The 57,671-nt window shown below is 34.3% G+C and carries 56 protein-coding genes, 4 tRNA genes, 3 rRNA genes and 1 CRISPR repeat array (2 of these 64 running past the window's edge); of the genes, 34 read left to right on the top strand and 29 right to left on the bottom strand.

Annotated elements, in window-relative coordinates; genetic code table 11:
* The 3 genes in view from ybgF to SULAZ_RS08100 are tightly spaced (each overlapping or abutting the next) and all read left to right on the top strand, a layout consistent with a single transcriptional unit that may run on beyond the window.
* A protein-coding gene (ybgF, locus tag SULAZ_RS08110; RefSeq protein WP_012674306.1) for a tol-pal system protein YbgF crosses the window boundary here: on the top strand, window positions 1-301 show its final stretch. Its footprint begins 410 nt before the window's first position; the window shows 301 of its 711 coding nt (coding positions 411-711); its start codon lies beyond the left edge, outside the window; its stop codon occupies window positions 299-301.
* A complete protein-coding gene (gene uppS / locus SULAZ_RS08105; protein WP_012674860.1) occupies window positions 298-1,002 on the top strand; it encodes an undecaprenyl pyrophosphate synthase in 705 nt (234 codons plus the stop codon). The genes ybgF and uppS overlap by 4 nt, the downstream gene beginning before the upstream one ends.
* Entirely contained in the window at window positions 995-1,780 is a 786-nt protein-coding gene (locus SULAZ_RS08100) for a phosphatidate cytidylyltransferase (RefSeq protein WP_012675095.1), read from the top strand. Before uppS ends, SULAZ_RS08100 begins: the two co-directional genes overlap by 8 nt.
* Before the next feature lie 75 nt (window positions 1,781-1,855).
* Here the strand turns inward: SULAZ_RS08100 and mqnC are convergent, their stop codons facing one another.
* Genes mqnC through SULAZ_RS08070 form a run of 6 tightly spaced genes read right to left on the bottom strand, consistent with a single transcriptional unit; the run spans window position 1,856 to window position 7,368 of the window.
* Window positions 1,856-2,935: a cyclic dehypoxanthinyl futalosine synthase gene (mqnC, locus tag SULAZ_RS08095; protein WP_012673768.1), complete on the bottom strand. Its 1,080-nt coding sequence runs from the start codon at window positions 2,933-2,935 to the stop codon at window positions 1,856-1,858.
* Window positions 2,928-3,956: a hydroxyacid dehydrogenase gene (locus tag SULAZ_RS08090; RefSeq protein ID WP_012674556.1), complete on the bottom strand. Its 1,029-nt coding sequence runs from the start codon at window positions 3,954-3,956 to the stop codon at window positions 2,928-2,930. Before SULAZ_RS08090 ends, mqnC begins: the two co-directional genes overlap by 8 nt.
* A gap of 33 nt (window positions 3,957-3,989) precedes the next feature.
* The gene (gene epmA, locus SULAZ_RS08085) at window positions 3,990-4,925 is read right to left on the bottom strand and encodes an elongation factor P--(R)-beta-lysine ligase (RefSeq protein ID WP_012673959.1); all 936 of its coding nucleotides are present in this window, start codon (window positions 4,923-4,925) and stop codon (window positions 3,990-3,992) included.
* A 32-nt stretch (window positions 4,926-4,957) separates the two neighbouring features.
* A complete protein-coding gene (gene rpmA, locus SULAZ_RS08080) occupies window positions 4,958-5,215 on the bottom strand; it encodes a 50S ribosomal protein L27 (protein ID WP_012673820.1) in 258 nt (85 codons plus the stop codon).
* Window positions 5,216-5,227: 12 nt separating this feature from the next.
* Window positions 5,228-5,518 carry a 50S ribosomal protein L21 gene (rplU, locus tag SULAZ_RS08075; RefSeq protein WP_012674078.1) on the bottom strand — a complete coding sequence of 97 codons (291 nt, stop codon included), beginning with the start codon at window positions 5,516-5,518 and terminating at the stop codon, window positions 5,228-5,230.
* Between the two features lie 50 nt (window positions 5,519-5,568).
* Window positions 5,569-7,368, bottom strand: a complete 1,800-nt coding sequence (locus tag SULAZ_RS08070; protein WP_012674907.1) for an HDOD domain-containing protein — start codon at window positions 7,366-7,368, stop codon at window positions 5,569-5,571.
* Window positions 7,369-7,447: 79 nt separating this feature from the next.
* Here SULAZ_RS08070 and amrS point away from each other — a divergent pair, with 79 nt between their 5' ends.
* Entirely contained in the window at window positions 7,448-8,470 is a 1,023-nt protein-coding gene (gene amrS, locus SULAZ_RS08065; protein WP_012675105.1) for an AmmeMemoRadiSam system radical SAM enzyme, read from the top strand.
* Window positions 8,471-8,472: 2 nt separating this feature from the next.
* Here amrS and SULAZ_RS08060 read toward each other — a convergent pair whose 3' ends face one another.
* The 4 genes from SULAZ_RS08060 to lysS are packed head-to-tail and all read right to left on the bottom strand — an operon-like array spanning window position 8,473 to window position 12,304.
* Complete coding sequence (locus SULAZ_RS08060) at window positions 8,473-9,330, bottom strand: class I tRNA ligase family protein (protein ID WP_012673498.1); 858 nt, start codon at window positions 9,328-9,330, stop codon at window positions 8,473-8,475.
* A 19-nt stretch (window positions 9,331-9,349) separates the two neighbouring features.
* Window positions 9,350-9,604, bottom strand: coding sequence for an RNA chaperone Hfq (hfq, locus tag SULAZ_RS08055; protein WP_012674452.1), 255 nt, complete (start codon window positions 9,602-9,604; stop codon window positions 9,350-9,352).
* Between the two features lie 16 nt (window positions 9,605-9,620).
* Window positions 9,621-10,568, bottom strand: a complete 948-nt coding sequence (locus tag SULAZ_RS08050; RefSeq protein ID WP_012673895.1) for an ADP-ribosylglycohydrolase family protein — start codon at window positions 10,566-10,568, stop codon at window positions 9,621-9,623.
* Between the two features lie 2 nt (window positions 10,569-10,570).
* On the bottom strand, window positions 10,571-12,304 hold the full coding sequence (gene lysS, locus SULAZ_RS08045) for a lysine--tRNA ligase (RefSeq protein ID WP_012673914.1): 1,734 nt from the start codon (window positions 12,302-12,304) through the stop codon (window positions 10,571-10,573).
* A 117-nt stretch (window positions 12,305-12,421) separates the two neighbouring features.
* On the opposite strand from lysS, the gene SULAZ_RS08040 reads away from it, so the two are divergent.
* Window positions 12,422-13,348 (top strand): ferritin-like domain-containing protein, encoded by a 927-nt coding sequence (locus tag SULAZ_RS08040; protein WP_012674175.1) that lies wholly within the window; start codon window positions 12,422-12,424, stop codon window positions 13,346-13,348.
* On the opposite strand, the gene mtnP is transcribed toward SULAZ_RS08040, so the two are convergent.
* The 3 genes from mtnP to SULAZ_RS08025 all read right to left on the bottom strand — a co-directional run bounded on the left by mtnP (window position 13,345) and on the right by SULAZ_RS08025 (window position 15,002).
* Window positions 13,345-14,184 (bottom strand): S-methyl-5'-thioadenosine phosphorylase, encoded by an 840-nt coding sequence (gene mtnP / locus SULAZ_RS08035; protein ID WP_012675128.1) that lies wholly within the window; start codon window positions 14,182-14,184, stop codon window positions 13,345-13,347. The two genes, SULAZ_RS08040 and mtnP, sit on opposite strands and share 4 nt — an antisense overlap.
* Before the next feature lie 9 nt (window positions 14,185-14,193).
* Entirely contained in the window at window positions 14,194-14,904 is a 711-nt protein-coding gene (locus SULAZ_RS08030) for a zinc ribbon domain-containing protein (protein ID WP_012673771.1), read from the bottom strand.
* Window positions 14,905-14,928: 24 nt separating this feature from the next.
* Window positions 14,929-15,002 (bottom strand) — tRNA-Ile (locus SULAZ_RS08025).
* Between the two features lie 94 nt (window positions 15,003-15,096).
* Between SULAZ_RS08025 and SULAZ_RS08020 the strand changes: the two genes are divergently transcribed.
* The 9 genes from SULAZ_RS08020 to rrf all read left to right on the top strand — a co-directional run bounded on the left by SULAZ_RS08020 (window position 15,097) and on the right by rrf (window position 25,672).
* Entirely contained in the window at window positions 15,097-16,008 is a 912-nt protein-coding gene (locus tag SULAZ_RS08020; protein WP_012673568.1) for a lytic transglycosylase domain-containing protein, read from the top strand.
* Window positions 16,005-18,827 carry a transcription-repair coupling factor gene (mfd, locus tag SULAZ_RS08015; RefSeq protein ID WP_148205400.1) on the top strand — a complete coding sequence of 941 codons (2,823 nt, stop codon included), beginning with the start codon at window positions 16,005-16,007 and terminating at the stop codon, window positions 18,825-18,827. The genes SULAZ_RS08020 and mfd overlap by 4 nt, the downstream gene beginning before the upstream one ends.
* 20 nt (window positions 18,828-18,847) lie before the next feature.
* Window positions 18,848-19,465, top strand: a complete 618-nt coding sequence (locus SULAZ_RS08010; protein WP_012675047.1) for a 3'-5' exonuclease — start codon at window positions 18,848-18,850, stop codon at window positions 19,463-19,465.
* Window positions 19,458-20,243 (top strand): pyrroline-5-carboxylate reductase, encoded by a 786-nt coding sequence (gene proC / locus SULAZ_RS08005; RefSeq protein ID WP_012674059.1) that lies wholly within the window; start codon window positions 19,458-19,460, stop codon window positions 20,241-20,243. Before SULAZ_RS08010 ends, proC begins: the two co-directional genes overlap by 8 nt.
* 523 nt (window positions 20,244-20,766) lie before the next feature.
* Window positions 20,767-22,291: ribosomal RNA gene (locus SULAZ_RS08000) — 16S ribosomal RNA — on the top strand.
* A gap of 72 nt (window positions 22,292-22,363) precedes the next feature.
* Window positions 22,364-22,437: transfer RNA gene (locus tag SULAZ_RS07995), tRNA-Ile, on the top strand.
* Window positions 22,438-22,444: 7 nt separating this feature from the next.
* Window positions 22,445-22,517, top strand: a tRNA-Ala gene (locus tag SULAZ_RS07990).
* 61 nt (window positions 22,518-22,578) lie between these two features.
* Window positions 22,579-25,511 (top strand): 23S ribosomal RNA (locus tag SULAZ_RS07985).
* Window positions 25,512-25,554: 43 nt separating this feature from the next.
* Window positions 25,555-25,672: ribosomal RNA gene (rrf, locus tag SULAZ_RS07980) — 5S ribosomal RNA — on the top strand.
* The 16S, 23S and 5S rRNA genes sit together here with 2 tRNA genes alongside, the layout of an rRNA operon.
* Before the next feature lie 29 nt (window positions 25,673-25,701).
* On the opposite strand, the gene SULAZ_RS09350 is transcribed toward rrf, so the two are convergent.
* The 5 genes from SULAZ_RS09350 to SULAZ_RS07965 are packed head-to-tail and all read right to left on the bottom strand — an operon-like array spanning window position 25,702 to window position 27,975.
* The gene (locus SULAZ_RS09350) at window positions 25,702-25,755 is read right to left on the bottom strand and encodes a hypothetical protein (RefSeq protein WP_425476469.1); all 54 of its coding nucleotides are present in this window, start codon (window positions 25,753-25,755) and stop codon (window positions 25,702-25,704) included.
* A gap of 33 nt (window positions 25,756-25,788) precedes the next feature.
* Window positions 25,789-27,108: a sigma 54-interacting transcriptional regulator gene (locus SULAZ_RS07975; RefSeq protein ID WP_425476466.1), complete on the bottom strand. Its 1,320-nt coding sequence runs from the start codon at window positions 27,106-27,108 to the stop codon at window positions 25,789-25,791.
* Window positions 27,102-27,236, bottom strand: a complete 135-nt coding sequence (locus SULAZ_RS09210; protein ID WP_012673538.1) for a hypothetical protein — start codon at window positions 27,234-27,236, stop codon at window positions 27,102-27,104. Before SULAZ_RS09210 ends, SULAZ_RS07975 begins: the two co-directional genes overlap by 7 nt.
* 57 nt (window positions 27,237-27,293) lie before the next feature.
* The gene (locus SULAZ_RS07970; RefSeq protein WP_012674493.1) at window positions 27,294-27,620 is read right to left on the bottom strand and encodes a DUF2173 family protein; all 327 of its coding nucleotides are present in this window, start codon (window positions 27,618-27,620) and stop codon (window positions 27,294-27,296) included.
* A gap of 13 nt (window positions 27,621-27,633) precedes the next feature.
* A complete protein-coding gene (locus SULAZ_RS07965) occupies window positions 27,634-27,975 on the bottom strand; it encodes a DUF2173 family protein (protein ID WP_012674406.1) in 342 nt (113 codons plus the stop codon).
* A gap of 195 nt (window positions 27,976-28,170) precedes the next feature.
* On the opposite strand from SULAZ_RS07965, the gene folP reads away from it, so the two are divergent.
* From folP to SULAZ_RS07890, 15 genes are read left to right on the top strand one after another with little or no spacing between them, the layout of a single operon-like run.
* Window positions 28,171-29,241, top strand: a complete 1,071-nt coding sequence (gene folP / locus SULAZ_RS07960) for a dihydropteroate synthase (RefSeq protein WP_012674948.1) — start codon at window positions 28,171-28,173, stop codon at window positions 29,239-29,241.
* On the top strand, window positions 29,234-30,073 hold the full coding sequence (cdaA, locus tag SULAZ_RS07955; protein WP_012674012.1) for a diadenylate cyclase CdaA: 840 nt from the start codon (window positions 29,234-29,236) through the stop codon (window positions 30,071-30,073). The genes folP and cdaA overlap by 8 nt, the downstream gene beginning before the upstream one ends.
* Window positions 30,051-30,464, top strand: a complete 414-nt coding sequence (locus tag SULAZ_RS07950) for a YbbR-like domain-containing protein (protein WP_012674730.1) — start codon at window positions 30,051-30,053, stop codon at window positions 30,462-30,464. Before cdaA ends, SULAZ_RS07950 begins: the two co-directional genes overlap by 23 nt.
* Window positions 30,461-32,386, top strand: a complete 1,926-nt coding sequence (thrS, locus tag SULAZ_RS07945; RefSeq protein WP_012674511.1) for a threonine--tRNA ligase — start codon at window positions 30,461-30,463, stop codon at window positions 32,384-32,386. The genes SULAZ_RS07950 and thrS overlap by 4 nt, the downstream gene beginning before the upstream one ends.
* A gap of 9 nt (window positions 32,387-32,395) precedes the next feature.
* Window positions 32,396-33,433, top strand: a complete 1,038-nt coding sequence (locus SULAZ_RS07940; RefSeq protein WP_012673976.1) for a rod shape-determining protein — start codon at window positions 32,396-32,398, stop codon at window positions 33,431-33,433.
* 12 nt (window positions 33,434-33,445) lie between these two features.
* On the top strand, window positions 33,446-34,240 hold the full coding sequence (mreC, locus tag SULAZ_RS07935; protein ID WP_012673696.1) for a rod shape-determining protein MreC: 795 nt from the start codon (window positions 33,446-33,448) through the stop codon (window positions 34,238-34,240).
* Window positions 34,237-34,722 (top strand): rod shape-determining protein MreD, encoded by a 486-nt coding sequence (gene mreD, locus SULAZ_RS07930; protein WP_012674629.1) that lies wholly within the window; start codon window positions 34,237-34,239, stop codon window positions 34,720-34,722. The genes mreC and mreD overlap by 4 nt, the downstream gene beginning before the upstream one ends.
* Window positions 34,712-36,508, top strand: a complete 1,797-nt coding sequence (mrdA, locus tag SULAZ_RS07925; RefSeq protein WP_012674134.1) for a penicillin-binding protein 2 — start codon at window positions 34,712-34,714, stop codon at window positions 36,506-36,508. The genes mreD and mrdA overlap by 11 nt, the downstream gene beginning before the upstream one ends.
* Window positions 36,505-37,632 carry a rod shape-determining protein RodA gene (gene rodA, locus SULAZ_RS07920; RefSeq protein WP_012675081.1) on the top strand — a complete coding sequence of 376 codons (1,128 nt, stop codon included), beginning with the start codon at window positions 36,505-36,507 and terminating at the stop codon, window positions 37,630-37,632. The genes mrdA and rodA overlap by 4 nt, the downstream gene beginning before the upstream one ends.
* Window positions 37,632-38,312, top strand: a complete 681-nt coding sequence (locus SULAZ_RS07915; protein ID WP_012674301.1) for an endonuclease V — start codon at window positions 37,632-37,634, stop codon at window positions 38,310-38,312. Before rodA ends, SULAZ_RS07915 begins: the two co-directional genes overlap by 1 nt.
* Window positions 38,305-38,688 carry an OsmC family protein gene (locus tag SULAZ_RS07910; protein ID WP_012673572.1) on the top strand — a complete coding sequence of 128 codons (384 nt, stop codon included), beginning with the start codon at window positions 38,305-38,307 and terminating at the stop codon, window positions 38,686-38,688. Before SULAZ_RS07915 ends, SULAZ_RS07910 begins: the two co-directional genes overlap by 8 nt.
* 12 nt (window positions 38,689-38,700) lie before the next feature.
* A complete protein-coding gene (locus SULAZ_RS07905; protein ID WP_012674550.1) occupies window positions 38,701-38,940 on the top strand; it encodes a hypothetical protein in 240 nt (79 codons plus the stop codon).
* On the top strand, window positions 38,937-39,224 hold the full coding sequence (locus tag SULAZ_RS07900) for a hypothetical protein (RefSeq protein ID WP_012673817.1): 288 nt from the start codon (window positions 38,937-38,939) through the stop codon (window positions 39,222-39,224). Before SULAZ_RS07905 ends, SULAZ_RS07900 begins: the two co-directional genes overlap by 4 nt.
* Window positions 39,221-39,514, top strand: coding sequence for a hypothetical protein (locus SULAZ_RS07895; protein ID WP_012675110.1), 294 nt, complete (start codon window positions 39,221-39,223; stop codon window positions 39,512-39,514). The genes SULAZ_RS07900 and SULAZ_RS07895 overlap by 4 nt, the downstream gene beginning before the upstream one ends.
* Complete coding sequence (locus SULAZ_RS07890; protein ID WP_012673946.1) at window positions 39,511-40,410, top strand: YihY/virulence factor BrkB family protein; 900 nt, start codon at window positions 39,511-39,513, stop codon at window positions 40,408-40,410. Before SULAZ_RS07895 ends, SULAZ_RS07890 begins: the two co-directional genes overlap by 4 nt.
* A gap of 4 nt (window positions 40,411-40,414) precedes the next feature.
* On the opposite strand, the gene SULAZ_RS07885 is transcribed toward SULAZ_RS07890, so the two are convergent.
* Window positions 40,415-41,617: a methionine adenosyltransferase gene (locus SULAZ_RS07885; RefSeq protein ID WP_012674270.1), complete on the bottom strand. Its 1,203-nt coding sequence runs from the start codon at window positions 41,615-41,617 to the stop codon at window positions 40,415-40,417.
* Between the two features lie 124 nt (window positions 41,618-41,741).
* On the opposite strand from SULAZ_RS07885, the gene rpsT reads away from it, so the two are divergent.
* The 5 genes from rpsT to SULAZ_RS07860 all read left to right on the top strand — a co-directional run bounded on the left by rpsT (window position 41,742) and on the right by SULAZ_RS07860 (window position 46,171).
* A complete protein-coding gene (rpsT, locus tag SULAZ_RS07880) occupies window positions 41,742-42,035 on the top strand; it encodes a 30S ribosomal protein S20 (RefSeq protein ID WP_012674533.1) in 294 nt (97 codons plus the stop codon).
* 38 nt (window positions 42,036-42,073) lie between these two features.
* Window positions 42,074-42,147 (top strand) — tRNA-Met (locus SULAZ_RS07875).
* Window positions 42,148-42,155: 8 nt separating this feature from the next.
* On the top strand, window positions 42,156-43,520 hold the full coding sequence (gene tilS / locus SULAZ_RS07870; protein ID WP_012673999.1) for a tRNA lysidine(34) synthetase TilS: 1,365 nt from the start codon (window positions 42,156-42,158) through the stop codon (window positions 43,518-43,520).
* A complete protein-coding gene (gene ftsH / locus SULAZ_RS07865; RefSeq protein WP_012674282.1) occupies window positions 43,511-45,409 on the top strand; it encodes an ATP-dependent zinc metalloprotease FtsH in 1,899 nt (632 codons plus the stop codon). Before tilS ends, ftsH begins: the two co-directional genes overlap by 10 nt.
* 12 nt (window positions 45,410-45,421) lie before the next feature.
* The gene (locus tag SULAZ_RS07860) at window positions 45,422-46,171 is read left to right on the top strand and encodes a TatD family hydrolase (protein WP_012674700.1); all 750 of its coding nucleotides are present in this window, start codon (window positions 45,422-45,424) and stop codon (window positions 46,169-46,171) included.
* Here SULAZ_RS07860 and csm5 read toward each other — a convergent pair.
* From csm5 to galT, 10 genes are all read right to left on the bottom strand, one after another.
* Window positions 46,154-47,365, bottom strand: coding sequence for a type III-A CRISPR-associated RAMP protein Csm5 (csm5, locus tag SULAZ_RS07855; protein ID WP_012673602.1), 1,212 nt, complete (start codon window positions 47,363-47,365; stop codon window positions 46,154-46,156). The genes SULAZ_RS07860 and csm5 overlap by 18 nt on opposite strands.
* Window positions 47,362-48,324, bottom strand: coding sequence for a type III-A CRISPR-associated RAMP protein Csm4 (csm4, locus tag SULAZ_RS07850; protein ID WP_012673499.1), 963 nt, complete (start codon window positions 48,322-48,324; stop codon window positions 47,362-47,364). The genes csm5 and csm4 overlap by 4 nt, the downstream gene beginning before the upstream one ends.
* A gap of 1 nt (window position 48,325) precedes the next feature.
* Entirely contained in the window at window positions 48,326-49,114 is a 789-nt protein-coding gene (gene csm3, locus SULAZ_RS07845; protein ID WP_012674307.1) for a type III-A CRISPR-associated RAMP protein Csm3, read from the bottom strand.
* A 19-nt stretch (window positions 49,115-49,133) separates the two neighbouring features.
* A complete protein-coding gene (gene csm2 / locus SULAZ_RS07840) occupies window positions 49,134-49,601 on the bottom strand; it encodes a type III-A CRISPR-associated protein Csm2 (protein ID WP_012675015.1) in 468 nt (155 codons plus the stop codon).
* Between the two features lie 10 nt (window positions 49,602-49,611).
* Complete coding sequence (gene cas10 / locus SULAZ_RS07835; protein WP_012674235.1) at window positions 49,612-52,173, bottom strand: type III-A CRISPR-associated protein Cas10/Csm1; 2,562 nt, start codon at window positions 52,171-52,173, stop codon at window positions 49,612-49,614.
* 50 nt (window positions 52,174-52,223) lie between these two features.
* Entirely contained in the window at window positions 52,224-53,108 is an 885-nt protein-coding gene (gene cas6 / locus SULAZ_RS07830; RefSeq protein ID WP_012673668.1) for a CRISPR-associated endoribonuclease Cas6, read from the bottom strand.
* A 57-nt stretch (window positions 53,109-53,165) separates the two neighbouring features.
* Window positions 53,166-54,447: a CRISPR direct-repeat array (repeat unit 29 nt; unit sequence CTTCAATTCCCTCATAGTCGGGAAAAAAC).
* A gap of 385 nt (window positions 54,448-54,832) precedes the next feature.
* Window positions 54,833-55,468 (bottom strand): uracil-DNA glycosylase, encoded by a 636-nt coding sequence (locus SULAZ_RS07825; RefSeq protein ID WP_012674670.1) that lies wholly within the window; start codon window positions 55,466-55,468, stop codon window positions 54,833-54,835.
* A 10-nt stretch (window positions 55,469-55,478) separates the two neighbouring features.
* Window positions 55,479-56,027 (bottom strand): DUF4912 domain-containing protein, encoded by a 549-nt coding sequence (locus SULAZ_RS07820; protein WP_012674682.1) that lies wholly within the window; start codon window positions 56,025-56,027, stop codon window positions 55,479-55,481.
* Entirely contained in the window at window positions 56,024-57,457 is a 1,434-nt protein-coding gene (locus SULAZ_RS07815) for a glycogen synthase (RefSeq protein ID WP_012674854.1), read from the bottom strand. Before SULAZ_RS07815 ends, SULAZ_RS07820 begins: the two co-directional genes overlap by 4 nt.
* Window positions 57,458-57,671, bottom strand: the end of a protein-coding gene (gene galT, locus SULAZ_RS07810) for a galactose-1-phosphate uridylyltransferase (RefSeq protein WP_012673872.1). 821 nt of this gene lie beyond the right edge of the window; only the last 214 of its 1,035 coding nucleotides appear in the window; the start codon falls outside the window, past its right edge; its stop codon occupies window positions 57,458-57,460.

The following is a 57,671-nucleotide window of genomic DNA, read 5'->3' as shown; positions in this document are numbered from 1 at the left end:
AAAAAAATATCCAGATTCTGACCTTTATGGAAACGCTATATTCTGGGCAGGACAGACTTTCTACGCTGAGAAAAAGTACAAAGATGCAATAGATGTATTCAACCTTCTTATTCAAAAGTGTGATGAAGGAAAAATAAAAAGATGTGTTAAATATCCTGATGCTATGTTAAAGATTGGTTATTCTTACATAGAGATGGGAGATGTAGAAAAAGGGAAAAAGTACTTACAGGACCTAATTCAAAAGTATCCCGATACAGAACCAGCTTCCTTAGCTAAGAAAAAACTTGAGGCTCTTAGATGATAGAAAACCTGTATAAAATTCCAAACCATGTTGCAATCATTATGGATGGAAACGGAAGATGGGCTAAAAGAAGAGGTCTTGACAGAGTATACGGACATAAAGAAGGTGTAAAGGCAGTAGAAAAGACTATAAAGTTTGCTAAAAAGGTAGGTATAAAATACTTAACCCTTTTTGCATTTTCTACAGAAAACTGGCAAAGACCAATAGATGAAGTAAATACAATAATGTCTTTACTTGTAGAGTATATTAATGAAAAAATCCCAATGCTACTAGAAAACGATGTAAAACTGATTTTTATGGGAAGAAGGGAAGGACTGTGGGACAGTGTACTGGAAGCTATGGAAAAAGGAGAGAGGGAAACATCCCAATGTAGTAGTTTAACAGTGGTAATAGCTCTAAATTACAGTGGAAAGGCAGAGATTTTAGATGCTGTTAACAAAATCTTAAAATCTAACGTTGAAAGTATAGATGAAGAGAGTTTTAGACAGTTTTTTTACAGACCAGAGATTCCAGACCCTGATTTATTGATTAGAACAAGTGGAGAAAAGAGAATATCTAACTTTTTACTTTGGCAGCTTGCATACACAGAGCTTTACTTTACAGACGTTTTATGGCCAGATTTTGACGAAGAAGAGTTTTTAAAAGCCCTTTACGATTATCAAAGTAGAGAAAGAAGGTTTGGTAAAGTTTTAGATGAATGAACTTTTGAAAAGGGTTTTGTCTGGTTTAATTCTTTCTGTTTTAGTAATATCTGGAATTCTATACTTACCTGTATTTGCCGTTAAATTAGCCATAGCTTTTATAGCTGTTCTATGTGTTTATGAAGTTTTTAAATTAGTTGATAAAAAGCTTTTAGGTATTTACAGTAATGAAGTTTTAGTTGTTGGTTTTTTATCAGCTATTTCTATTTTGTTTTTTTCTTTCTACCTATCAGTTATGATTATCACTCTCTACAGTTTTTACAGAGCTGTTAAAAAGTACGATTTAAATTATCTAAGTTATAGTATTTTTGGATTTTTTTATGGTGTTTTTTTCCCATCTTCTTTAGGACTTCTTGTAGATATTGATAAGAATCTTTTATTTGTCTTGTTTGGTGTTGTTTGGACTGGTGATACTCTCGCTTACTTTTTTGGTAAAAACTTTGGTAAAAATAAACTTGCTCCGGTTTTATCTCCCAAAAAGACTTGGGAAGGTGCAGTTGGAAGTTTTGTAGGGTCAGTTGTAGGAGGCTTTTTGACGATAAAGTTTTTTAATTTTGAGCTTTACTGGATGATTCCGGTTTTAATCTCTGCTGTTTTGCTTCAGGTAGGAGATTTATTTGAAAGTTTTATTAAAAGACAGGTAAATGTAAAAGATTCTTCAAACTTAATCCCGGGACATGGTGGAGTGTTAGACAGGATAGACTCACTGATTTTTGCCTCTGTTGTGTTTTTTATATTTTATGAATTACTTAAATCTTTTTCCATTGCATCCTGGTAAGAGTATGGGAAAATCTTTACTGTAGAGCTGTTTTAACTCTTCTTTTGAAATATCTAATGTTCTCATGATCTACCCTCAGTTAAACACTCTTACTATATTATAGTAAGTATCCCTTTGTGCTGGGATAAAACCTGCATCTTTTATCTGTTTTACCATCTTTTCTGGTCTTGGACTTGACACTTTAAACCCTGTGGAAGCCACTACATTTTCCTCTATCATTGTACTACCAAGGTCATTAGCTCCAAACCTTAAACCTACCTGTCCTATCTTCATAGTTTGGGTTACGTGGGATGATTGAATGTTATCAAAGTTATCAAGGTAAATTCTTGAAAGTGCTAAAACTTTTAGATACCATACAGAAGTTGCAGGCTCCAAATGGTCTAACATAGTATTACCTTTTTGGAAAGTCCAAGGAATAAAAGCTGTAAAACCTCCTGTCTGGTCTTGGAGTTGTCTAATGTTCTCAAGATGCTGTATTATATGTTTTGGTTTTTCAACATGTCCAAACATCATCGTTGCTGTAGACCGCATTCCAAGTTCGTGGGCTGTTTTGTGGACTTCAAGCCACTGGGCGGTAGTTGTTTTGTTTGAGGATATTAAAACTCTAACCTCGTCAGATAAAATCTCAGCTCCACCACCTGGTAGGGACATAAGTCCTGCCTCTTTTAACTTTTCAAGCACCTCTCTTATACTCATTTTTTCTAACTTTGCAATGTAGTTTACTTCCGTTGCAGAAAGAGAGTGAATCTGCACTTGTGGAAATCTCTCTTTTATTCTGGAAAAAAGTTCTATATAAAAATCTAATCTAAGGTCAGGGTTGAGTCCTCCTTGCATTAAAAGTGTAGTTCCTCCCCAGTTTATGAGTTCTTGTATCTTCTCAAAGATTTCTTCTAAATCAAGTACGTAAGCATCTTTATCAGACTTTCTTCTCTGAAAAGCACAAAACTTACACCCTGCAACACATATGTTTGTATAGTTAATATTCCTATCAACAACAAAAGTAGCTATATTATCAGGATGTTTTTTCTGTCGAACAAAATCTGCAAGTCTTCCAAGGGTTAAAAGGTCATAATTTTCTAGCATGTATAGAGCTTCTTCTGGAGTTATCCTTTCTCCTTCTAAAATTTTGTCAGTTAAAACTTTTTCTTTAAGCATTTACACTTGCCTCTACTTTATTTTTAGGATTACCTTCTAAGTAAGATTTAAGGTTGTCTAACGTTATATCAAGTATTCTGTATAAAGCATCTTTTGTGTTGTAAGCGTTATGTGGTGATACTATAACATTTTCTGAATGTAAGACGTAGAAAGACTCTAATGCTTTTTTTAGTTTTATCGCAGGGATATCATCTCTTTTTAAGTACTCTTCTTCTATTAAAACTTCTTCAGCTTCAAAGGTGTCTAAACCAACTCCACCTGCAAGTCTTCCCTCCTTAAGTGCTTGGACTATTGCTTCCATTTCAACAACAGGACCTCTTGAAGTGTTAATAAGCATTGCATCAAGTTTCATAAGCTTTATGTTAAACTTATTTATTAAGTGATGAGTAGATTTGTTGTAAGGAACGTGTAATGTTACTATATCAGACATTCTAAGTAAATCTTCAAGTCCGACGTATTCAGCTCCATACTTATCTATCAGCTCTTGGTCTTTATACCTATCGTAAACAAGTATTTTCATACCAAAGCCGTAAGCTATTCTTATAACATGTTTTCCTATTCTTCCAGCTCCAATTACACCTATAGTTTTTCCCATCAAATCTATTCCTGTTAAACCGTCCCTTGAAAAGATACCTTTTGAAGTTCTTTCTATCATTGGTTTAAATTTTCTTGCTAAAGCAAGTATTAAAGCAAAAGTATACTCTGCAACCGTGTTATTTCCGTACCCTGGAACATTACAAACAGTTATACCATTTTTTGAGGTGTATTCAACATCTATATGGTCATACCCAGTAGAACGTGTAATGATGAGTTTTAAATTCTGCATTTTACTTAAAACATCCTTATTTAACTTTGAGTATATAAACACTATAGCAACATCTATATCTTTGTAAAGGTCTACATTTGTATCATCAAGAGGCTCTTTTGTAAATCCAAGATCTACATCTAAGCCCATATCTTTTATCTTTTTTTCTAAGTAAAGTCTCTCCCAATCTTCCACTTCAAAAAAATGAACTTTCATAGTCGCATCCTCCTTGGTTTTACCCTTATTATACTATAAATGTACTGATTTTAAATCTAAAAGCACCATTATAAACCTATCTACTCCCAAAGATGCACCTGCTGATTGAGGAAGGTTTTTAGCAGCTTCTATAAATTCTAAGTCTAAAGGGTAGTTAAACCCTTCTTTCTTTTTGTTTTCTAAATCTTTAATTAATCTTTTTTCTAGTTCTTTAGGGTCGTTTAACTCATCATAACCGTTGACTAATTCTATACCGTTTATGTAAGTTTCAAACCTTTTTCCTTTACCGTTTTCTACCTTTGCAAAAGCTGACAGCTGAGGTGGGTAGTCGTATATAATTGTTGGTTTTTCTACTCCTAAATTTGGCTCTACATAAAAGGCATAAATATGAAAAAATAGGTCTTCCCAGTTATCACTTTCTTTAAAGAAAGGCTCATTTTGTTTTAAGAATTCATTCATTTTATCAATATTGTCAGGGTAAATTTTTGTGTATTTATAAAAAGCTTCATCTACAGTTATTTTTTCCCAGTTTGTTAAATCGTAGGTTTTTCCTTTGTATGTGATGACAGGTTTTTTATACAAAGAAATAGCCGTTTCTATAAATATGTTTTTGGTATCTTCCATAAGGTCTTCAAGGTTGTAGTTTACTCTGTACCATTCAAGCATAGTAAACTCTATTTTGTGTTTGTAAGACCCTTCAAAATTTCTAAAAACTTTTGTTATTTGAAAGATGTCTGATTTAATTTGAGAAAGAATTTTTTTCATTTTAGGTTCCGGAGAGGTGTGGAGAAACTTTTTTATTTTTTCTTTTTTTTCGTTGAAAACGAAAAGTTCTATAGGATATATATTACTATCTAAGTTTGGATAGTCTAATAAGATGTCTGTAAAGACCTCTATTGAACCTGTTTTATAAAAGTATTCTCTAATAGATTGATATATCTTAGATTTTTTTTCAAAGATCTCTTTCATAGATAAAAGCGGGCAGATGAGCCCGCAATGTTTTAACCTTCTATAGGATATACACTAACTACTTTTCTACCTTTAGATGTTTCAAACTTAACTTTTCCATCAATTAAGGCAAAGAGAGTGTAATCTTTTCCCATTCCAACATTTTTACCTGGGTATATCTTTGTTCCTCTCTGTCTGACTAAGATATTACCAGCTCTTACGATTTGTCCGTCGTATCTTTTAACTCCAAGGCGTTTTGATATACTATCACGACCGTTACGTGTTGAACCACCACTTGCCTTTGATGCCATATTTCATCCTCCTTAAGCTATTTCTTCAATCTTTATTAAAGTAAATGGTTGTCTGTGTCCGTTTAACCTTTTATAGTTTTTCTTTGGTTTATACTTAAACACTAAAACTTTTTTGTGTTTTCCGTGCTTTAGTACAGTTGCTTTTACACTACCTTCTGTTTTCAAGTTTCCTTGGTCATCTCTTACACATATAGCAGGAAGCTCTATTTTGTCTCCTTCATTAGCACAAAGCTTTTCTACTTTTAAAAGTGTTCCCGGCTCAACTTTATACTGCTTTCCACCTGTTTTTATAACAGCGTACATAAATGCCTCCTTTTCTTTGGAATGTTAGATTAAATAGTATACCATAAAAATCACTCTTGTAGCAACATCTTTGCAATAGACTCAAAATCGTATAAATCACTGTTTATCTTATCTATACTTTTAAAATCTGTTGTTTCAAACAAGGATATATACTCATCTTTAAGTTTAGATACGATGAAGTCGTAAGCCTGTTTTTCTCTTGTTATAAGTGGGACGTCGAATTTAGAGTCTTTTATTACATGAAAAAGTTGGATTTTTTGCTTATCAAAGTCCATAAAAGAGTAGTAAGAGTAGTCTCCCATTATTATTCCTTCAAAATTTTTCCAAAGTTTGTAAAACTCCCTGTAAAACATAGGTGATAGTTTATCTAAATTTTTAAAGTATACAATATCAAATCCTGATAAGTTCTCTACCAGTAAAGAGTCTGGGCTATAAATAGCTTCACAAGGTATTACAACGTAAATTTTAGAAGACAAACCTATCTCTACATCGTTTAAAAGGTAGTTTAAAAGGTATCCTGTAAAAGCAGTGTCCTGTGTTCTTAAAACAAGTCTTTTTTTCTTTCCACTACCTACCTTTTTAAACTCTTCAATTAAATCTACGAAACTCCCTGTCTCAGGGAATATCTTCCTACAGCTTATGGTATAGTTTACAGGTGAAGGAGTCCTTAAAAATGGCTTTATTTTCAGAGCAGACAGTATCTTATTTACAAAAAATACTACTTCGTTTAGAAAATCTACAGCTTCATTTAAAGACATTCCAAATCTTCTGAGTTTGTTGTAAAGTGTGTATCCACTTTTTTTGTCGTTGTAAACAAGGTAGTTTAAACCTAAAAAGATTAAGTAAAAGATGTAGGCTCTCTTTAAGTTTCTGTTAGAGAGGTTCAGCTGCTGAGTTTGTAAAGATAGCTGTGGGTTAAGGATTAAATGGGCAAGTTTATAACTGTCGTTCACTTCAACTAAAAATTTAAACTGTCTGTTTAGAAAGTCTTTATTTATGGATAAAAAATCATCTCCAAAAATAACTTTCTCATAAATCCTTGTCATGTAAGAGTAAAGTTTTACTGTATTTTTTATTAACTTTTTATACTTCTCATCTTTGTTTACAAATAAAACAATAGAAGAAGATATAAGCTCAAGTAAAAGTAAAAGCAGTCCTGCTTTCTTTTTAGGCTGGAAGGATATTAAAGGTGGGAGTTTCTTAAAAAGCTCTACTTTAGTTAGATTAACTTGGTTAAACTCTTCAAAGTCAGGTAGTGGAGATTTGTAGGTTGTTATAAAAAGTTCAAAATATTGGTAAACTAACTTTTTTAATCTCTCTAACCCAATCCTTGATATGGCTGTGGGTAAATCTTTTATTTCTTCAACAGCACCTTCTGATATGGAGTTTGCTGTTTCAATAATTTTATTTTTTAGTAAAGTTAAAGGATTTATTAAAAAAGCTAAACTTTCTGCGTCTGAGTTAGGGTCGTCAACCTCTGCAAGAAGATTTATAAGGTTTATAAACTCTGGTGATAGATTTATACTGTCAAAATCTTTTTCAGATATAGAGTATTTTTTTGAAGTTGAGAAAGTTTTTAAGTATTTTGTATTTTTCTTTATAAAATCTATGTCTTCAAAGTCTTGTTTGAAAATAAAGTCTATCCTTGTTTCTGTTATCTCTTTTACAAAGCATCTGTACTCTTTCCCATTTATTTTGATTGGAACAATTAATCCTTCTTGAATAAGGTCTGTTTTTTTATCTGTTTTCACTCTTAGCATACTTTTTGATATAAATTCAGCGTATCCGTAATCTTCTATCTTTACATTTTCTAAGTAGTATCTATTCCAGTATAACTCAAACTCTTCCATCTTTCCCTCATCATAAAGATGATTTTTTTAAATTAGGTATATATTAACTTCTAAGGATATATTATAGCAGGTAATAATTATGAAAGTGCAAGCGTGGTTATCAGAAAAAAGGAAAGAAAATAAGGTTTTATGTAAAGCATGTTCTCAAAGGTGTGTTTTAGATGTGGAGGAGTATGGTAAATGTGGTATAAGAAAAAACGAAGATGGTCAACTGTACCTTACAGTCTATGGTTTGGCAGCTGCTTACAACATAGACCCAGTGGAGAAAAAGCCTTTATATCATTTTTTACCCGGAACAGATATATTATCAGTTGGAACTGTAGGATGTAATTTTAGTTGTAAATTCTGTCAAAACTGGGAAATATCCCAGTATCCAAAAGAACATAACTTTGAAGTTTTTGGTGTAAACCTTATGCCTCAAACTATTGTTAATATAGCAAAAACTCAGAACATTCCTTCTATAGCTTTTACCTATAACGAGCCAGTAGTTGTTTTTGAGTACGCTTACGACACATTTAAACTTGCTAAAGAGTATGGTATTAAAACCGTTTTTGTAAGTAGTGGTTATGAAACTAAAGAAGCTCTTGATACTATAAGACCGTACTTAGATGCAGCAAATATAGATTTAAAAGCCTTTACAGACAGATTTTATAGAGAAATCTGTGGTGCAAGGTTAAAGCCTGTTTTAGAGGCTATCGAATATGCTTACAAGCTTGGTATCTGGATAGAAATCACAACTCTAATAATACCTGGAGAAAACGATAGTAAGGAAGAGTTAAGAGATATAGCAAGATTTATAGCATCTATAGATAAGGATATTCCTTGGCATATATCAAGATTCTATCCTATGTATAAAATGACAGACCATCCACCTACACCTGTATCTAAACTTATTGAAGCTTACGAAATAGGAAAAGAGGAAGGTTTAAACTACATATACGTAGGAAACATAATAGATGAAGATAGAGAGTCAACCTACTGTCCTAACTGTCATTTTAAAGTTATAGAAAGAACTGGTTATGTTGGACAGTTTGTTAAAAATCATCTTGTAGATGGTAAATGTCCTAAGTGTGCTACCCCTATAAAAGGAGTGTGGAAGTAAAGCTACTTAACTATAAGGTTTAAAATTTTCCCTTGAATAAATATTGTCTTAACAAGCTGTTTTCCTTCTGTCCATTTTTTTACATCTACATTGTTTAGAGCTATATTTACAACTTCTTCCTCACTGGCATCTAAAGGAACTTTTATTGTAGCTCTTAACTTTCCGTTTACTTGAACAGGTATCTCTTTTTCTTTTTCTATAAGTAGATTTTCATCGTAGGTTGGATATGGATAGTTTATAGTAAATCCAGTATTACCTAACTTATTCCATAAAAAATCTGCCATAAAAGGAGTAAAAGGAGATATTAAAAGTATGAATTTTTCAAAAACTTCCCTTAAGACTTTTGGGTTTTTACTTTTATAATCGTATAAATCATTTAGCAGTTCCATCATTGCAGCTATCGCTGTGTTAAACTGAAAGTTTCTCTCTATATCAGACCTTACTTTTTTTATAGTCCAGTGTAATTTTTTTCTTATTTTTAAATCTTCTTCTGATAAGTTTTTAAAGTCTTCTTCACAGTAGGACACATCTTTTACTAAATCTAAGTGCTGAGTAATGTAATTGAAAAATCTTTTTACAAATCTGTGAGCTCCCTCTATTCCACTTTCTGTCCAATCAAAGTTATTTTCAGGAGGAGCTGCAAAGAGTGTATAAAGTCTTACTGTGTCAGCTCCGTACTTTTTTATCATCTCATCAGGGTCAACTGTGTTGTGTTTTGACTTAGACATTTTGTCTGATTTTCCGTAAGTTTCTTCAAGTTTTGATAATATACTTGTATCTATTGCCAACTTTTCAAGTAAAAGTTTTGCATTGTCGTTTATATTAAGATGGTTTTCTTTTAAAAAGTCCTTTATTTTCATCAACACTGCCTCTTATGTGTTATTCTTGGTCTTGTGGTTCTTCTTGTTCAAATTCAAACTCTATTTCTTTTTTAGGTGCAACAGTTGTTATAGCATGTTTGTAAACTAATACCTGTCTTGGTCCTTCTTTTAGCAGTATTGTAAAGTTATCAAAGTACTTTATCTTTCCTTCTAACTTTACTCCGTTTACAAGGTAAACATCACATCTAACTTTTTCTTTCCTTATTGTGTTTAAAAACTTTTCTTGAAGTCTGTTATCTTTTTGTTTTGCCATCTTTTTTCACCTCCTGTTAGTGTAATGCTACCTGGTATAGTTTTTTTGCTGTATCAATAATATACTCTTTTTTTAGTAGATTTTCCTTCCATCTTTCTGGTATAGACTCTTCTGAGTTGTAAGCTCCTGCAAACAATCCTGATAGAAGGGCTATACTGTCTGTATCTCCTCCGTAATAACCATAACTATTAGCAGCTTTTACTATAACAGTTTCTGTATCGTGAGGTGTTTTTAAAAAAATAAACAGTGCTTGAGAAAAAGATTCTAACACAAAACTCCCGTTTCCAAGCTCATTTATAGCTTTTTCGTAATCCGCATCTTCCTTTAAAAGATTTATCACCTTGTTTAGGTAATGTTTAGTTTCATTTTTAAATGTAAAGTTTTTAAGATGTTTTACAAAGTACTCGTTTTCATCTGGTAAGTAAAACTTCTCTTGGACAAGCTCAGAAATAGCTACACATATTGCTGATGCTACGTCTAAAACAAGCTCGTTTCTCGTTGTAAGCATACAGACAGCTTTTGCAGCTTCCACTGCTAGATAAGGATTTTTGTAATGGTAAAGTCCTATAGGTATTGCAGGTAAAGCGTGGTCCACAGTTGACCCACCTTTTTCTATATCTCTACCTTCTAAAATAGACTGGATTGCAAGTAAAAAGTGAGGGTCTACATAGGTGTGTACCTGAGAGTTTTCTAACCATTGTATGTACTTTTCTATAATATCTTTTATGTCTATCATTTTTCTATCTATTATTGACTTTGCAACTAACGTGATAATCTCAAACTCACTTGTATTTTCTCCGGGTCTAAGAAAGTAAGAAGGAGAAGATGGGTGGGGAACCATTAAATCCTTAACAGGCTCTCCATAAAACTCTATTACGTCATCTATAGGCAGCTCCTCTACCATCATTCCAAGACTATCGCCTACAGCAGCTCCTAAAAAAGCCCCTATGAATTTATCTTCCATTTTTAACTACCTTCCGGTCTTAAAGTAGGAAAGAGTATAACTTCTCTTATAGATACACTATCAGTTAGCATCATTACAAGTCTGTCTATTCCTATTCCTTCTCCTGCAGTTGGAGGAAGTCCATACTCAAGAGCTGTTAAAAATGTCTCATCTACATCCATAGCTTCTTCATCACCCATCTCTTTTTCTCTTATCTGCTGGATAAATCTTTCTCTCTGGTCAAACGGGTCGTTTAACTCTGTGTAAGCATTTGCAAGCTCTTGTTTGTTTATAATAAGCTCAAATCTTTCTACTAAATCCGGGTCGTTTCTATGGGTTTTTGCTAAAGGAGATAATATTTTTGGAAAATCTATAACGAAAGTAGGTTGGACTAAATCTTCCTCTACAAAGTGCTCAAAAAGTTTATCTAAGATTTTCATATGGGTTAAAGTGTCTGCTTTTGGTATTCCTACTTCTTTTGCAAAGTTTTTTGCTTTTTCGTAGTCTAAGAAAAACTCTTTATCTTTTCCTGTTTTTTGTTTTAAAGCTTCAAAGAATGGGAGTCTTCTAAATGGTTTTTCAAAGTCTATCTCTTGGTCTTCCCACTTTATCTTTAAAGTTCCAACTGTATCTAATAAAATTTTTCTAAAGAGCTCCTCTGTCAATGCCATCAAATCGTTGTAGTCAAGGTAGGCAGCGTAAAACTCTACCATTGTAAATTCAGGGTTGTGAGTTGTGTCTATTCCTTCGTTTCTAAAGTTCCTACCTATCTCAAAGACTCTGTTAAATCCACCTACCACAAGCATTTTTAAGTAAAGCTCAGGGGCTATCCTTAAGTAAAGGTTCATATCTAAAGCGTTATGGTAAGTTATAAAAGGTTTTGCCAAAGCTCCAGATGCAACTGGTTGTAAAATTGGAGTTTCTACTTCTATAAACCCTTTACTTTCTAAAAACTCTCTTAAACTTTTTATTGCCTTTGACCTTAGCTTAAATATCTCCCTTGACCTTTGATTTGCTATTAAATCTAAAAATCTGTATCTGTACCTTTCTTCTACGTCTCTAAGTCCGTGCCACTTTTCTGGTAAAGGTCTTAAAGATTTTGAAAGTATTTGATAGCTGTGGACTTCTACTGTAAGCTCTCCAGTCATCGTTCTAAAGAGTTTGCCTTTTACTCCAACAATGTCCCCTATATCTATTAAGTCCATTGCCTTTTGATAGTTTTCTTGTCCTAAGATGTCTGCATTAAAATAGATTTGTAATTTACCGTCTGCATCTTGCAAGTGTCCAAATGCTGCTTTACCTTGGTCTCTTAAAGCAACTAATCTTCCAGCTACAGCAACTTCTTTCCCTTCAGGGTCTTTATCGTATAGCTGTTTTACTTTTGATACATCTTCCCCTTTTTCTTCAAAGTAAACTTCATCTGCTATTAATGTAAGTTTACCGTCAACTCTTTTTAGCTTTCCTTTAAAAGATGCAACTGTATTTGGAGACAACTTTTCTTTTTGAGGAAAGATAACTAAGATCTCAGAATGTCCGTTTAAATCTTCAAATCTTATTACATAATCGTTATCTTTTTTAGAGACCCTTTTTATTTTTCCTTTTAGGATTACTTCTTTATCTTCTGGTTCAAACTCTAAGCCTTCTCTTACAGATTTTAAAGTGTGAGTTGTTTCAAATTTATGGGGATATGGATTTATACCTTCTTTTTCCATCTTTTTTAATCTTTCTAATCTACTCTCTAAAATCTCTTCTGACATTAATGCCTCCAAAAGCTTTCTAATATAAGTATAAATTTTACCATAATCTTTTAAGTCTTGACTTTTTCGTAAGTTTTAGCCATACTTATACTTGAAAAAGCTTTTAAGGGGTAAAGGATGAAAGATTTAGAAAGAGAAAAGATAATAAATTATTTTAACTACAATATAGCACTTGAACACTCTGCTATCATTCAGTATCTTTTCCATGCTTACACAATAGGAGAAGCAGAAACAGAAAACGAGATTGAAGAAATAGCCAGAGAAGAGATGAGACACTTGAGAATGTTTGCCCACAAGGTTGTAGAACTGGGAGGAGAACCTGCCATATCAGAACGGGCAGCTGTCTTTTTACACGCACCTACATTAGAAGACCTTATGCAACTTGATATAGATGCAGAGCTGATGGCAATACAGGAATACTCAAAACAGTTAAAAGATATTAGTGATGAGTCTGCAAAAAGAATATTATCAAGGGTTATAAGTGATGAAGATGCCCACAGTAAAATTTTTACAAAGATGAAAGAAAATCTAAAACAGATGATAAAAGACAGCTCCTCTTCTAAAGAACAAGAAAGGCTGGAGATAGCACAGCTTCTAAACGAAATTCTTCAAAAACAGTACAAAAAAATCCTTGAAGAGCTTTACCAATCATTTATAACAAGGTTTAAAAATCCTCATTTAAGTGATGAACTGGAACAAAAGGCGATAGATAAGATGAAACATTTTGGGTGGATTGCAGAAGAGTTAACAGAAAAAGGTTACCAGATAGATGTTTCTTTACCAAAAATTGATAAAATCAAAGATGCAAACGATATTGTTGATTACAATATTAAAGAAGAGGTAGAAAGTAAAAACCAGTTTTTATCACTGTCTCAACAGACACAAGGTCCAGACCTACAGTGGATACTACAGAGAATAGCAAACAGAGAAATCCACTATACAGATTTAAAAAGATTTTTAGAGAGTAATCAGTTATCAGAAAAAGATTACAGCAAAATTTTATCTGCATTTACGGTAGGAAGTTTATTTAAAAAGAAAGATTAAATAGCTGCTTTACTTAAGACTTCCCCACAGGAGCAGTTTAACTGTTGGGGAAGTTTATCTATAAACTCTAAAATTAAATGTTTTATATCTTCTGTTTTTTCCTTCATCATATCTATAACTTCTTCTGAGGTAAGGTTGTGCTGAGATATGCCTGCTGCAAGGTTTGTAACTATGTTTACAGATGCAAAATGGATGTTTAGCTCTCTTGCAAGGACAATTTCTGGAACTAAGGTCATTCCTACAATATCTCCACCTATTAAAGATAGCATTTTTATCTCTGCTGATGTTTCTAACCTTGGACCTTCTGTTGCTACATAACAACCTTTTGTATGATGTCTGTATCCTTTTTCTTCACAAATGTCTTTTATTAAACTTCTCATATGAGGACAGAAAGGGTTTGTAACATCTATATGAACCACCCTCTTATCTTTTAAAAACTGTTTAACTTCATCTTGAAAATCTGTATCGTCCTCTTTTGATAAGATACCTTCGTAAAATGTGGATACTCTTGACTTTGTAAAATCGATAAACTGATCAGATATAACAAAGTCTCCTGGTTTTAAAAGAGGATTTATTCCACCTACAGCTGATATAGAGAGTATTTTATTTACTCCTAACTTTCTAAAACCCCAGATGTTAGCTCTGTAATTTATAAGATGAGGAGGGTACTTATGTCCTTTACCGTGCCTTGGAAGAAAAACAGCCTTTTTACCTTTATACTCTGCTAATATATATTTATCAGATGGGTCTCCAAATGGAGTAGATACACTTACTTCTTCTATAATTTTTAAACCTTCTACATCGTAAAGTCCACTTCCACCAATTATACCTAACATAAAATCTCCTTACTTAGATTCGTAGAAAAGGTATCTTCCACAGTTTGGACATCTTAGAAGCTGATTTGATTTTAAAAGTTCAGTGAATATCTTAGGTGGTATAACCATATAACAGCCTGTACATACTTGGTCATCTACTATAGCTATAACTTTTGTTTTTACTTTTTTCTTTATAGTTTCGTACTGAGATAAGTCCTGAGGTTTTATCTGTTTAGTTAACTCTTCTCGTTTTTCTTGAAGTTGTTTTAACTGTTCTTCTAAGTTTTTGATCTCTTCGTTTTTTTGGTTTATTTGATTTTCAATTTCTTTTACTTTTTCTTCTTTCTCTTTTTCTAAAACTTTTATTTTCTCTTGCAAGTCTTCTATTTGCTGCATTATTTGAAGTATCTCATCTTCTAAATGAATAATAGACTCTTCTGCTTGAGCTTTTTCCCTTAAAAATGCTTTGTACTCATCATTACTTCTGACTGTATTTAGTTTGTCTTCAATTTTTCTTATTCTTTCTTGGAGAGTTTGAATATCTAACTCTTTTTCTTTTTTAGCAAGCTCTAACTGTTTTTTTTGTCTGAGGGTTTCTTCAAATTCGTCTATAACTTTCTGTTTTTCTTCTTGGAGTCTTTTTATTTCTGCTGGAATTTTTTCTATCTTTGATTTAACTTCTTCAATTTTAAGGTCTATCTCTTGTAGTTTTAACAGGTTTTGCGCCGTGATACTATCCATTGATACCCCATTTTAGGTTTGTAATGGGCCCGGAGGGACTCGAACCCCCGGCCGGACGGTTATGAGCCGTCTGCTCTAACCAACTGAGCTACGGGCCCTTTACTTTTGAGATAAATAATATATAACATTTTTCAAAAGTTGTCAAACAGAAAAAAATGTTTTATAATAACTTTTACTTAAGGAGGTGCTGATATGAGTAAGTTATTGAAATTTACTATTATTTTATTAACAGTTTTTATTTATAAGGCTAAGGCAGAGTTTATTAACCCAACATCTGTCAGTGAAAATGTAGAAACAGTAGTAGAAAGTTCAAAATCTATGAAGGACTTGGAGGAGTTTCTTTCAAAGTCAGACGAGATGATATTAGAAGTAAAATTAAAAGAAGAAAAGGAGATTCTACTAAAGTCTAAAAGGAAAGAAATTGAGAAGTATCTTGAAAATGGAAAGAATATTTTACCTATCATTGTAAAAACCCTTGTAGAACATAATCTACCAAAAGAACTTGCTTTTATACCTATAATTGAAAGCCATTATATAAACGGTTTAAAATCCCCTAAAGGAGCTGCAGGTATATGGCAACTTATGCCAGAGACAGCAAGGAACCTTGGGCTTGTTGTTAACAAAGAAGTAGATGAAAGGTTAGACCCTCTCAAGTCTACAATAGCAGCAGTTAAGTACTTAAAAAAACTTTATAGTATATTTGGAGACTGGAAGTTAGTTTTAGCAAGTTATAATGCCGGACATAACAAAGTTATAGTTAAAACAAGCTATCATGGAAACACTTTTTCAAGTATTAAAAAATACCTGCCAAAACAGACACAAAACTATGTCTTAAAATTTTTAGCAACTGTAGAAGTTGCCATGATGATAATGGAGGAGAAAAAATTACATAAAAATGAGCCTTCCTTCGAAGTTGTAAAGGTAAAAGGTGGATATTCTCTTGATAAAGTGGCATCATTAATATACATTCCTAAAGAGAAGTTGATAACTTTAAACCCTCACTTTTTAAAGAAAAGAATTCCAGATGATGGAAACGAGTATAACTTATACATACCAAAAGGTTATGGAAAGTTAGCAGAAGCTTTATTAAATGATATGTCGTGAAGTTGTACATAGGAAACAGTTCTTACCCTGAGTACTTTTTAATTAAGAAATCTTTTGATAAAGCTGTTTTTGTTGTAAACTCTGAAAAAAAAACCAAAGAGAGTTTTATTAATCTCTCTTCTTACAAAGACTTTTTTAGCAGTTCTAAAGAAATTTTATTTATACCTTCATCAAAAGATGTGTTAGACTTAGAAAGTCAAATAGAGAGAAACTACGCAGTATATAAGTGGCTGACTACTCCAAAGGCTATCTTAGTCTTATCAAAAGACGCTTTAGATGTAAGATTAAGACCTTTAGAAGAATTTAATAAATCTTTGATACTTTTAGAAAAAGGTAGTAGCTTAGATAGGGATTTTTTAGTTGAGAGGCTTTTAAAAGTTGGTTATATAAAGGAAGATTATCCAGAGAATGAAGGAGAGTTTAGCGTAAAAGGTGGCTACATAAGTATAAACGTCCCTAAAGTGGGAATAGTTGATATTGACCTTTTTGGAGATGAGATAGAAAGTCTCTATTTAAAGTCTAAACTTCTTACAAAAAAAGAGATAAACCAGATTTACATTTACCCCCTTTACGATTTTGACATTTTATCCCATAGTCCTTTACAACTTAAAGATGAAAATTTTGTTTATCTTAGAGATTATATAAATGAAGATATTTACACTTTAGACATTTTTGAAAACTTAAATCAGAAGGTATCCTTCTTCAGTGATCTATCTGATAAAAACATAGGAAGTTTAAAAGATATTGACGAAAGCTTTAAAGTTGTAAAGATACCAGTTAAAAATGAACTTATTTTATTAGATGAAAAAGTAGCATTTTTACCAGAGATTGAGGATAAAAATTTAGATTTAGATGTAGACCCTATAAAAGAGGGGGATTACATAATCCATGAAGATTACGGAATAGGAGTATTCAAAGGAATAGAGACCAGAGAGATAAGAGGAAAAGTTTACGACTTTATGATTTTAGAGTATGCAGAAGGAGAAAAAGTATACGTTTCCTACCTTCACTTTGATAAAATTCACAAATACAAAACCCAAGGCTTTATAAAACTTGACAAAATAGGAGCTCCATCTTGGAAAAATCTTAAAAAGAGAGTAAAAGAGTCTCTAAAAAACTTGGCAAGACAGCTTATAAAACTTTACTCTGAAAGACAGAGTATAAAAAGACCACCTTTAGATGTAGAAGGCCAGTTAATAACAAAATTTGAAAGGGACTTTCCATATGTTGAGACACCAGACCAGCTTAAAGCTATTAAAGAAGTTAAAAAAGATTTATCTAAAGACAGACCCATGGAAAGGCTAATATGTGGAGACGTTGGATTTGGTAAAACAGAAGTTGCAATTAGGTCAGCTTTTATTCATGCTGTAAACGGCTATCAGACATTAGTTTTAGTCCCTACAACTGTTTTAGCATACCAGCACTATGTAAAGTTTAAAGAAAGATTAGAAAAATACGGCTTGATTGTAGAAAACTTATCAAGACTAAAGACTAAATCACAGCAAGAAGAGATAATAAAAAAGTTAGAAGAAGGAAAAATAGATGTAGTTGTGGCAACTCATAAAGCGTTATCAGACAACGTAAAGTTTAAAAATCTTGGATTACTTATAATAGATGAAGAACATAGGTTTGGAGTAAGGGCAAAAGAAAAAATTAGACAGCTGAAAAAGAGTATAGACACCCTTTATTTAACTGCAACTCCTATTCCAAGAACCTTAAACATGGCACTGTCGGGATTAAAAGATATATCAGTTATAAACACTCCACCAGAAGGAAGGTATGAGGTAAAAACGTACGTATCACCTTTTGATGAAAACATACTTAAAAAAGCTGTAGAGTTTGAACTAAATAGAAAAGGTCAGGTTTTCTACGTTCATAACAGGGTAGAAACGATAGAGGAGAGGGTAAACTACCTTAAAACTTTATTTAAAAACGCAAAAGTTGACTTTATTCACGGCCAGATGAAACCATCAGAGATAGAAAAGAAAATACTTTATTTTATAGAAGGTAAAATAGATATTCTCGTATCAACCTCAATAATAGAGACTGGTATAGACATTCCAACTGCTAACACGTTAATAGTTGAAAGGGCTGACCTTTTTGGACTTGCCCAGCTATATCATTTAAGAGGTAGAGTAGGAAGGGGAAACATTCAGGCTTACTGTTATCTCTTTATCCCAAAAGAGATTACAAAAGATGCAAGAAGAAGACTTGACGCGATTTTAAAGTTAACAAGGCCAGGTTCAGGATTAAAAGTATCTATAGAAGATCTTCAAATAAGAGGTCCAGGGAACATTTTAGGTATAGAGCAAAGCGGTTTTATAAAGTCTGTAGGGTTTGATATGTATGTAAAACTCTTAAAAGAAGCTTTGTCAGAAACTTCAGGAGAAAGTGAGTTTCAGCCTCAATTAGACCTTGACTTTGATTACTACATACCCCAATCTTTCGTAGAAAATCCCCAAGAAAGAATGAACCTATACTTAGCAGTATCAAAAGCAGAAAGTTATGAAGATATAGAAAAAATCAGAAAGTATCTTAAAGAGTTTTACAGTGAACTACCATCTATCTTTAACCTATACCTTTCCGTAGAGAAGATAAAAAGGATTTTAAAATCGTTAAAGATAAAAAAACTTTCATTGAAAGAAGGTAGAGGCTTTTTAGAGTTTTCTAAAGATACAAAACCAGAGGTTATACACACTCTTTTAAAAGAGTTAAAACCTTATAAAGTAGAATCATCTGCAATCCACTTTTACACAAAGGAAATAGAAGAGTTAAACTCAGTATTTGAAAAAACAATCAAAAGCGTTAAAATAGAATAAGTAAAATTAAAGGATTAAAAATGTATAACCTTACCATTGAAGAGGCAAGTTTTTTAATAGTTGACTTAGAGACTACTGGCTTAAACCCAGTAAACAGTGAGATTATTGAAATAGCAGCTCTCAGAGTAGAAGGTGGTATAGTTGTAGATAAGTTTCATACCCTTGTAAAGCCATCAATTGGTTTTATTCCAACTTACATTACAAAATTAACAGGTATAACAAATGCCCTTGTAGTAGACAAACCTACAATTGAAGAAGTGTTTCCACAATTTTTAAAATTTTCTGAAAACTCTATAATAGTAGCCCACAATGCCCAGTTTGATATGTCCTTTTTAAATAGTGTATCTTATCAGATTACAGGAAGGTCAATACAAAATCCCGTTTTATGTACTCAAAATTTAGCCAAAAGATTGTTTCCAGACCTTCCAAGTAAATCCTTGGTTAATTTGGCATACCACTTTAATATACCTTATAATAAAAAACATAGAGCATTAGAAGATGCTTTGGTTACTTATGAGCTTTTTAAAAAGATTATTGATTATCTCTATATGTTTAACATAAACAAAGTTATGGATTTGGTAAGACTTTCCAACGGTAAAGATTTAAACCAAACATCAAAAAGGAGGAGGTATGTTTAAGGTAGGCGTAATAGGCTGTGGGAATATGGGAGAAGCTATAATAAAAGGTTTGATAGAAAAAGCAGGAATTAACTCTACTTCTATAGTTGTGAACGATATTAACAAAGAAAGACAGAATTACATAGTAGAAAAGTATAACGTAGCAGGGTCAGATATTAGAAAGGTTGTAAACCTGTCTGAGATAGTTTTTTTAGTTGTAAAGCCAAAAGATTTACAGGATAGTTTAGAAAGTATAAAAGATTTATTTAAAGAAAACCAAATTTTAATATCTGTCTTGGCGGGAGTAAAGATAGAGAAGATAAAAAGTATCGTAGAAAAACCATTAGTAGTTAGAATAATGCCAAACACACCTGCTTTGATAGGAGAGGGTGTTATAGGTGTATCTTTTGAAAAGGATACAGAAAAAAAGCAAGAAATAATAGACCTATTAAAAGGTTTGGGAGAGGTTTTTGAGGTAAAAGAGGAATTACTTGATGTTATAACTGGTTTGTCTGGTAGTGGTCCTGCTTACGTTTTTACATTTATAGATGCACTGGCACAAGGTGGGGTAAAGATGGGTCTGCCATACCAAGATGCATTAAAAATTGCCACTCAAACAGTTTTGGGAGCTGCAAAACTCCTTAAAGAGACAGGAGAACACCCAGCTGTATTAAGAGATACAGTTAGCTCTCCAGCCGGAACTACCATCTACGGCCTCCATGAACTTGAAAAGAAAAACTTTAAAGATGCTGTAATATCAGCTGTAGAAACTGCGACAAAAAGAAGTAAAGAGCTTTAATAGAAGTTAAAACCGTAATTGAGAAGAAAATAAAGAAGCTGTAAATAGGAATATCAACTTTGAGTATTAAGTTAAAAATTACCTAAACAGTTGTAAACTACATCTATATAACTACAAATTATTATTCATTTTGTTTCTTAAGTTGTACTTAAATGAATACAATCTCTTGACAAACTATAACTAGGAGTATAGAATATACGGTTTGAAATTATAAATGAATAAGGCGAATAAAAAAAGGACTTGACAAAGCGAAAAAAGAGAGTATAATATTTATTCCCTTTTGTTGAAGAGAATAGGTTGATAGAAAGTCAAAACAAAAGACTTGACAAAAGGATAAAGAAGGGATAAAATATATATCCCAAAAATGAATAAGCGAATAAGAAAGATAAAAAGCACTTGACAAAAAAAGTCAAGTATGATAAACTGAATATCTGTCAAAAATCAACAGCCATAATCGGCTGAGATAAAGGACCTTGGCAGTTGAATAAGGAGACCAATTAAAGAGCGGGTAAACTCGAAGATTTCTTTGGAGAGTTTGATCCTGGCTCAGCGCGAACGTTGGCGGCGTGCCTAACACATGCAAGTCGCGGGGCAGCAGGCTATTACCTTCGGGTAATAGTGCTGGCGACCGGCAAACGGGTGAGTAACGCGTAGCTAACCTACCCATAGGTTGGGGATAACCATCCGAAAGGGTGGCTAATACCCAATAATGAGGAGACTCCAAAGCCCTTTTGGGCGCCTATGGATGGGGCTGCGTCCCATCAGCTAGTTGGTGAGGTAATGGCTCACCAAGGCTACGACGGGTAACCGGTCTGAGAGGATGATCGGTCACAGCGGGACTGAGACACGGCCCGCACCCCTACGGGGGGCAGCAGTGGGGAATATTGGGCAATGGCCGAAAGGCTGACCCAGCAACGCCGCGTGGTGGATGAAGCCCTTCGGGGTGTAAACACCTTTTCTGGGGGAAGATAATGACGGTACCCCAGGAATAAGGGACGGCTAACTACGTGCCAGCAGCCGCGGTAATACGTAGGTCCCGAACGTTGCGCGAAATTACTGGGCGTAAAGGGTCCGTAGGCGGTCTGGTAAGTGGAAGGTGAAATCCTACGGCTCAACCGTAGAATTGCCTTCCAAACTGCTGGACTTGAGGCAGGGAGAGGTCGGCGGAATTCCCGGTGTAGCGGTGAAATGCGTAGATATCGGGAGGAACACCAGTGGCGAAGGCGGCCGACTGGAACTGTCCTGACGCTGAGGGACGAAAGCTAGGGGAGCAAACCGGATTAGATACCCGGGTAGTCCTAGCCGTAAACAATGGATGCTAGATGTGGCCTACGAAAGTAGGCTGTGCCGCAAGCTAACGCGTTAAGCATCCCGCCTGGGAAGTACGGCCGCAAGGTTGAAACTCAAAGGAATTGACGGGGACCCGCACAACCGGTGGAGCGTCTGGTTTAATTCGATGCTAACCGAAAAACCTTACCAGGGTTTGACATGCGGTGTGTCGGGTATGAAAGTACCCTAGGCTATGATTATTCATAGCCGCGCCGCACAGGTGGTGCATGGTCGTCGTCAGCTCGTGTCGTGAGATGTTGGGTTAAGTCCCGCAACGAGCGCAACCCTTGCCCTGTGTTACCAGCGGGTAAAGCCGGGTACTCACAGGGGACTGCCGGCGATAAGTCGGAGGAAGGAGGGGATGACGTCAGATCAGTATGCCCTTTATGCCCTGGGCTACACAGGCGCTACAGTGGCAGGGACAATGGGACGCAACGCAGCAATGCGGAGCAAATCCCCTAAACCCTGTCGTGGTGCGGATTGAGGGTTGCAACTCACCCCCATGAAGGCGGAATCGGTAGTAATGGCGAATCAGCAATGTCGCCGTGAATACGTTCCCGGGTCTTGTACACACCGCCCGTCACGCCATGGGAGTCGGGTTCATCGGAAGTCCCCGAGCTAACCCGCAAGGGAGGCAGGGGCCGATGATGGGCCTGATGACTGGGGCGAAGTCGTAACAAGGTAGCCCTAGGGGAACCTGGGGCTGGATCACCTCCTTTATAGGGAAAACCTATACAAAAAATTGGCTTAAAGGCCCGCTCTTTACATTGGTCTCCTTAATAAACTGCTAAGGGCCTTTAGCTCAGGCGGTTAGAGCGTACCCCTGATAAGGGTAAGGTCAGTGGTTCAAGTCCACTAAGGCCCATAGGAATGGGGACGTAGCTCAGATGGAAGAGCATCTGCTTTGCACGCAGAGGGTCAGGGGTTCAAGTCCCCTCGTCTCCATAGGAAAAGAAAAAAGGACCTTGGCAATTGAATAAGGTAGTAGGAAGTAGGTAGAAGGAAAGGCCAAGCTGCTAAGGGTCCATGGTGGATGCCTAGGCAGCCAGAAGGGATGAAGGGCGTGGCAAGCTGCGATAAGCCTCGGGGAGCTGCAAGCGAGCGTTGATCCGAGGATTCCCGAATGGGGAAACCCACCAGCCCATAGGCTGGTATCCTCAAAAGAGGAGCCGAACCGAGCGAAGTAAAACCTTTTAGTAGCCCGAGGAAAAAAAACCGAAAGGGATTCCCTAAGTAGCGGCGAGCGAACGGGGAAGAGCCTAAACCGACGTAGTGCCATGGCGGCAGCCTTAGCTACGTCGGGGTAGTGGGACATATCCGTCAGAAGTCTGCCGGCTTCTGGGGAAGTTACAAAACCGACAGGTAGCAGAAGTAGCTGGAAAGCTACGCCATAGAGGGTGAAAGCCCCGTATGCGAAACCTGGAGGTCTTCCTAGGATATGATCCCGAGTACCACTGCCCCCGTGAAAGGTAGTGGGAATCAGCCCAGACCACTGGGTAAGGCTAAATATTCCTGGCTGACCGATAGCGCATAGTACCGCGAGGGAAAGGTGAAAAGAACCCCGGAAGGGGAGTGAAAGAGAACCTGAAACCATGGATCTACAAGCCAGTGGAAGGACTATAATAGTCCGACTGCGTGCCTCTTGGAAAATGAGCCAGGGAGTTGTGGTATGCGGCAAGCTTAAGCCGTTAGGCGAAGGCGTAGGGAAACCGAGTCCGAATAGGGCGCTATAAGTCGCATGCTGCAGACGCGAAGCGGAACGATCTATCCATGCCCAAGGTGAAGGACGGGTAACACCGTCTGGAGGCCTGAACCAGTCGGTGCTGCAACACAGTTGGATGAGGTGTGGATAGGGGTGAAAAGCCAATCGCGTTCCGTGATAGCTCGTTCTCCCCGAAATGCATCGACGTGCAGCGTCAAGCGTTCCTTCCGGGAGGTAGAGATACTGATTGGGCTAGGGCCCCGAAAGGGGTACCGAACCCAACCAAACTCCGAATGCCCGGAAAGGTAGCTTGGCAGTGAGACTACGAGGGATCAGCTCCGTAGTCGAGAGGGAAACAGCCCAGATCGCCAGCTAAGGTCCCAAAGTGCATGCTAAGTGGAGAAGGATGTAGAGTCTCTAAGACAGCGAGGAGGTTGGCTTAGAGGCAGCCATCCTTTAAAGAGTGCGTAACAGCTCACTCGTCGAGAGACTCTGCGCCGAAAATTTAACGGGGCTAAGCATGCCACCGAAGCTGCGGGATTGCCTTTTAGGCAATCGGTAGGGGAGCGTACCCAGCGGGAAGAAGTCATACCGTAAGGAGTGATGGACTGCTGGGTAGTGAGAATCCTGGTATGAGTAGCAGCGAAGACAGGTGAGAAACCTGTCCGCCGGAACTCCAAGGTTTCCAATCCAATGAAAATCAGGATTGGGTTAGTCGGGACCCTAAGGCGAGGGCGAAAGCAGTAGCCGATGGGAAGCAGGTTAATATTCCTGCACCAGCTAACTGGAGGCCAAGGCATGACGCAGGAGGATAGTCCTGGGGGTGATACGGATTGCACCCTTCAAGCGTCCGAGGGTGAGGGATAGGCAAATCCGTCCCTCAAACAAGCCTGAGGCGTGATGAGGAGAGCAGCTTAAAGCTGCTCAACCAGGATGACTTCAAACTGCCAAGAAACAATGTCGTGGCCGATGAAGGTTAGCTGACCGTACCGGAAACCGACACAGGTGGAGTGGGTTAGCAGCCTAAGGCGTTCGGGGTAACTCTCCTCAAGGAACTCGGCAAACTGACCCCGTACCTTCGGAATAAGGGGTGCCCACCGCAAGGTGGGTCGCAGAAACCAGGTCCAGGCGACTGTTTACCAAAAACACAGCACTGCGCAAACTCGAAAGAGGACGTATGCGGTGTGAAACCTGCCCAGTGCCCGTAGGTTAAGGGGATGGGTGCAAGCCCAGAACCGAAGCCCGGGTAAACGGCGGCCGTAACTATAACGGTCCTAAGGTAGCGAAATTCCTTGTCGGGTAAGTTCCGACCTGCATGAATGGTCCAACGATCTGGACGCTGTCTCGAGGAGAGTCCCGGTGAAATTGTAGTGCCGGTCAAGATTCCGGCTACCTGCGGCAGGACGGAAAGACCCTGTGAAGCTTTACTGTACCCTGACACTGATTGCCTGCATACTCTGCGCAGGATAGGTGGGAGGCTGAGAAGGCACCCTTTCGGGGGTGCTGGAGCCGCCGGTGAGATACCACCCTGAGTGTGTGGGTAATCTAACCCAGCTGTGTAATCCACAGCGGGGACAATGTCAGGCGGGCAGTTTGACTGGGGCGGTCGCCTCCTAAAGGGTAACGGAGGCGCCCAAAGGTACCCTCAGGTGGGTCGGAAATCCACCGTTAGAGTGCAAAGGCATAAGGGTGCCTGACTGCGAGACTGACAAGTCGAGCAGAGGCGAAAGCCGGGCTTAGTGACCCGCATGTTCCGCGTGGAAGGGCATGCGATCAGCGGATAAAAGCTACTCCGGGGATAACAGGCTAATCCCGCCCAAGAGCCCACATCGACGGCGGGGTTTGGCACCTCGATGTCGGCTCGTCGCATCCTGGGGCTGAAGTAGGTCCCAAGGGTTGGGCTGTTCGCCCATTAAAGCGGCACGCGAGCTGGGTTCAGAACGTCGTGAGACAGTTCGGTCCCTATCCGCCGCAGGCGCAGGATACTTGAGAGGAGCCATCCCTAGTACGAGAGGACCGGGATGGGGCAGGCTCTGGTGTACCAGTTGTTCCCCAAGAGCAGCGCTGGGTAGCCATCCTGCTACGGGATAAGCGCTGAAAGCATCTAAGCGTGAAGCCCACCTCAAGATAAGGTATCCCTGAAGGGCCGTGGGAGACTACCACGTAGATAGGCTGCAGGTGGAAGCTCGGTGACGGGTGGAGCCAAGCAGTACTAATAGCCCGTTTGGCTTGGCCTTCTTCTATCTACTATTCTACTACCTTATTCAATTGTCAAGAAACCCTGGTGTCCATAGCGGTGGGGAAACACCCGGAAACCATTCCGAACCCGGCAGTTAAGCCCACCAGCGCCCATGATACTGATCGGGAGACCGATCGGGAAAGTAGGTCGACGCCGGGGATCTTTTATCTATTTTTCCCTCCCCCAATTTAAACCTCTATCTCGTATTTCTTAAGTTTTCTCCAAAGAGTGACTCTATCAATTCCTAATATTTTAGCTGCTCAGGATAATCGTATTCAAGTAATATTCTTAATGCTTCTTGAGAAATTTTTTTTTATTTTTTTCTTGTAATTTTCTGAATAGAATTCAATAAAGTAATTGATTAAAAATGGTATATCTTCTTTTCTTTCCCTAAGAGGAGGAACCTTTATTGATATAACTTTTAGTCTATAGTATAAATCTTCTCTAAACTTACCCTCTTTTACAAGTTGATATAAATCCCTATTTGTAGCTGCTATTATTCTTATATCTACTTTTCTTGTTTTTAAATCTTCGAGTCTTTCAAACTCTTTTTCTTGAATAAGATGTAATAGTTTACTTTGTAAATAAATAGGAAGTTCACCTATTTCATCTAAAAATAAGGTACCCTTGTCTGCAAGTTCTACTTTTCCAGGTTTATCTTTTATAGCACCTGTGAAAGCACCTTTAACATAACCAAAAAGCTCTGATTCTAAAAGATTTTCTGGAATTGCGGCACAGTTTATCTTTATAAAAGGTTTATCTCTTCTTGATGATAAATTATGGATATATTTTGCTAAAACATTTTTTCCAGTTCCGGATTCTCCTTCTAAGAGTACGTTAGCGTTAGTGTCTGCAACTGTTTTTGCAATCTCTATTATATAGCTCATTGAAGGACTTTTTGAGATAAGTCTTGTTTTACTGATATTATCACTAGATAACATACATTCAGGTACCACATAAAAAGAAATCACTCTACCTTTAAAGTTTTTCATAGGTGTTGCAACTAGAGATACTTTAATTTTGCCTAAAGCTGGTGTTTCTATAAAGACATCTTTTCTGTTTGTTGGCAGTTCTGATACTTTTTTATTAAATAGTAGTTCTATATTCATTCCTTTTATATTATCTACTTCTTTACATATAAGATTTTTTGCTACTTGATTGTATTGTATTATTTTCCCTTCTTCATCAATCACTATAATGGCGTCTATTACAGAATCTAAAACTATTTTATTGAATTCTTTTTCTTTTTCTATTTCCTCTATGTATTCATGTAATTTTGTCGAATCTCTGAACTCCTCTAAAAAACCTATAACTTTACCATCTTCGTAAACAGGGTTTATAGAGTAGCAAACTGTTTTGTTGCAACATAATAATTTTGTATCAAAATTTTCTACTTTCTTAAACATTCCATTTTTAAGGAAGTTATCAATGGGACAATTTTTACATATATCAAAAGGCCCAAAACAAGGATCCCCCTCTTCCTTTTTAATTATACTTTTTGCAGTTTTGTTTAAATATTTTATTTTTTTATTTAAATCTATAAAAACTATCCCATTTGATAAATCATCTAATATTTTCAAATCCAAGTTTACCACTCCGTAGGAACTTTTCCCATCATTCTTAGACTTTCTTCAAAAGTTTTTAAACCTTCTTTTAGTTTTTCGTTTTTGTTCCATTCTTCTTTATAAAGATTTATCCATTCTTCTGATAAAAATTTTGCCATAATATACTCCTTAATTTTTTAATAAAAAAAGGGGGATAAACCCCCGAAGGTAAAGTTTTAAGCCGAAAGAAGGGCTTTGAATACTTCGTTGAAAGAGACTTCGTCGTTTTTAACGAAAACACCTACGTTTCCTGCAACACATACAGAGTACTTAGGGCCTGTTAAAGCCCAGCCTAAAAGTGGTGTCCATTCTTGTCCAGAAAATGCAGTGTATCCATCTGTTTGCATTTTTGCCATTGCGTTGTTTGCAGCACACATAGCAGCTGCCATCGCTGCTTCCTCTTCTGTTATATCTCCTTCAAAAGCTACTAAAGTTCCATCTGGGTTAAACTCTCCAGCTGCAAAAACACCTTTAATACTCATAAGTTTTTTTAAGTCAGCCATCTTAACTACCTCCTTAGATATATTTACTTAGTGTTTCAAAAGTCTTGTCAAAATCTGCTTTGTCAAGTTCTACAAAAACTCCTACATTACCCATAATACATGCTGCATACTTACCAGCTGCTACTGCAAAACCTTGAACTGGCCAAAATCCGTCTTTACCTGTGTAAGCACTCCAACCTTTTACTTGCATATTTCCAGTAGCTTTGTTTGCAGCACACATAAGAGCAGCTATCTCTGCTGCTTTTTCTGATATGTCTCCATAGTAAGCTAAAAGCTTACCATCATCTGAAAATTCTCCGGCTGCCACAGCTCCCGGTAGAGACATAAGCTCTTTGAGTTTTGAAAGTGTTGCCATTTTACCTACCTCCTAAAAAAGATTTCAATAAAATATATATCAATTTTTATGCCAAATATTTAAGTTGTTGATTTTTAAATAAAATTCTATAAAAAATGGTGTTGCATAACTGTTTCATTGTTGCATATATGTTGCAGTCTGTGTTGCAAAGATTGTTAGGATATAATATTTTTAAAACTTTTAAAGGAGTTCTCAGTGAGAAGCTTTCCTGTTATAAAACAGATAAATAAATCGGTTTATAAAATTTACTTTAGTGATCCCTTTTTAACTCCTGTTGTTATAGAAAATGAAGATCAGTTTAAAGAGATTATAAATCAATTACTTGCAAATAATAAAAGAGAAGAGGCAAAAGAGCTATCTCAACAGTGGGTTAACTTAAGTAAAAAACACTTTAAAATCAACTACAAGGGTAAGTTTTTAAATCTTGGGGTTAAGACTGCTATTATGGGTGTTGTTAATGTCACTCCTGATTCATTTTCTAACGGAAGTGAAAACTACAAAGATACTGGCCACATAGTGGATAAAGTTGCTAGGATGCTTGAATACGGAGCTGATATTATAGACGTTGGAGGAGAGTCAACCCGTCCTGGAGCTGACCCTGTCCCGGCAGAAGAGGAGTTAGATAGAGTTATACCGGTAATAAAAGCTTTAAGAAAAGAGCTTGGGGATAGGTTTTTTATATCTGTAGATACGTATAAATCTGTTGTAGCAAAAGCTGCTTTAGATGAGGGAGCTGATATTGTTAACGATATAAGTGGCATGAGTTTTGACCCTGAGATGGCTAAAGTTATTGCAAGATATGACTGTCCGATAATTGTAAATCATATAAGGGGAACTCCAAAAGATATGCAAAAAGGGGATATTTACTACGATGATGTTGTGTACGATATTGTGGAATTTTTTAAACAACAGATAAACTATGGATTAGAAAATGGTATCAGACCAGATAGATTTATAATAGACCCTGGTATTGGTTTTGGTAAAAGAGTAGAAGATAATGTAGAGATAATAAAAAGGATATCTGAGTTTAGGATTTTAGGACTTCCGATATTGATAGGAATATCAAGAAAATCCTTCTTAAATGTTATACTTAAAAATCTCTTAACAAAAAAAGACATTCCACCGAAAGATAGATTGTACGCTTCTTTAGGAGCTACAGCTTACGCAGTTTTAAACGGGGTTCATATAGTTAGAGTTCACGATGTAAAGGAAACAGCAGAGTTTTTAACTATTTTAGACACTATAAGAGGATATAGGGTTGACTGATATTTATTCTTTATTGGGTGTTTTAACATCAATAGAGTTAAAAGATGTACTTGATATTTTAATAGTTTCCGTAATAGTCTACTTTCTTCTAAAGTTTTTAGCAGGAACAAGAGGTTGGCAGATACTTATAGGGCTTTTATTTTTACTTTCTGTCTGGCTTTTGGCAAAAATCTTAAACTTAAATACACTAGAATGGATTTTTGAAAATCTATGGAGTATAGGAATTTTTGCACTATTTGTAATATTTCAACCAGAATTACGTAGAGGACTGGCAAAGTTAGGGGAAAAAGGTATTTTTAGATTTTTCTCTTCTACAAACAAAAAAATAATAGATGATGTTATAAGAGCCTGTTTATTTATGGCAGAAAGAAAGATAGGTTCGTTGATTGTTTTTGAGAGAAATGTAGATTTAACAAACTATATAGAAGGACAAGTAAAATTAGATAGTGAAGTATCTTCAGAGCTTCTAATTACAATATTTACGCCTCAAACACCTCTCCACGATGGAGCTGTTATTATAAAGGAAGGAAAGATAGCTTATGCAAGGGCTTTTTTACCTCTTACTTTATCCTCAGACATTCCTCAGAATGTGGGAACCAGACATAGGGCTGGAATAGGTATATCTGAAGAGACTGATGCTGTTGCTTTAGTTGTTTCAGAGGAAAGAGGAGAGATATCAATCTGTGTAGATGGTAAAATCTATAAAGGATTGGATATTTTAGGATTGAGAAAAAAACTTTATAAACTCTTAGGAGTAGAAAAGCCAACCACGTTTGAAATTTTGAGAAAAAAGTTAAGAAGAGAGAAAAATGAAGTTAAAAAAGCAAGTTAGAAAGATAAAAATTTTGATTTTTGAAAACTTTTCCTTAAAACTACTTTCCTTTATTGTATCTTTTTTACTTTGGCTAAATGTTTCTTCCCAAACTCAATCTAAATTTCAAGTTTACAGCTACGTTGATGTTATAGATATTCCACAAGATTTAGATGTTAAAAAAATAAAACCTGAAAAGGTAAAAGTAATTTTAGAAGGAAGCTATTCCAATAAATTAGATGATATAAAAGTGAAAACTTTTGTAAAAGGAGACAAATTAAAAGAAGGTAAAAATGAACTTCCTGTGGAAGTTGTTATTAATTCTTCAAAATACAAGGTTGTATCAATACAGCCTGAGAGTGTTATAATATATACTTACAAAAACTCTACTCAAAACAAGGAGAGCCAATGATAGAGATTTTTATAGAAGATTTAAATCAGAAATTTAACTATAAAGAAGGAATTACGTTAAAAGAGATTTTACAGAATTTAAATGGAAAGTTTAAAGATGTGATAGGTGGAAAGTTTGAGGGAGAGATTATAGATGTACATACTCCAATAAAAAAGTCTGGTAGTTTAAAGTTGTTGACTAAAAAAGACCCAGAAAGTCTTGAAATCCTTAGACATTCATTAGCCCACATTATGGCTCAAGCATTAAAAGAGATTTACGGAGATGAAAATGTTCATCTTGGAATAGGTCCTACAACTGAAAACGGATTTTACTACGATGTTGAAATAGAGGGAGTAAGGCTTACAGACGAAGACCTTCCAAAAATAGAAGAAAAAATGAAAGAGATAATAAAAAAAGGTTATCAGATAGAAAGGTATGAACTTCCAAGGGAAGAAGCTGTAAAGTTTTTTGAAGAAAAAAAGGAGATATACAAGATAGATATAATAAAACACAATATTCCAGAAGGAGAGCCAATATCACTTTACAAGCAGGGAGATTTTGTTGACCTTTGCAGAGGACCACACCTTCCTTCCACAGATAAAGCTGGAGCATTTAAACTTATATCAGTATCTGGAGCTTACTGGAGAGGTAAAGAAACCAACCCAATGCTTCAAAGGATATACGGAGTTGCTTTTTGGAGTGATAAAGAGTTAAAAGATTATCTAAATATGTTAGAAGAGGCAAAAAAGAGGGACCACAGAAAAATTGGTAAAGAGTTAGAACTTTTTATGATTGATGAGGAGGTTGGGGGAGGACTTGCAATCTGGCTTCCAAAAGGTGCAATTATAAGAAAAGAGATAGAGGATGCTTGGAAAGAAGAGCATCTAAAAAGAGGATACCAGCTGGTTTACACTCCCCACGTAGGTAAAGAACACTTATGGCAAACAAGTGGACATCTATCTTTCTACCAAGAAAACATGTACCCAAGAATGCAGATAGAAGAAGAAGGGTATTACGTTAAACCTATGAACTGTCCTTTCCATGTTGAGATATACAAATCAAAACAAAGAAGTTATAAAGAACTACCTATAAGGCTTGCCGAACTTGGAACAGTTTACAGGTATGAAAGAAGTGGAGCTCTCCATGGACTTATGAGAGTTAGAGGATTTACTCAAGATGATGCTCACATTATATGTAGAGAAGACCAAGTAGAAGATGAAATAAGAGATGTTTTAAACTTTGCATTAGATACTTTAAAATCTTACGGTTTTGATGAGTTTGAGATTTATCTTTCAACAAGACCAGAAAAGTCTGTTGGTGATGACAGAATGTGGGAAGTAGCTACTCAGTCTTTAAGGAAAGCTATTGAGTCTACTGGTATTGATTACAAGATTGACGAAGGTGGAGGAGCCTTCTACGGCCCGAAAATTGACGTTAAAATAAAAGATGCCATAGGAAGAATGTGGCAGTGTTCTACTATTCAATTTGATTTTAACCTTCCCCAAAGATTTGATATGTACTACATAGGAGAAGATAACCAAAGACACAGACCTTACATGATTCATAGGGCTATTTTTGGGTCTATAGAGAGATTTATAGGAGTACTCTTAGAACATTATGCTGGATTTTTACCAGTATGGCTTTCACCTGTACAAGTTAAAATTATTCCTATAGCTGATAAACATTTAGATTTTGCAAACAAAGTTAAAGATATCCTTTTACAAAACAAAGTAAGGGTAGAAGTAGACGATAGAAGTGAAAGGATGAACAAAAAGATTAGAGACGCAGAACTTCAAAAAATACCATTTATGTTAGTAATAGGAGATAAAGAAGTAGAAAACAACTCAGTAGCAGTAAGAGAAAAAGCATCTGGTAAAACAGAAAGTATGACTGTAGATAACTTTGTTAAAAAAATAACATCTTTAATAAAAGAGAAAAAGTAAGGAGTTATTATGATAGGGAAAATTCTTGGGATGTTTTCTAACGATATAGGTGTAGATTTAGGAACTGCTAATACTTTGGTTTTTGTTAGAGGGAAAGGTATAGTATTGACAGAACCATCAATTGTTGCAGTAGATAAAGCTCAAAACAAAGTTTTGGCTATAGGAAAAGAAGCTAAAGAAATGGTAGGTAAAACACCAGAACACATCCAGATTATAAGACCATTGAAAGATGGTGTTATAGCTGATTTTGATACTACTCAGGCAATGCTTAAATATTTTATTCAAAAGGTACACAACAACTTTCCACTTGTAAAACTTATAAACCCAAGACCAAGAATTATAATAGGTGTTCCATCAGGTATAACAACTGTTGAAAAAAGAGCTGTAATAGATGCAGCAAGACAAGCAGGTGCAAGGGAGGTTTACCTTATAGCAGAGCCTATGGCAGCTGCAATAGGTGCAGGACTACCTATAGAACAACCCGGTGGAAATATGATAGTTGATATAGGTGGTGGAACTTCTGAAATAGCCGTTATATCTTTATCAGGACTTGTTATATCTAACTCCATTAGAATAGCTGGAGATGAGATGAACGAAGCTATTATAAACCATCTAAAGAGAAACTACCATATATTAATAGGAGAGCAAACTGCAGAAAATATAAAAATAAATCTTGGGTCAGCTGTAGAGTCAGAAAGAGATAGTAAAACTATGGAGATTAGAGGAAGAGATATGGCAGGAATGCCAAGAAGTATAACAATTACAGGTAAGGATATTAGAGAAGCTCTGGAAGATGTTATCATTCAAATAGTTAACGCTGTAAAGTCCACTTTAGAAAAAACACCACCAGAGTTGGCAGCTGATATAGTAGAAAGGGGTATAGTTTTGGCTGGTGGAGGCTCTTTAATTTATGGACTTGATAAAAGATTAAGAAATGAAACAAACCTCCCTGTTGTTTACTGTGATGACCCATTAACTGCAGTTGCAAGGGGAATAGGAAAAGCCCTGCAGAATATCGAGCTTATAAAAAGAGTTTCTTTTAGATAATAGGTAAAGGATTTGACTGGAAATGTTAAAAAGATTATCTTAAAAATACTAATTTTTCTTATATTTTTATCAATAACAGTAGCAATCCTTTTCTCATCATTTTTTAAAAAAGTATCTATAGATGTAATAGGTTTACCTAGTAGTATTATAGTAAGTGTGTTAGATAATGTTAAAGATTTTTCAACTTACATTAAAGATAAAAAAAGCCTTGAAGACGAAAATAAAAATCTAAAAAAACAGATAGAACTGTTAAAATTGGAAAATCAAAAACTTTCTTATTTAAAAACAGAAAATGAAGAACTAAGAAAACTGCTAGAGTTTAAAAATTTTTACGGTTTTAAAAGGGTATTAGTTGCAAAAGTAGTTGGTTTTTCTCCAGATAACTGGGTTGATGGATTTTTTATTGATTTAGGTAAAAATGAAGGTATAAAAGAAGGAGATATTGTTGTTTCTAAAGGGTATTTAATAGGTACTGTAAATTTAGTGGGAGATAGATACTCACAAGTGATGTCTGTTAACGATAAAAATTTTAAAATAACTGTAAGGACAAGAAAAACAGGAGAAATTTGTTTTTATAACGGCTTAGATTACAAAAAGGGAGTATTAAGGTACGTTCGACCAGAGCAAGATATAAGACTTTCTGATGTTGTTGAAACGACAGTTGTAAACTCTACTATCTCAGAGGGTATTCCTGTCGGTATAGTTAGAAAGATATCTACAAAAGAGGGTGAGTTTTTTAGAGATGTAGAAGTAGAAACTTTTTACTACCCTTACAACTTAAACTATGTTTTGGTAGTTCAAAGATGATTTACTACGGAAAGTATTTTTTTATTTTATTTTTACTTATAGTTTTACAATCAAGTTTGGTGTTTAAAGGATTGTTAAATTTGGCTATAGTGCCAGACTTTATTTTAGTTTACCTTTTTTGGCTTGTTATAGAAAATAAAGAAAATATGGCTAAAGTTACTGGGATTACTGCAGGAGTGGTTTTAGACCTTCTAAACCCTGAAAAAACATTTATAAATACTTTTTCTTACTTTTTTTCTATACTTTATATTTTGAACTTTAAATCAAAATTTATACAGTTTAACTTTTTACTGAAAATTCTAATGATTTTTATTTTCAGCTTTATAATTTACATGCTAAAAACATCTTACAGCTTCCTTTTAACAGGCTTTTTCTCAGATAGAGATAAGGTCCTGTTTATATTATACACTCTTTCAAGTGTAATGATGATTTATGTAATTTACTACTTAGACACATTTGTGATAAAAAAAGATGAAGTTTAGTAGGTTTTATTTTTTAATAACTTTACTGTTTTTAATCTACTTTATCCTTGTAGGAAGACTTTTCTACCTTCAGATAGTAAAAGGAGAGTACTACTCAGAAATTTCAAACAGAAACTACATTAAAGTGTTTCAATCAAACCCTCCCCGTGGAAAGATATACGATAGAAATGGTGTTTTACTAGCTTACGATATTCCTACTTTTGATTTGATAGCTTTTCCGTACATTGTTAGAGAAAACTACAAAATAGAAGAATTAAGACTTCTACTAAAAAATGTGTTTGGAGTAGAGTTAGATGAAAAAACTCAAGAAATTATAAGGAAAAACTTACTTCCTAAAATAACTGTAAAAAAGAACCTTACTCAGAAAGATGTTGAAAATTTTTATAACTACAGTTATATGCTTAAAGGTTTCTATCTGGAAGTTGTACCAAAAAGGGTATATACTCCAGAGGCAAACTACTTACCCCATATTATAGGATACGTTGGGTACCCAACTAAAGAAGATGTAGAAAAAAATCCTGACATAACTCTAAACACACTTGTAGGAAAAAGTGGAATAGAAAAGATATACGATAACCTTTTAAGAGGTAAAGCAGGACAGAAAGCGGTTTTGGTTGATGCTTTCGGTAGGCAAAAAAAGATACTTTGGGAAAAAGACCCTGAAAAAGGAAATGATATTTATCTAAGTATAGATATAAGACTTCAAAAGATTGTTTATGAGACTTTTAAGTCTTCAGGTCATAAATCTGGAGCTGTTGTTATTGTAGACCCAGACAGTTATCAGATTTTAGCAGCTCTTAGCTATCCTACCTACGATTTACAAAAATTCTACGAAGGATTAAAACAAGAAGAATGGCAAGCTTTAACACAAGATAAGTATACTCCTTTAATTGATAAAGTGTTTACTGGAAGATATCCACCGGGTTCTATATATAAGCCTTTAGTAAGTATAGCTGCTCTGGAAGAAGGGGTAATTACTCCCGAGACAAGAATACTTAGTGGTTCAGAGTTTAGTATAGGAAAGTATAGGTATAGAAACTGGAATAAAGCCGGATGTGGTTATATAAATGTAGCTCAAGCATTGGAGATGTCTTGTGATACTTTCTACTATCAAGTAGGTTTAAAGTTAGGTGTTGATAATATTTTTAAATACACTAAACTTTTTGGAATAGGAGAAAAACTTAACCCGGATATAGAAAAAAAGGTGGCAATAGTTCCCAACCGAGAATGGAAAAGAAAAGTGTTAAAACAACCATGGTTTCACGGAGATACGGTTAACCTAAGTATAGGACAAGGATATCTTTCTATAACTCCTTTTGATGCTACTAAAATTGTAGTACCAATTGCAAATGGTGGAAAAGTCTTAAAACCACAGATACTAAAAGGATACTACGACAATAAAAGGCAAATGTTTGTACATATAAAACCTGAAGTTATAAGAAAAATTAAAATAAAAATTTGGAACTTAGAAGCTGTAAGGTATGGTATGTACCTTGTAGTGTATGGACCTCAAGGTACAGCTAAGGCTTTAAAATCGGTTCCTGTAAAAAATGCAGGGAAAACTGGTACAGCTCAAGTTTATACCTACCTTACAAGACAAAAAAAGCATGGTAAATGGGAGTTGAGAGACCATGCTTGGTTTATAAGTTTTGCTCCTTATGACAATCCTAAATTGGCAGGAGTTGTGTTTGTAGAACATGGAGAGAGTGGTGGTGGTGTTGCAGCTCCTTTGATGGCAAATATATTAAAAAGAGCTTACAGTGAAGGAGTTTTGAGTATAAAATGAAAAATGTAGCTTTAGAAAAACTTAAAAATATAGATATTTTAGTGTTTGGTATTACACTGTTCTTACTGATTTTTAGTGTGTTTAACATATACAGTGCATCTTACCATGAATTTTCAAATCTTTATATAAAACAGATTGTCTTTGTAGTATTTTCTTTTTTTGTAATTTTAACAACTACTTTTCTATTTGATTACAGATGGCTATCTTCTGTATCTTTTTACCTGTACGGACTTGGAATTGTTTTACTTATTTTAGTAAAATTTATCGGAAGTACTGTTTTAGGTGCAAAGAGATGGATTAACCTTGGATTTTTTCAGCTCCAACCTTCAGAGGTTATGAAATCTATAATGATAATTTTTTCAGCAAACTACATATCGTCTTCAAAACTTCCAATATCTTTTAAAGATTTTCTAAAACTAATGTTATTTTCAGTTATTCCCTTTACTTTAATATACACTCAACCAGATTTAGGAAGTGGAATAATGCTTGTACTACCTGTCCTTGTTATGGTATTTTTAGCTGGTTTTAAGTTAAGGTATATAATCAGTTTTATGTTAGTATTTATCCTTTTATCTCCTATAGTTTGGAATCACCTTAAAGATTATCAAAAAAATAGAATACTTGCCATACTAAATCCAGAAGCTGACCCTAAAGGGACCGCATACCACATAATCCAGTCAAAGATAGCTATAGGTTCCGGAATGCTTACAGGTAAAGGATACCTTCAAGGTTCCCAGTCAAAGTACTACTTTTTACCTGAACAGCATACAGACTTTATATTTGCAACGATAGGAGAAGAATGGGGTTTTGTTGTGTCATTTTTACTTTTGTCTCTCTACCTTATTCTATCGTTGAGAATTTTCTTAATAGGAAAGACATTAAAAGATATGTTTGGAAAGTTTATCTGTTATGGAGTGGCTTCTTTAATCGTTTTTCAGTCCTTTGTGAACATTGCTATGAATTTGGCTATAGCACCAGTTGTTGGAGTACCTTTACCATTTTTAAGCTATGGTGGAACTGCTTTGATAATGTTTAGCTTTCTTATAGGATTGGTTTTAAATATTTCTTACATAAACAGTAAACAAAGTTTTCAACTTTACCCAGAAAACATTGGAGACTACTGATGGATTTAGAGTATCTAAAAAAATATCAGTTAAAGCTGGCAAAAAAGTTAAAGTTAGAAGATAAGATAGATGTAAAAAATGTAAAGTTTGTAGCAGGTATAGACACTACTTTTTTAGACCCTTACAAAGAGCCTACTTTAGCTATAAGTTGTATAGTAGTTTTAAATTTGGAGGATTTTTCTGTTGTTGAAACAGTATTTGGACAAAAGGAGATAGACTTTCCATACATACCAACCTTTTTGGCTTTTAGAGAGATTCCATCTATAATGGAAGCTTATCAAAAATTAAAATCATCTCCTGATGTTTTTATATTGGACGGACAAGGTATACTTCATCCCAGAAAGATGGGTATAGCTTCCCATTTTGGAGTTATTACAGACACGGTTAGTGTTGGGTGTGGTAAAAGTCTTTTGTATGGTAAGTATACCCAGTTAGAAAATAAACCAATGGCTTACAGCCCTGTGTACGCTGATGGAGAAGTAAGAGGTTATGCTTTAAGAGTAAAGAAAAACACAAACCCTATCTTTGTATCTCCAGGGAATAACATATCTCTAAACAGCTCTCTTTATGTTATAATAAAATCAATAAATGGTTATAAACTTCCTGAGCCTGTTAGATTAGCTCATAACTTTTTAACAGAATACAGAAAAAGACTTTTACAGGAGGTAAAAAATGGCTGAAGAAAAAACAGCAGTTATAAAGCTTACAGATGAAGGTTTTATAGGTATGATGGAAAATAAAGACTTTGTTTTAAATCTTACCAACACCACCTTTAACGCAACAGATTTAATGCTAATATCCATTGGATACTGCTTTGGTATTACAGTAGATGCTTATGTAAAACATAAAAACTTGAGTATATCAAACTTAAGAATAAACGTAAAAGGAAAGAAACACGAAACAGAAAATAGATACGAAAAAGTAGACATAGAAGTGTCCTTTGACGGAAATTTAACTCCAGAACAAAGAGAAAGAATTATTACAATAGGAAAAAGAGGCTGTACTGTAAGTAACTCTATGTTAAAAGCTCCAGAAATAAATGTAATTTTACTATAAAGGGTAAGTAAGATGGAAACATTTTTTTTAGGTGTTATAGCTTTTTCAATGCTTTTTATAGCCGTAATGTCTTTAGTTAGGACTATTTTTTGGATTATTGTTGCGTTAAAAGTTAGGGATTTGATTAAAGATATACAATCAGATTACAAGCAACTGTACCCAAAAGTGTCTAGACTTATTGATAATATAAGTGGAGTTTCAGGATTACTTGGATTTTTCAAGATGTTTAAATTTCTTAGAGGTAAAAAATGAAAAGGTTTGTTAAGTTTTTACTTTTTATTTTAGCAGCTGTAGGATTAGGATATTTAGCATGCTCAAGAAGAGAAGAAATCAAAGAAAAAATAAAAATCTTAGAAGAAAAAGTAAAAAACTCAAAGTTTTCTTTAAATATAAAAGATAAATTTAATGAAGTAATCAATGATTTAAAAAGTAAAGTAGACAATGTTGACAAAACTCAAGAAGACAATATACTTAATATAGTAGAAGAAAAAATTAGAAAGTTAGAAGAATTAATCAAACAGGAGGAAATGAAATGAACAAGAAGGCGGTGTTAATAGCACTAGGGTCTGCTGTGGCTGCAGTTGGTGCATACTTTGCTTACAAGAGGAAAGATGAGATTTTAGCAAAGTTATCTGAGCTACAAGAGTCTTTAAAAGAGATTGAACTTACAGATAAAGCAAAAGCTGCATTTAACGATGTAGTAGAAAAGTTAACCTCTTTAGTGAAAAGAGGTGAAGAATTAACAGAAGAACAAAAAGCTAAAGAAATAGCAGAGCTCGAGGAAAAGGTAAAAAAATTAGAAGAAGCTGTTAAAACAGAAGCTTGAAAAAAGTTTTAAATGGGATTTTCATCCCATTTTTTATCTCTTTAATCTTAGCTATAAAAGATTACTTTAATAAAAATTACAGTTATCATAGCTCATCTTTAGCTTTTTACTTTTTTCTTTCTATATTCCCTATGTTTATATTTGTTTTTTCAATCTTGAGTTTTATAGCTTTTTTGAAAATATCAGATATTTATTATATAGTTTACAATCTGTTTCCCAACATTGCAGAAAAGTTTTTGGAGAATGTTTTAAAGTTCTACAATACTAACTTATCTACTAATTTATCTTTAATTAGTATTTTACTTTCTCTTTACTTTGGGAAAGATTTATTTATAGCAATTCAGATGGCTTTTCATTATGTTTGGGAGTTGGAATATACAACAGATAGAAAAAAAATGATAGTTTCAATACTAGCATTGCCTTTTATAGCAATCATCTTTACTGTTTTTTATCTTTTTATGATTCTATTGAAGTTTATAGATGAGGTAAAAAATTACCTTGAGAATTTTGATGTTATCTTTTTAAAGTGGTTGACTAATCTTATCAACTTTTTAGCTGAAAATGTAGATACAATTCTTAATTTATTGAATATTTCTGAAATAATTACTTTTTTTGTAGTAATTCATCTTCTATTCTATTTCTTTACTCCAGTAAATGTAGAAAGAAAAAAGCTGATTTTGGTAGTTCTTTTTGTTTCTTTTTGTTTATTCATGATGAGAGTTTTATTTGAAAGTGTGATTATTAATTTTCTATCAAAAAATCCTTTGTTTTTGACTGTAGGTTCTATTTTTGCTTTTTTAGTGTGGGTTAAGTTGTCTTTTGATATTATTTTGATAGGTCAAAGAATTGTTTACTATTACAGTAAACACTCGGAAGGTAAAAGCCCTTCCGAGTAAATCTTTAGTACAATCTAAAGTGTCTGTTTAAGAATTTTTGCCATGTAGTTGGTAATTTATCTATTTCTTCTTGTGCTATCTTTAAAACTTTGTCTTTTATTTTATTAACATCACAGGTAGCTCTGAGTTTTACGTCGCAAACTTGAGGCTCTGTTATAGGTTTCCCTATCTGGCTTACAAGGTAACAGTACGCCTCTTCTACTTCTTCTATCTCTGCAACTATTCTTTCTGCCATATCCATTGCAGCTGTGTTGTAAATCTTACCAATGTGGCTAACAGGGTTTTTACCTGCTGCAGCTTCTAAACTCATAGGTCTGTATGGTGTGATAAGTCCGTTAACTCTGTTTCCTCTACCTACCTGTCCATCATCTCCAGCCTCAGCTGAAGTTCCTGTTACAGTTATGTAAACTGATTGGTTGTCTATATCGTCAGCGGTGTTTATAAAGATATCAACATGTTTTGTTGTTAACTTTTGAGCAAGGGAGTAAGCGTAGTTTGTAACAATTTCTTTCTTTTCTACGTAATCTTTTATATCGTTTACGTATTTATCAACAAAAGCCATAGCTATTGTTATTCTTATGTTATCTTTGTTTCTAACACCCATTATTTTAATATCTTCTCCAACGTAAGGGTGGTCTTTCTTAAACTCTTTACTGTTTAAAGCTCTTTCAAGTTCATAAACTATTGTTTCAATATCTGAAAAAGGAGCAAAACCAACACCAAAGGAAGTATCGTTAGCAAGGGGTATCTCACCTTTTAATTGAAATCTTTCAAAAAGTTCGACAAGGTCTTTACTTCCCGGTTTTAATTTAGGATGAATAATTACATGGTTTACAATATCTAAATTTGGGATGTTTTCTTTTAACCATTTGTGAGCTGTCTCTACTGCAAGCTCCTTAACAGGAAGTTTTTTACCATTTTTTTCATCTATAGCTCTTCCTGTAAGGTATATCTCTATAGGTTCTAATATTTTTCCACCTTTAAACTGAGGGTCTGCAACACCACCTATCAAAAGAGCCTTATCAACGTTGTGGTGCATAATAGCTCCAAACTCTTCTCTGTAAAGGTTGGATAAAGCTATAGAAAGCTCTTCCGCTAAAGCATCACAGATAGTGTCTGGGTGCCCTGTTCCTTTTCTTTCAACTATCTCAACAGGTTGTGAAGATACTTTTTCAAACTCTAAAATGCCTACGTTGATATTTGCCAATCTAAACCTCCTTTAAGAGAAAATTTGAGTTAATTAGATTAGCATAAATTAAAACATCTTGCAAATTTTTTTCAAAAGGTGTAAAATATTCATTCTCAAAATTGAAGTTTAAACGGAGGAATAGATGGCTAAAGCTACGTTATCACCAAAAAAGTTAAAGCACAAAAGAAGAGTAAAGAAGAACGTTAGGGTTGCAGAAAGAAGAAGACTTGAAAATAGATACCACATATCAAGAATGAAAACAGCATTTAAAAAGTTCTATGAAACCTTAAAGAAGGAAGGAAAAGAAGCTGCAGAGAAGTTATTACCACTTTGTCAAAAGTTAGCATACAGAGCTGCTGCAAAAGGAGCTATCCATAAAAACGAAGCTGCAAGAAGAGTTTCAAGAGCTGCTAAAAGATTAAAACAAGTTGCATAAATAGAATTTCTGAGTAAAATATATTATTAGATAAAGATGGCGGTATAGCTCAGTTGGTTAGAGCACGCGGCTCATATCCGCGGTGTCCGGGGTTCGAATCCCTGTACCGCCACTTTTAAAATGATAGAAAAGAAGTTTTTAAAAGCAGTCAAAGATTTTTCCTTAATCCAACCAAAAGATAAAATTCTTATAGCATTTTCTGGAGGTCCTGATTCAGTTGTTCTATCCTTTTTACTTAAAAAGTTCCAAGCTTACTTTAAAATAGAAAAGATTTCTTTAGCCCATCTAAACCATAGTCTTAGAGAAGAATCTGACAAAGATGAAGAGTTCTGTAAAGACTTTGGTCAAAAATATGATATTCCTGTTTTTGTAAAAAAAGTAGATGTTAAATCAGTTGCAAAAAAAGAAAAAAAATCTATAGAAGAAGCAGGAAGAGAAGAGAGGTATAAATTTTTTAAAGAGATTATGGAAAAAGAAAATTTTAATAAGCTGGCAACGGCTCACCATCTGTCAGATTTGATAGAAACTATGTTTTTATGGTTTGTTCAGGGGAATAAAAAAGGATTAAAAGGATTTAAGCCCAATGAAGAGAATATAATCAGACCTCTTTATTACATAAAAAAAGAAGAATTATTAGAGTACTGCCATAAAAATGATTTGTCATACGTAATTGATAAATCAAACTTTGATAAAAGATACTTAAGAAATAAAGTAAGGTTAGACTTAATTCCTATTGCTAAAGAAATTAACCACAGTTTAGAGGAGTCTCTTTTAAGGTTATCTTTCTTTCAATCTGTAGATGAGGATTTTTTAGAAATTTATTCAAAAGATATTTTAAAGTCTTTGCAAGAAAAGGACTATATTGATTTAAATTACTTAAACACTCTTCACGAGGCTGTAAAGTACAGAGTAATTACAAATTGGATATACGAAAAAACAAGAATATACCCATCTTATCAAAAGATGCTTAATATTTTAAAGTTGTTAAAAATGGGTGGAACTAAAGCATTACATCTTCAAGAAAATCTTCAACTTATAAAAGAGTATGATAAACTTTACTTAAACTATACTCAAAAGGTAGAAAAATCTTATAAAGAGTATAAATTAAAAATTGGTCAAACTATCTTTATAAAAGAGCAAGGAATAAGTTTAACTGCTTTTAAGCCTACAGAGAAGGATTTAGAAGAAATGAAAAAAAGTAAGTGTATAGAATGTTTTGATATAGATACAGATGAGTTTACAGTTAGGTTTAGAAAAGAAGGAGATAGATTTTTACCTTTTGGAATGAAAAGGGAGAAAAAGTTGAAAGATGTTTTTATTGATTTAAAAATTCCAAAAAATATGAGAAACTCTATACCACTTTTAGTTTTTGGTGATAAAATATTATGGATAGTAGGCTATAAAAGGTCAGCCTACTACCCAGTAACTGAAAACTCCCAAAATCTTATATGTTTTAAAGTTAAGGAGGAGCAGAATTGCAACTAACAAGAAGTTTATTGATTTGGTTTTTAATTGGTGCAATGATGATACTTGCATTTAATATGTTTGGAACGAAACAGATAAGTGATTCAAAGGTCTCTTTTACTGATTTTATGACAATGGTAAATGAGAAAAAAGTTGTTGAAGCTACAGTTAGAGGAGAAGAACTTACAGCTATAACTGAAGATGGTAAAAAGGTAGAAACTGTAATTCCTCAAGGTTATTCAAAACTTTACGATATACTTTCTGAAAACGGTGTGCAGGTTAAGGTTGTTTCTACTGAAAACAGTAGCTGGCTTATGACTTTACTTATATCTTGGCTTCCTATTTTACTCTTTATAGGGCTTTGGATTTTTATGATGAGACAGATGTCTGGGGGTCCAAATAGAGCATTCTCTTTTGCAAAAAGTAAAGGAAAGTTGTACTTGGAAGAAAGACCTAATGTTAAACTTGATGACGTTGCCGGAATGGATGAAGTAAAGGAAGAAGTAAAAGAGATTATAGAATATTTAAAAGACCCTTCCAGATATCAAAAGTTAGGTGGAAGAGCTCCTAAAGGTATTCTTCTTTATGGAGACCCGGGAGTTGGTAAAACATTACTTGCAAAAGCTATAGCAGGAGAGGCAAACGTTCCATTCATCTCCATATCAGGTTCTGACTTTGTTGAGATGTTTGTTGGAGTAGGAGCTGCAAGGGTAAGAGATCTTTTTGAAACAGCAAAAAAACATGCTCCATGTCTTATATTCATTGACGAGATAGATGCAGTAGGTAGGGCAAGGACAGGTGTTGGTTTTGGTGGTGGACACGATGAAAGAGAGCAAACTCTAAACCAATTACTTGTAGAGCTTGATGGTTTTGATACAAACGAAGGAATAATAGTTATTGCGGCAACTAACAGACCGGATATTTTAGACCCAGCACTTTTAAGACCAGGAAGGTTTGACAGACAAATATCTGTTCCAAAGCCAGATGTGAAAGGTAGATATGAAATATTAAAAGTTCATGTTAAGAAAAAGAACATACCGTTAGCAGAAGATGTAGATTTAATGACTATAGCTAAAGGAACTCCCGGATTTTCAGGAGCTGACCTTGCAAACTTAGTAAACGAAGCTGCATTACTTGCTGCAAGAAGAAAAAAAGAGAAAGTTGGTATGCAAGAGTTAGAAGATGCTCTTGACAGAATAATGATGGGATTAGAAAGAAAAGGAATGGCTATAACACCAAAAGAAAAAGAAAAGATTGCATACCACGAAGTAGGCCATGCTTTGGTTGGTGTGATGTTGGAAGAAGCTGACCCATTACATAAAGTCTCTATCATACCAAGGGGAATGGCTCTTGGAGTTACTGTAAACCTTCCAGAAGAAGACAGACATCTCTACTCAAAGAAAGATTTAATGGCAAGAATACTACAGCTTTTTGGTGGAAGAGCTGCAGAGGAAGTTTTCTACGGTAAAGATGGTATTACAACCGGAGCTGAGAATGACTTAATGAGAGCTACTGAACTTGCTTACAGGATTGTTGCAGCTTGGGGTATGAGTGATGAGATAGGTCCTATCCACGTTCCAACTAACAGAAGTGGAAGTATCTTTATGGGTGGTCAAGGAATAGAGATAAGTGAAGAGACAGCAAGAAAGATAGACGAAGAAGTTAACAAAATTTTAAGAGAATCTTATCAAAAAGCGAAAAATATTATAGAAACTTATAAGGATGCCGTTATTGCAGTCGTTCAACTTTTACTCGATAAAGAAACAATAACATGTGAAGAGATGTTTGCAATCTTAAAAGAGTATGGAGTACCTGTATTAAACAGATGTAGAAAATTTGAAAACGTCAACGTTATAACAGATTCTTCAGCTCCCGATGTACCTGGAGCAGAACTACCAACTGTTGCTTAACGGGAGATAAGGTTGGTAGATACACACTGTCATCTTGATATGATTCCTTTACAGGATGTTGAAGAAAGTGTAAAAAGGTTAGATTATTTACTTACAATAGGCTGTGATAAACAGGAGATAAAAAAAGCTTTAGAGATAGGTAGTAAATATGAAAATGTTTTTGTGGCAATAGGTTATCATCCTTACGATATAGGAGATTTAACCGATAAAGATATAGAAGAGTTAGAAAATCTAATTAAAGAAAATTCCAAAGTTATAGCGGTAGGAGAGTGTGGTTTAGATTTTTATAGAGAAAAAACTCCAAAGGATAAACAAGAGTACTTTTTTAGAAAACAGATAGAACTTGCAAAAAAGTTAAAAAAACCCTTAATAATACACTCAAGAAGTGCAGATAGAGAAACAGAGAAAATACTATCTGAGTATGCTCCTTTTGAAAGTGGAGGTATTATGCACTGTTTTGGAGGAGATGAAAGATTAATGGAATTTTCTTTAGAAGCTGGTTTTTATATATCTTTTGCAGGGAATATAACTTATCCTAAAGCTGATAACCTTAGAAATATCCTGAAAAAAGTTCCATTAGATAGGTTATTATTAGAGACAGATAGTCCGTTTTTATCTCCTCAAAAAGTAAGAGGTACTCAAAACAAGCCTTCTAACATATACTATACCTTAGAGTTTGCTTCTGAGCTTTTAGGTATTGAAAAAAGTAAGCTTGAAAAAACAACTGACGAAAACTTTAAACGGTTATTCAGCCTTAATTAAAACACACCAACCCATAAACTCGTTATCATATGTGATTTTTCTTGATTTGTTTGGTTTATCTTTGTAGCCTTTATTTACTAAATTTGGATAAACTTCTGAATAAACTTCTGGGGCTAACTCTTTAACAAGAAGATTAATTGTAGTACTTAAAAACCCTTGATGTTTTCCAAGTCTGAGCACAAAAAATCCTTTTTCAACCAGTTCTCTTCTTTTTTTAAGTTTATTTAAAATACTTTCTTTTTCTTTATCATTTATCTCGTTTGTATTTTTAATGTTTGTATTTTTAATATTTTCAATATAATGAATATCTTCATTTAAGATAGCGTTAGCAAATTCAGAACAAGCTTCTTTTATTTTTTTAAGCTCTAAATCCAAATATCCGTAGGTTTCAGGTAATAATTCTTTGTACTCTTCTTTAAAGGAAACTTCTAAGTCAATGGTAAACTTTGTACCGACTTTTAAAAGTTCGTGTAATTCTCTAAAGCCTCTTGATACTCCAAGGGATTTAATGTCTTGTACTTCTAAACATTCTTGAGGGTCTTTTAGGTCAGAGTCTGATACTAGTAGGAGTTTAAGTATATCCTTTTTTGCGTCCTCTTGTTTAAACTCTCTGTCAAAAACCTTGCTAAAACCTGCTCTAAAAGCAATACTTTCCCATCTTTTTATAAAATTAGAAAAGTTTTTCTTAATATTTGCTTTCCTTTCCCTTTCATCTCTGTAATTTGAAACATTAACACATTCTTTGTAATCTTCTAAAAACTTATTTTTTATAGCTGGACTTTCTAAAAACTTGTCTTTAAGGATTTTGTAAAATAGAGCCGTTCTTATAGCTCCTTTTATCTCTGACCCGGGAATGTAAACTTTTCCACTTTCTTTTATAAATTCGTAGATAGGTTTGTATTCATTTCCGTTTTTTCTTTTTATGTCTCCTTTAAATTCAATTTGGTACAATGGCTTTACGGTTATACCGTATGATGAGATAACTTCTCCTAAGCTTTTTTCTAAAGGGTGTCTCTCTATAAGAGAAGTTAGGTTTATGAGTCTTTGCACGTTATCTTTTAAGGATTTTACCACTTCTTCAAAGTTGTATATCTTTATTTTTTTGTTTCTTTCATCGTAAGAGTAAGACCAGTTGCTAATTTGGTTTCCATTTCCTATATGAATAGGGGAAAGTACAGTTAAGTTAAATTTCATTGTGTCCCTCCTTTGATGTATAAAGGAAAAGCAAGGCCATACTGAAAGATTTTTACTCCATTTATATTTTTTGCTATCAGAAAACTACCGTAAAAGTTTTTTTGGCTTTTTACTTTTAACGTGGACCCTTCTTTAAGGTATAAAATTTTCTCCTTCCATATATCAACATTTTGAAAATTGTAGTTGTTGTCAATGGCACCTCTAAATGTAAAGTATTCGTAATAACTGTTTTGTAAATCGTAGGTAAAAGGTTCTGGTATGAGTGGGGATAAGGTTATAAATATATCTGTTTTTTGATTGAAGTAGTTTTCAATTTGTGTAAAGTTTTCAAATTCTCCAAATTTTACTTTTCCAAATCCTATTGACCTGTTTCCTCCTATACCTATATCCTGTAAAAGTTTTACTATAGCTTCTAACTCTTTTTTTACCTCGTCATCTCTTACTGCAACAATTAAAAAACTTTCTCCTATACTAACTGATTCATCAAAGAAAAGTGTTCCAGAGCCTTGAGTAGTACCGTAAAGTCTGTCTATAGAAGCGTGTGGTAGTGATTCTTTTGATAAAAAGGATATCTTTTTGAGTTTACCCTCTTTTAATTTTTGCTGTAAAAGTTGGTTTAGCTCATACTCTGTCTTTATTTTTCCATCTAAAACTTGTATAACTGTATCTAAATCAACGTAGTTTATCTTTTTTAAACTTTTGTGATCTAAATCTGAGTTTTCTTTTCTTTCTGCTTTTAGGTTTGGTTTTGGAAAGTAGTAGTTTTTTTCTTCTCTTGGTAGTAGGGAGCTGAGTAGAAAAGGTGGGTTGTTGTTTTCAAACTGAGAAAGTAGGTTATAAAGCTTATCTTCTCCGTAAAGTATTAAGTAAGCCCAGCACAGTCCACCAAACACTGTGTAAGATGATGGTATATCTCTAAACAGTGAGTAAGGTGTAATATCTATCTTATACAGCTTCATTCTATACACCTTTTTTAAAGTATGATAATACATCGTCTATTGATTGAAAGTTTCCTATTTTTTCTGCTGTTCCTTGGTAAAAATCTTTATAAAGTATTTCTATGTTTTCAAACTTGACTCTTCCGTTTCCTCTTGACCCTCCACCACCTAAGTAGTTGTCTTCTAGTAGTTTCATACCTTCAAAAACAATTCTCAGTCTATCTTCGTCTTGTTTGTCAAATTTTTCGTATGTAATCTCTACTTTAAACTCTGAACCTGCAGGAACTCTTTCTTGTCTTCTGGGGTTTGCAGAAGATGTAATTCTGTCTATTGCATTTTCTGTTTTAACTTCTGTGTAAATTCCGGGACCTAATTCATTTTCCCACTTTTCTATGGTTTCTTTTGTAGGATAAATATCAGCAAACTTAACTCTAACTGGTCCGGCTACCGTTGCTTCCCTTATTTTTGAATCTCTTACTCCAAAGATTATTGAAACATTTGAAAGGTTTCCATTTGATGTAATGTCTGATACCTCACCTTCAATTTTTCCTTCAGAATTTCTTTTTGGTTTTACAAGTCCTTCTTTCCATTCTAATAAACTTCTTATTTTACCTTTCAGAGAGGATCCGGGTATGTATGGCATACCTTCCTTTATTTCCCTGTCTGGAAGTTGTATACTTATTGAGGTTTTGATTACCGGGTTGTCTATTCCACCTATCTCAAAACTTTCTTTAGAGCCTCCTATGTGTAATCCTGTGATACATTTTAAAGTTGCTTTTATTACATAAATTCCCTCAAAGTTTAAACTCATATCTTAAACCTCCAGATTATTAATTTTTAGGTTCGTACTGTTTGTTATAGGCGACTATAGCTGTCATAAAATCACCAAAATTTTTAAAGTCTTCTTCGTCTGCTTTTCCATCTTTTAGTTTATCTAAACAAGCTACGATGAGATTGTAGAAGACTTCAGGCATCAGTTCCCTTCCCTTTGCGTAGGCAAGTTTTGGATATAGTAGGTATAAAGGTGTTTTGTCTTGTAATACTTTTTCTCTGTTATCACAGATAGATTTTATTTCTGTAAAGATTTTTCTAAGTTGTGATGTGTTTAATTTGGGTTTTGCTGATTTTAACTCAAATGCTATTTGATATGCCCAGCCTCCTATAGGTGCAAACTCTTTGGGTGTTAAAACATCAGATAGTTTTGGTGCAGATTTTATTTTTTGGACTAGGTTGTTGGTGTTAATAAAACTATTATCTTGTCCGTTATTTTTTTGTTGATTTGGGTTTCTCCCGTTCATGGAATACCTCCTAATTCCTTGTTTTTAGTGAAATGTAGTTTACTAAAAATGTAAGTTTTTTAAAGTTTTGTTTGTCTAATAAAAATTGTGAGACTTCTTCTCTTATATCTTTGTTAATATTTCTTGCTATGTAGTACTGAGCGTAAGGGTAAAACATAAGGTCCTCTTTTCCTATTTCTCTGTAGGGGAAAGCTACTTTACTTGATTTGTTTAAGTCTTTTAAAAATTGTTCTTTTAGTCTGTGAACTGCGTAGATAAAACCTCTTTGGAGCTTATTTCTTTTAATATACTCTATCCATTTTTCTGAAGTGCTTTTTAACTCTTTTATTTCATTCCATTGTAAAACATCTCCTAAGATACATATCCTGTCTTTACCACTACTTTTTGCTACTTCTTCAGCTTCTCCTGCTAAATCTGCTGCAAATCTTATAGGGTACTTATGTTTTACCTGTATGTATCCAGCTGAGAGTGTAATGTTAGGGTTGCCACATGTGTAGTTTTTAAATTCATTGTTTATCTTTTCTGCTATATCTATTGCCTTATCCCAAGGTGCTACTAAAAATACGTCATCTCCTCCTGAGTAAAGTATGTAGAAAAAGTTTTTTACATTTGCATCTTGATTTTGTTTTTTATATTCTGAAGTTAAAGCTTTACATATCTCGTTTAAATATCCACTAAAAAATAGGTCTAAAGACCTGCTTAAAGTTGCAATTCTTGAGATGGATATTTTATCTTTTAAACCTTCACTAAAGAGTTTTCCTAAGTTATCTACATCCATTCTTAAAATGCCTATTCTATCATCTCCTTCACTAAACTGTGCTAAGTATGAAAATGGAACTATCTGACCTTCTTCTATTTTATCGTCTTCTTCCGGTAAAGGGGCATCTTTTTCAGCTTCTGGAACTACTTTTCCTATGAATTTAAAACCGGTTGTGTATCTTTTTAAAGAAGTGTCATTTATAGCAAGTATCTCTGTAATTTCAGGGTCTAAAAATAAAGGTTGTAAGTCTGATATATTATTTTTATCTACAAGATAAACAGCTCCAAACTTTTTAAAGTTTACTACTTTTTTGTTTTCTACAAAATTTGGGGTTAAATTTTTTGCAAAGATTAAGTATTCTGTTTTTGGTAGAAACTGTCCTATATTTCTAAACTTTTCACAAACTTCACATATTTCATCATCATCTTGTAGATTTTCACTTATAAGGTATGTTTTACATACTGGACATCTTTTTTTGTTTTGTTTTATATCGCTTACTTTTTTATTTAAAAGGTCAAATATCTTTCCACTGTCTATGAGAGTGCTAAATTTTTCTTTTTTTGCGTTGTCTAAATTTTCGTTTAGTTTGCTTAAAACTGTTTTGTAGTCTTTCATCATTTCAATGGGGGAATACTGGTAGTATCCTAATGAAAGTCCTAAATCTGCTTCAAAATCGGTAGCTAAAAACTCTTCTATCTCTTGTTTTATCTTTAGTATTTTGTCTAAATTTTCTTGTGTGTTTGCTACCAGTATCTCAAAAATTCCTCCACCACTGTATAAGAGGTTAGAGATAGGATACTCAAGTTGGTTAAGTATATACCTTGATAGTATCTCCGGAAGTAAAGAAACGTAGAAGCTTCTTCCTCTAAGTGTTTTTGCTGTTCCTCTTTTACCTGCATACACGTTGTATATAAATTTTTGGATACCGCTTATATCTCCTTTTATGTGTAAGAAAACTTCTTTATCTTTAAATTTGTTTTGAAATTTATTTGTACCTTCTTGCGTAAAGCCTTCTTTGTCGTAATCGTAAAAACAGCAAGCAACAGCTGACAAAACCCTCGAGTGGTCAAAAAGTGATATATCCGGGTAATGGTTTGAGTAGTTTTCTTTATCGTAAGTAGAAGCTGGAATACACCATAGGTATTTATACAGTAGGTGATAGATTAAGCTAAAGATTTTTTCCGGGGAGTTTTCAAATTTAACTGCATTTTTTAACTTTTGGTTAAACTCTGTTTTGAAACTTTCCCAGTGTTTCGGGTAAGAGCCTAACTCCTCTTCTTCATCAGCTGCTTTAGTGTCTATCTGGCCGTAGGTGTACTCTAAATCTTTTGGGAATATGTCTTTTGATAAGTTTAAGGGTGCTATTTTGTAAAAGTAATTTCTCTTTTTATACTCTTTTCCTAAAGAGAGGTTTTCAAATACGCTTCTTAATCTTGGATTTTGGACTGCAAAGTTTTCTAACTTCTTTTTTTGGTCGGGTGAGAGTATTTCTAAGTTGTAGATGGTCTGGTCTTTAGACCTTTCTGATGAGGAGATCCAGTCTGCTTTTTGTAAAAGGTGCTGTATAGGTGTTGTAGGTTTGTGGTGGTAGCATCCATCTAATATTGTTTTTAACTCTTCTTGGGAAAATACACTTTCTAAACCTTCTTTTAACTCTTGGTTTATAGCTTCGTAGGATAGGTATGCGTGGGCGTATTGAAAAATTTTTTTATCTTCGTCGGTAGTTTTTTTGTTTGTAGCTCTTTGGTAAAATTTTCCTATATCGTGTAGTAGTCCTGCTATTGCTATTAGGTATTTTTCTTTTTTATGCATCTTATCCCCCGTGCAATGCTTAATATTTTAACCTATAAGTTATAAACTTTTCAAGTTGAATTTTCTGACAATAATTTTACACTACCTAAACCTAAGCTTACAGACTTTCCTAAGTTTATGTTTTCTATTATTTTTAAAAGTCCGTAGATTTGGTTAAGGTCTCCTGTTAGGGTTAGTTCTCCTTCAATTGCTGGGATATTCATATGTCGTTGTTTTCTGTTTGAGTACCTTTTTAGGATTGTTTGTTTTAGGTTTTGTTGGGTTATGTTTATTTTTTCTTTGTCTATATATATTTTTTCTGTTTTTTCTCCGTAGCTTTGGGCTACAGCTGATATTCTGGTTAGAATGGCTTTTATGAGTATGTCTCGGTTGAAGTCTTGGGGGTTTACTATTTGGTTTTGGTGTTTTATTGATGTTGGGTTGAGCTGTAGAGTAAGTTGTTGTTTGTCGGTTTTAAGGTTTAGTAGGTCTTTGGCTTGGAATTTTGGTATGTTTCTTTTTAGGGGGTAGTATTTTTCTTCAATGGGGTTGTAGAAGTATATTTTATCTAGTTTTAGGTATCTTTCTTTTCCTAAATTTAGTGTGTTTGAAAATGATGAGATTATAAATTCCCAGTAGTTTGCACTACTACCTAAGAGGGTTATGTCTAAATTGATAGTTTGGTTTTCTTGAAGGTGTATAACTTGGAAGGGTGGTTTTATTGCGTATTTGGCTGGGTAGTTGAGGATTTCTTCTGTTTCAAAGATGACTGTGTAAGGGCAGGTGTTTTTTAATTGGCAGTTTTTACAGGATTCTTCGAAGGGTTTTATGCAAACGATTTTTTTGAGGTTTTTTCCCATTATACCTCTAAAGGCTGAACCTAAGAAGTAAGGTGTTTGAAAGCTGTTTAATGCTTTAAACTCTAATCTTAAACGAGAAAACTCAAAATCAAACATTATAATCTCTCATTAAGCAGTATTTACCACATTATAACACAGGATAAAAATTTTTCACTTCAATTCCCTCATAGTCGGGAAAAAACCTTATCAAAATGTTATTAAACCTGTCACATAGAGTCTCTTCAATTCCCTCATAGTCGGGAAAAAACCTCTGACGATGGTTGGTGTTATTTTGAAGAGTTAATTCTTCAATTCCCTCATAGTCGGGAAAAAACGTTTACAAGAAGAATCTTTTGAAGTTGAAGAATTAAGCTTCAATTCCCTCATAGTCGGGAAAAAACGTCTTCTAGAAAGACTAACGAGAAGAGACATCCTAGCTTCAATTCCCTCATAGTCGGGAAAAAACTAATTTTAACGGAAGGAGATTCAAATGTGTATTTACTTCAATTCCCTCATAGTCGGGAAAAAACCTTATCAAAATGTTATTAAACCTGTCACATAGAGTCTCTTCAATTCCCTCATAGTCGGGAAAAAACCTCTGACGATGGTTGGTGTTATTTTGAAGAGTTAATTCTTCAATTCCCTCATAGTCGGGAAAAAACGTTTACAAGAAGAATCTTTTGAAGTTGAAGAATTAAGCTTCAATTCCCTCATAGTCGGGAAAAAACGAATTAGAAAAGGGGGTAATAATGAAAAGAGACCTTTCTTCAATTCCCTCATAGTCGGGAAAAAACTGAATTTCCATTGAAGGGAGCCACTATAAAAGAAATGCTTCAATTCCCTCATAGTCGGGAAAAAACTTTTGAAAAGTTAATATTTCCGTCTGTGTCGATAACATCCTTCAATTCCCTCATAGTCGGGAAAAAACTCAGACAGGCGCCATTATTCAAACAGCATCTGAAACTTCAATTCCCTCATAGTCGGGAAAAAACGAAGGGGAGAGTTACATTTTCCACTTATATAAGTTAGATAATCTTCAATTCCCTCATAGTCGGGAAAAAACGATATTCAAGATTTAGAAATTGCTGCGGGCCTTGAGATCTTCAATTCCCTCATAGTCGGGAAAAAACAAGATAAGCTGTCTTCTTCTAGCCTTCCAGCACCCACTTCAATTCCCTCATAGTCGGGAAAAAACCGAATACCAACAAGTGATTTTAGTATAGAATATCAACTTCAATTCCCTCATAGTCGGGAAAAAACAATGTGAGACAGGGATGTGGAATGTTTTGATTCCAGCTTCAATTCCCTCATAGTCGGGAAAAAACCCCCTTTATAAGATTATTAAATTTTTCCTTATTATCCCTTCAATTCCCTCATAGTCGGGAAAAAACAGCTAAGTACTTATTATTAATGAATCACATCGAATCCTTCAATTCCCTCATAGTCGGGAAAAAACCCGTTAATTTTTCAAAAATTAAAAAAGCTATTAATCAAGCAATGACGCTGATTTGCAGGTAGTTTTTATTTTCGTTAACCACTCGCAAATTGAGGTTAATTGCATCGTAGCTCACATAATGCAAATATATTTTCTATTATATTCCCACTTTCACCCGTATCAATACTTGAATATTACAATAATATATTTTCTGTTTTCACGATGCAAAGCTAAACGATACTTAATATCAAGTAGCAAAATTCCTTTATTTCTCAAAAATTTAAGTGGGTTTCACTTATTCACTTGTCAAGGTCTTAAAAAATATATATAAAAAGTATAACAAATTTTCCTTTTCTATGCAACACTTTATACTTTATAAGTATGCTAAAAACTTTTTTAACTAAACTCACTTAAAAGCAAGCTCTAAAGCTTTTTTTATATCTTCAAAAAATGTAGGCTCTTCTCGTGGGTTTCTTAATACAAAAGCCGGATGGTAAGTTATATATACTTTTTTACCTTCATAGTCTAATATGCTGCCTCTTTCTTTTGTTATTTTGGTTTCTCTTTTAAATATTCCTCTGTAGGCAGTTGCACCAAGTAAACATAAAACAGAAGGGTTGATTATCTCTATTTGTCTTTTAAGGTATGGAAAGCATGCTTCTTGTTCTTCTATCGTTGGGGTTCGGTTGTTTGGTGGTCTACATTTGTTTATGTTTGCAATGTAAACATCACTTCGTTTATACCCTGCTGTTTCTATAGCTTTTGTTAGTAGCTGTCCTGCTCTACCTACAAAAGGTCTGCCTTGTTTGTCTTCCTCTTCTCCCGGAGCTTCTCCTATAAACATTATTGGAGAGTTTGGATTTCCCTCTCCTAAAACTGCTTGTTTTCTGTTTTTGTGTAAATCACATTTTGTGCAGTTTTGGATTTCTTGGTTGATTTGATTTAAAAGTTTTATTTTTTCATTGAGTGGGCTATTGTTATCAACTATAACCTCATTAAAACCCATATCTTTCATTACTTTTAAAAAATCTTTTAGGTTCAAGTTGTATCCTTTACTTAGATGTAGGGGTCTGGTTTAAATGTTTTTTGGTCGTGTAAAATCCATATTTAATAAAGTCTTCATCTTTGTAGATAGATGGCTTTGTTGTAGTTTCTTTTTTGGCTTTGTTGTACCATACTTCTTCTTTATCTTGACTTATAATATCAGATGGTGCAATAAATATGTTAGACTTTGCTATTTCTACACATTCTCCGTTTTCTATGTAGCACAGGATACAAAAAACCTCTTTAAAAGGTGCATGATAGTAAAGGTACAGCTCTCCATCGGTGTTTGATACTGGCATGTCTAAAACTTCTTGGTTTTCTACAAATAGTTTTATTCTTAGAGTCTTGTTTTCAAGTTGTTTTTTTAGGTCTTCTTTTATAAACCAGTAAGTGTAAAATTTAGATGGGTTTACAGGTAAGATAACTATCTTTGTAATGTCAAATCTTGGAGGAATTGAGTAGTCTTGTGTTTGAGGTTTTAAGATTTCGTCTTTTGTGTGTAATATATGACTTGAAAGGTTATCTTCTTGGATGCTTAGTTTTATTATCTCGTTCATAAGACAACCTCTCTACTGTATTTTAGGCTTTCATAAAGTTTTATATACTTTTGGGCTGTACTTTCTATTGAAAAGTCAAATCCCATTACTCTCTTTTGAAGTTCTAAAAACTTCTGTTTGTTGTTATATAGGTCTATGGCTCTGTTTATAGCGTTTAAAAACTCGTATTTATTTGGGTTTTCAAAGAGTATTCCATAACCATCTGGTTGTGATATATCTACTACTGTATCGTTTAAACCTCCTGTTTTACGGGCAACTACCAGAGTCGCGTATCTCATAGCTATCATCTGGTTTAAACCACAGGGTTCAAACAAAGAAGGCATTAAAAGAAAGTCTCCAGCTGCGTACATCTTTCTACTAAAAGGTTCATCATATCCAACTTTTATGAATATATTTTCATACTTTCCTTTAATACTTTCAAAAAAGTCGTTATACTCTTTATCTCCACTGCCTAATATGGCAAGGTTTATAGGTAGTTTGGAGAGCTCTTCTATAGAGTCTTTTATCAGGTCTATACCTTTTTGTTGGGCAAGCCTTCCTATGAAAATAAATAAAGGTTTTTCTTCTCCTTCTAAGTTAGTCTCTTTTAAAAATAACTTTTTATTTATAGATTTCTTTTCTATTGTGTACTCACAGTAATTTTCGTATATATACTTGTCTGTTTCTGGGTTCCATACGTTGTAGTCAATACCGTTTATTATTCCGTAGAGTTTATTTTCGTACTTTCTAAGTAAACCGTCTAATCCAAATCCATATTCAGGTTTTAGTATCTCTTTTGCGTAAGTAGGACTAACAGTTGTGATTGCACTACTAAAGACAATTCCACCTTTTAAAAAGTTCACTTTGTCGTAAAATTCAAGAGCTTCCATATGGAATAAATCCCATCCAAGATTAAGTCTTTCTATAGCAAATTTATCAAATATTCCTTGGTATGCTAAGTTATGTATTGTAAGTACAGTTCTAACATGGTGCCAGTTGTACTTGTAGTAAGTTAAAACAGGTATTAAAGATGTTTGCCAGTCGTTGACGTGTATTATATCTGGGTCTAGTTCTTCTTTTTTTATAAACTCCATTACTGCATAAGAAAAAGCACCAAATCTTACATCGTTATCTGGATAGTCTCCTTCTGGTGTTCCATAAAGGTAGTCTCTTCCAAAAAGTTCATCATTTTTTAAAAAGAAAAATATAACATTATCTATCAATTTATAAACTTCAAATGTATAGGTTCTACCGTTTAAAAAAACATCTATGTAAACGTTTATAGGTTTGATTTTATGTTTCTCTATGTCAACTGTTTTGTAAAGAGGCATAAACCCAAAGACTTTTATACCTTTTTTAGCTATCTCCTTTGGCAGAGACCCACTTATATCTGCAAGTCCTCCTGTTTTTGCAAACGGGTAAATCTCACTTGATGCAAATACTACTTTCATCTATACTACCTCTCTTAAAAACTTAGCGGCTTCTTCTGGAGGAGTGGGGTTTATATAATAATCAGTTCCAAGTTCAAATCCTGCAAGTGTGGTTATACGAGGTAGTATCTCTATATGCCAATGAAAGTAGTTGTTTATATGGTTAAAAATCTCTTTGTTTATAGTATCGTCTCTGTAAGGTGGAGCTGAGTAAAGAACCATATTGAAAGGAGGG

It is taken from the genome of Sulfurihydrogenibium azorense Az-Fu1, from assembly GCF_000021545.1.
Classification (GTDB): domain Bacteria; phylum Aquificota; class Aquificia; order Aquificales; family Hydrogenothermaceae; genus Sulfurihydrogenibium; species Sulfurihydrogenibium azorense.
The sequence above is the reverse complement of the archived record's forward strand: the minus strand, read 5'-3'. Positions and strand labels throughout refer to the sequence as shown.

Bases quoted from the DNA above. Each gene is read 5' to 3' on its own strand.
- uppS (WP_012674860.1), top strand. From the start codon at position 298: ATGATAGAAAACCTGTATAAAATTCCAAACCATGTTGCAATCATTATG.
- SULAZ_RS08100 (WP_012675095.1), top strand. From the start codon at position 995: ATGAATGAACTTTTGAAAAGGGTTTTGTCTGGTTTAATTCTTTCTGTT.
- mqnC (WP_012673768.1), bottom strand. From the start codon at position 2,935: ATGCTTAAAGAAAAAGTTTTAACTGACAAAATTTTAGAAGGAGAAAGG.
- SULAZ_RS08090 (WP_012674556.1), bottom strand. From the start codon at position 3,956: ATGAAAGTTCATTTTTTTGAAGTGGAAGATTGGGAGAGACTTTACTTA.
- epmA (WP_012673959.1), bottom strand. From the start codon at position 4,925: ATGAAAGAGATCTTTGAAAAAAAATCTAAGATATATCAATCTATTAGA.
- rpmA (WP_012673820.1), bottom strand. From the start codon at position 5,215: ATGGCATCAAAGGCAAGTGGTGGTTCAACACGTAACGGTCGTGATAGT.
- rplU (WP_012674078.1), bottom strand. From the start codon at position 5,518: ATGTACGCTGTTATAAAAACAGGTGGAAAGCAGTATAAAGTTGAGCCG.
- SULAZ_RS08070 (WP_012674907.1), bottom strand. From the start codon at position 7,368: ATGGAAGAGTTTGAGTTATACTGGAATAGATACTACTTAGAAAATGTA.
- amrS (WP_012675105.1), top strand. From the start codon at position 7,448: ATGAAAGTGCAAGCGTGGTTATCAGAAAAAAGGAAAGAAAATAAGGTT.
- SULAZ_RS08060 (WP_012673498.1), bottom strand. From the start codon at position 9,330: ATGAAAATAAAGGACTTTTTAAAAGAAAACCATCTTAATATAAACGAC.
- hfq (WP_012674452.1), bottom strand. From the start codon at position 9,604: ATGGCAAAACAAAAAGATAACAGACTTCAAGAAAAGTTTTTAAACACA.
- SULAZ_RS08050 (WP_012673895.1), bottom strand. From the start codon at position 10,568: ATGGAAGATAAATTCATAGGGGCTTTTTTAGGAGCTGCTGTAGGCGAT.
- lysS (WP_012673914.1), bottom strand. From the start codon at position 12,304: ATGTCAGAAGAGATTTTAGAGAGTAGATTAGAAAGATTAAAAAAGATG.
- SULAZ_RS08040 (WP_012674175.1), top strand. From the start codon at position 12,422: ATGAAAGATTTAGAAAGAGAAAAGATAATAAATTATTTTAACTACAAT.
- mtnP (WP_012675128.1), bottom strand. From the start codon at position 14,184: ATGTTAGGTATAATTGGTGGAAGTGGACTTTACGATGTAGAAGGTTTA.
- SULAZ_RS08030 (WP_012673771.1), bottom strand. From the start codon at position 14,904: ATGGATAGTATCACGGCGCAAAACCTGTTAAAACTACAAGAGATAGAC.
- SULAZ_RS08020 (WP_012673568.1), top strand. From the start codon at position 15,097: ATGAGTAAGTTATTGAAATTTACTATTATTTTATTAACAGTTTTTATT.
- SULAZ_RS08010 (WP_012675047.1), top strand. From the start codon at position 18,848: ATGTATAACCTTACCATTGAAGAGGCAAGTTTTTTAATAGTTGACTTA.
- proC (WP_012674059.1), top strand. From the start codon at position 19,458: ATGTTTAAGGTAGGCGTAATAGGCTGTGGGAATATGGGAGAAGCTATA.
- SULAZ_RS09210 (WP_012673538.1), bottom strand. From the start codon at position 27,236: ATGGCAAAATTTTTATCAGAAGAATGGATAAATCTTTATAAAGAAGAA.
- SULAZ_RS07970 (WP_012674493.1), bottom strand. From the start codon at position 27,620: ATGGCTGACTTAAAAAAACTTATGAGTATTAAAGGTGTTTTTGCAGCT.
- SULAZ_RS07965 (WP_012674406.1), bottom strand. From the start codon at position 27,975: ATGGCAACACTTTCAAAACTCAAAGAGCTTATGTCTCTACCGGGAGCT.
- SULAZ_RS07950 (WP_012674730.1), top strand. From the start codon at position 30,051: ATGAAGTTAAAAAAGCAAGTTAGAAAGATAAAAATTTTGATTTTTGAA.
- thrS (WP_012674511.1), top strand. From the start codon at position 30,461: ATGATAGAGATTTTTATAGAAGATTTAAATCAGAAATTTAACTATAAA.
- SULAZ_RS07940 (WP_012673976.1), top strand. From the start codon at position 32,396: ATGATAGGGAAAATTCTTGGGATGTTTTCTAACGATATAGGTGTAGAT.
- mreD (WP_012674629.1), top strand. From the start codon at position 34,237: ATGATTTACTACGGAAAGTATTTTTTTATTTTATTTTTACTTATAGTT.
- mrdA (WP_012674134.1), top strand. From the start codon at position 34,712: ATGAAGTTTAGTAGGTTTTATTTTTTAATAACTTTACTGTTTTTAATC.
- rodA (WP_012675081.1), top strand. From the start codon at position 36,505: ATGAAAAATGTAGCTTTAGAAAAACTTAAAAATATAGATATTTTAGTG.
- SULAZ_RS07915 (WP_012674301.1), top strand. From the start codon at position 37,632: ATGGATTTAGAGTATCTAAAAAAATATCAGTTAAAGCTGGCAAAAAAG.
- SULAZ_RS07910 (WP_012673572.1), top strand. From the start codon at position 38,305: ATGGCTGAAGAAAAAACAGCAGTTATAAAGCTTACAGATGAAGGTTTT.
- SULAZ_RS07905 (WP_012674550.1), top strand. From the start codon at position 38,701: ATGGAAACATTTTTTTTAGGTGTTATAGCTTTTTCAATGCTTTTTATA.
- SULAZ_RS07900 (WP_012673817.1), top strand. From the start codon at position 38,937: ATGAAAAGGTTTGTTAAGTTTTTACTTTTTATTTTAGCAGCTGTAGGA.
- SULAZ_RS07895 (WP_012675110.1), top strand. From the start codon at position 39,221: ATGAACAAGAAGGCGGTGTTAATAGCACTAGGGTCTGCTGTGGCTGCA.
- rpsT (WP_012674533.1), top strand. From the start codon at position 41,742: ATGGCTAAAGCTACGTTATCACCAAAAAAGTTAAAGCACAAAAGAAGA.
- tilS (WP_012673999.1), top strand. From the start codon at position 42,156: ATGATAGAAAAGAAGTTTTTAAAAGCAGTCAAAGATTTTTCCTTAATC.
- csm5 (WP_012673602.1), bottom strand. From the start codon at position 47,365: ATGAAATTTAACTTAACTGTACTTTCCCCTATTCATATAGGAAATGGA.
- csm4 (WP_012673499.1), bottom strand. From the start codon at position 48,324: ATGAAGCTGTATAAGATAGATATTACACCTTACTCACTGTTTAGAGAT.
- csm3 (WP_012674307.1), bottom strand. From the start codon at position 49,114: ATGAGTTTAAACTTTGAGGGAATTTATGTAATAAAAGCAACTTTAAAA.
- csm2 (WP_012675015.1), bottom strand. From the start codon at position 49,601: ATGAACGGGAGAAACCCAAATCAACAAAAAAATAACGGACAAGATAAT.
- cas10 (WP_012674235.1), bottom strand. From the start codon at position 52,173: ATGCATAAAAAAGAAAAATACCTAATAGCAATAGCAGGACTACTACAC.
- cas6 (WP_012673668.1), bottom strand. From the start codon at position 53,108: ATGTTTGATTTTGAGTTTTCTCGTTTAAGATTAGAGTTTAAAGCATTA.
- SULAZ_RS07820 (WP_012674682.1), bottom strand. From the start codon at position 56,027: ATGAACGAGATAATAAAACTAAGCATCCAAGAAGATAACCTTTCAAGT.
- SULAZ_RS07815 (WP_012674854.1), bottom strand. From the start codon at position 57,457: ATGAAAGTAGTATTTGCATCAAGTGAGATTTACCCGTTTGCAAAAACA.